The organism is Actinomycetospora lemnae (assembly GCF_028737315.1).
GTDB classification, from domain to species: Bacteria; Actinomycetota; Actinomycetes; order Mycobacteriales; family Pseudonocardiaceae; genus Actinomycetospora; species Actinomycetospora lemnae.
On the sequence record NZ_JAQZAO010000010.1, the window covers coordinates 164990 to 222660 of the forward strand.

Here is a 57671-nt window from a genome sequence, read left to right on the forward strand (position 1 = left end):
CGACGGGCTCTCGCTCCCGCTGGTGGCGATGACCGTCGTCGTGTTCACCGCGGCCGCGGTCTACTCGCTGCGCGAGGACCGGCGTCCGAAGTCGTACGTGGTGCTGTTCCTGGCGCTGCAGACCGTGAGCGTCGGCGTCTTCGTCGCCCTCGACCTGATCCTGTTCTTCCTGTTCTTCGACCTGTCGATCGTGTTCATGTACTTCGTCATCGCGGGCTGGGGTCACGGCTCCAGGGCACGCTCGGCGGCCCTGACGTTCTTCCTCTACACGTTCCTGGGCTCGCTGGCGCTGCTGCTCGGCTTCATCCTGATCTACCTCGCCGCGACGCCCCACACCTTCGACATCCCTGCCCTCGCCGCGCAGAACCCGCTGGCGGCCGGCGGCCCCGCCGCCGGGGCGGCGCTCCTCGCCGTCGGGCTCGGGCTCGCGGTGAAGACCCCGCTCGTCCCGTTCCACACCTGGCTGCCGCCCGCACACACCGAGGCCCCGGCCGCGGGCTCGGCCGTGCTCGCCGGCGTGCTGCTGAAGATGGGGACCTACGGCTTCGTCCGCATCGCCATGCCTCTGCTGCCCGCGTCGTGGCGGCAGTTCGCCGGCGTGGTCGTGGTGCTGGGCGTGGTGTCGGTGGTCTACGGCGCGATGGTCGCGCTGGCGCAGACCGACCTGAAGCGCATGATCGCCTACACGTCGGTGAACCACATGGGCTACGTGCTGCTCGGCGTGGGCGCCGCCGGCCTGGTCGCCGACTCCGACGCGCAGGCACGCCAGCTCGCGACGACCGGTGCGGTGACCCAGATGGTGTCGCACGGGTTGATCACCGGAGCGCTCTTCCTGCTCGCCGGCGCGTTGCACGACCGCGGCCGCACCTACGACATGGGCGCCTACGGCGGTCTGGCGGCCCGCACGCCGCGGTTCGCCGGCCTGTTCGCGGTGGCCGCCTTCGCCTCGCTCGGACTCCCCGGCTTCTCCGGGTTCATCGCCGAGTTCCAGATCTTCACCGGCGCGCTCGGCGCGACACCGGTGGCGACCGCCATCGCCGTCACCGGCATCCTCATCACGGCCGGGCTGTTCCTGGTGGCGCTCTCCCGGATGCTGCTCGGGGAACTGCGCCATCCCGACGCACCCGGCACGCCCCGGCCCTTCCCCGACCTCCGGGCTCGGGAGCTCGCGGCCATCGTGCCGCTGCTCCTGCTGGCCACCCTGATCGGACTCCTGCCGCGGACGTTGCTCGACACGATCGAGCCGGCATCCCGCGTGCTCAACGAGCTGGTCGCGCGATGACCGCCACCGCCACACCCTCACCGGTCGACCGCCGGGAGCAGCCATGGTGATGATGAACGAGGACCCCACCACCCTCGTCCCGGAGCTGGCCCTGCTCGCCGGAGCCGTCCTCGCCGTCCTCGTCGGAGTGTGGACGCCACGCCGCCGGCAGGGGCGCGTGCGCGTCCTCGCCCTGCTCGCCGTCGGCGTCGCCCTGGTCGCGACGGGCATCGCGGCCACGAAGCCGCCGAGCACCACCTTCGACACCTACGTCCTCGACACGACGACCCACGCCGTCCGCGCGATCGTCCTCGTCGCGGTGGCCCTGATCCTGTGGTGGTCACGCGACGCCGTGGCGGCCCACCCGCGCGAGAGCGAGTTCACCGCGCTCGTCCTGCTCGGTGGCCTCGGAGCGGTCCTGATGGCCGGCGCCGGTGACCTCCTGTTGCTCTTCGCCGCGTTCCTGCTCGCGAGCGTCCCGCTCTACGCCCTCGCCGGCTGGGCCAAGACCGGGGCGACGACCGAGGCCGCACTGAAGTACTACCTCTCCGGCGCCTTCGCCGGGGTCACCATGCTCGCCGGCACCACCCTGCTCTACGGGGCCGCCGGGACCACCGGCTACGAGGCCCTCGCGGAAGGGCTCGCGACGGGAGCCGCGGCACCCGCGGCGGTGGCACTCGTCGCCGTGCTCGCGGGTCTGGCGTTCAAGGCCGGGGCCGTGCCGGCGCACTTCTGGGTCCCCGACGTCACCGACGGGACGCCGCCGGCCGTCGCCGCCGTCCTGACCACGATCCCCAAGATCGGTGCCCTGGCCGCCGTGTGGCGGCTGCTCCTGGCGGTACCGGAGGCGATCGTGCCGTGGCCCCTGCTCGTCGCGGTCATCGCGGCCATCAGCATGACGCTCGGCAACCTCGCCGCGTTCGCCCAGACGTCCGTCCTGCGGCTGCTCGCCTACTCGACGGTGTCCCAGGTCGGCTACGTGCTGGTGATCATCGCGGTGGCCGCACGCACCCCCCAGGCCCAGCCGGCGCTCCTCTTCTACCTGGCCGCCTACGCCCTCACCAACGTCGGGGCCTTCGCGGTGGTCGCGGCACACCCTGCTCGCACCATCGACGAGTTCCAGGGGCTCGGCCGCCGGCGTCCCCTGCTCGCGATCGCGCTCGTCGTCTGCCTGCTCGGACTCGTGGGCACACCTCCCACGGCCGTGTTCGTCGGCAAGCTCACCGCCTTCACGGCCGCCTTCGACGGCGGCATGGCCTGGCTCGCCGTCCTCGCGGCGGTCAACACCGTGGCGTCGCTCTTCTACTACCTGCGCTGGATCGCGCCGGTGTTCCGCGCGCAGGCACAGGAGCCACCGGAGGACACGGGCGAGTCCCGGACCGCCCGCTCCGGCGCCGTCACCGCCGCGGCGCTCTCCGTGGTCCTCGGCGTCGCCGCCGGCCTGGTCCTGCCCCTGTTCACCACCTCCTGACGGGCCAGGAGGACGCCGGGCCGCGGGCCGATGCGGCGCGCGGCTCCGTCACCGGGACCAGCGCCTCGGCCGAGTCGGGCCGTCCGGCCCTCAGCCACCAGCGCCCGGTGGTCCAGCCTGCGCGACGACGAGAGGAGTCGTCATGCGGGATCGCCACCTCCACGGCCGGCCGCGATGACCGGGCGCGTCGGCCGGGGGGCGAGCGTGAGCCGGCGGCAGGCCCTGGGGCTGCTCGGGCTGGGCGCCGCCGCCGTCGCCGCGGGCGTCACGGGGTGTGCCGGCCCGGGGACCGGCACCCGCCGGACGGTGGCCGGCCTGCCCGGTGGTCAGCCGCTGGCCGTCCCGACCGAGCTCGTCAGCAGCCAGGGTCGGCTGGCCGTCGACCTCAGCGCCGCACCCGGGGCGTCCCTGGCCGGGAGCCCCGCCTCGGCATGGGGCTACAACGGCACCAGTCCGGGCCCGACCCTGCGGGTGCGGGCCGGCGACGTCCTGTCCGTCCGCCTGCGCAACGGCCTCGATCAACCCACCAACCTGCACACCCACGGCCTCCGCGTCTCACCCGAGGGCGACTCCGACAACCCCTTCATCCACATCCCGCCCGGGGAGGTGTTCGACTACCGCATCGCCATCCCGGCCGACCACCCCGCGGGGACGTTCTGGTACCACCCCCACGCCCACGGCTACGTCGCCGACCAGCTCTTCGCCGGCCTGGCCGGAGCAGTCATCGTCGACGACGTGCCGCAGCCCGCCGTCACGGCGGACCGGGTCATGCTCATCACCGACACGACCCCCGGCACCGGCGGGCCCGCCCCCACCGCCCCCGCCGCCCGCATGGCCGGTCGGCAAGGCGACCTGCTGCTGCTCAACGGCCAGCACCAGCCCGTCATCCCGGCCGCCCGGGGCGACCTGCAGCGCTGGCGACTGATCAACGCCACGACGTCCCGCACGCTGGACCTGCGCCTCGACGCCCACCTGCTGACCCGCATCGCTCTCGACGGGATCACGCTGCCGACCGCCACCACGGGCGAGACCGTCCGGCTCGCCCCCGGCGGTCGCGCCGACGTGCTCGTGCGCCCCGACCCGCCCGGGACGTTCCGGCTGGCCGCCACCACCGAGCCGCGCACCGCCATGGGCATGATGGGCGGCCCCGCCGTCGGCGGGGAGACCGAGACGCTGGCCACGCTGGCCACCGGCGACGGCGCCCGGGCCCCGGCTCCCCTCCCCACCTTCCCCGCCGGCCCCGCGCCGGCCGTCGCCGCCACGACCGGGTTCCGCCGACTCGCGTTCACGATGGGCATGGGCGGCGGGATGGGCCCGGGCGGGATGGGTTCGGGCGGGATGGGTTCGGGCGGGATGGGTCCGGGCGGGCAGGGCCCGGGTGGCCCGGGCGGCCAGGGCATGAGCTTCGGCCTCGACGGTCGTGCCTACGACCCCCTGCGCACCGACCAGGTCGTGGCGCTGGGGGCGGTCGAGGAATGGACCGTCACGAACGCGACCCCGATGGCCCACCCGTTCCACCTGCACGTCTGGCCGTTCGAGGTGCTCGCCGACAGCGTCGGGAGCCCGACCACCGGCACGCTGCAGGACGTGGTGCTCGTCCCCGCCAACGGCTGGGTCCGGCTCCGCATCCCGTTCACCACGGTGGCCGGACGCACCGTCTACCACTGCCACATCTTCGATCACGAGGACGCCGGCATGATGGCCACGATCGAGGTCCGCTGACCGCTCGGGCTAGTCGGTGCCGGTGATGTGGTCGATGAGGCGCTCGGCGACGAAGACCGGGTCCCTGTTCCCGTCGTCGAGGTGGGGCGAGAGGAGGTGCTCGGCGTCGGGGCGGGCCAGATCCAGGCACCGGCTGACGAGGCTCACGGCCAGCTGGTAGCGCGCGGCTCGCGTCTCGTCGGCGCCGTAGAGCAGGTGGGTGGCCCGACGCACGAACATCTCGGCCATCACGGTGGCGGGCAGGCCGAGGGCGTGGGGAGGCGCGGCGTAGAGATCCAGTGCCGTGCGGTGGCCGTCCTGGCTGCGCAGCGTCGTCGAGTGCAACGACCGGAACGGCGGACGGACACCGACCGAGCACGCCCCGGAGTCCACGCTCAGGGTGAGGTCCTCGACGACGAGGACCGAGCCGTGCACCGACTGGGCTCGGGCCTCCTCGAGCAGGGGGCCGGCGCCGGTCTGGTTGTGCCACCGGTCGATCACGTCGATGGCGGGATCGGTGACGTGCGTCGATCGCACCTGCCCGTGACCCGCATAGGAGATCGCGGCCGCGTCGGCACCCGGAACCGTCCTCCGGCAGACGGCCACCAGCGCATCCAACGCGTCGTAGCCGGACTCGACCGGGCGCAGGGTGAACTCGCGCAGGGCGCGCAGCGACTCGGCGAGGCCGAACAGGTCGCCATCACCGGCTCCCATCAGCGGCGTCCACCATCGCTGGACGTCCGGGACGGACGGTGCCGACCCGGCGTGCGGGCCACGGCCCGACCGCAGGCCTCAGTGATCATCGGCGGGACGGTCGTCACGGTTCTGCCCCCGTTCGGCCTCGGCGACGACCCAGGCGGCGACGTCCACGAGCTCGATGGTCGTGCGCTGCGAGGAGGTCACCAGCATCTGGAAGGCCTCGTCGCCGGAGACACCGTGTCGCTCGATGAGGATGCCGCGGGCCTGGGCGATGACCTCGCGGCTGTCGATCCCGGCGGACAGCGCTCGCGCCTGCTCCGCGCCGTAGACCAGCATCGCGGCCTGCGCCCCGAACAGGGCGGCGGTCATCTGGGCGTGCTCGTCGAACACACCCGGCCGGCACCCGTAGAGGTTGAGCGCGGCCTGCTGCTCCGGCCGTCGGGACAGCTGGACACCCACCATCGCGCGATAACCCTGCTCGACGGCCTGGGGCGCGAACCGCGGCCACCGCTGTCCGTCCCCGTCGTCGGAGAGGTCGTCGGCCACGACGAGCCCGTCGGCGGCCGGCTTCTCGATCGCGCTGATGCACGGTCCCTCGTGCAACGTGCTCTGCAGCCGGTCGAGCTCGGTCGTGCCGCCGGTGCTCGGGGCCACGGAGTCGAGGTGTCCCCGGCCGACCATCGAGATGCCGCCGGCGTCGGCACCAGGGATGGTCTCGACCGCCGCCGACACGACGTTGCTCAGCAGCCGGTCGTGGTCGCGGAAGTTCTGCTGGTCCATCAGGTCCAGCGCTGCGGCCCGCAGGGCCGGTCCGATCTCGTCGTTGCGCTCGGGTTTCACGGAGACGCCACCTGTCGGTGTCCAGTGCTCGCAACACGTCACCAGCCCTGACGGACCGGTGAGGCAGAGCCGAGGAAGACATGCGCGGTGCTCTCGAGGCCGAGGAGAGTGTCGTCGGAGAAGCACATGAAGGCGGAGCTGCTGCCAGGGACCCACGAACCACTGCGGGTCCCTCGCGTCCTCACGGGCGGCAGAGAGGGTCGACCGCCATCGCGGAACGTTACCCGGCAGACGCGGCACCGACACACGACGGTCGTCGCACCTCCACCCCGCGCCGGGACGGTCGTCGGCAGCTCGCGGCAGTGCGGTCCCGGTGTGGTCCACCGCGCTGACGGTGGAGCAGGACCTCCACCGGGGCGTCCTCCCCGACGTCGTCGGGTCCGGGTGACGTCTGTCGACGACGGCGCGCGGCCGGCGGCCCGCGCGGGAGGCCTTCGGCAGGGGTCCGGCGGTCCGGACGCCCCTGCCCGCCACGCTCGCTCCGCCGCACGGTGCCGGTATGCGCAGCGCCATGGACATCGCGAACGACTGGCACACACCCTCGGACGAGCCACTGCGCGTCCGGCACGCGGACGAGGACCTCCGCGCCCAGGGACGCGCGCTGCGCCGCGCGATCCCCGAGGTGTACCGCGGGTTCGCCGGGCTGCGTGACGCCGCCCTCGCGCCCGGGGCCCTCGACGCACGGACCAAGGAGCTGATCGCCCTGGCGCTGTCGGTCGCCGAGTCGTGCGACGGCTGCATCGCCGCCCACGCGGACGGCGCGGCCCGTCAGGGCGCGTCCGAGGAGGAGGTGGCCGAGGCCCTCGGGGTCACGGTGATGATGGGCGGGGGGCCGGCGGTCTCCACCGCGCCCCGGGCGTTCGCCGCCTTCCGGGACGCGCAGAGCCGCCGCCGGGCCGCCACCGGGCGCTGACGCACCCGTGCGCCAATGTCTCGACGTTAGGCTGGCGAGGTGCCGAAACGCGCCGTGGACCGCCGGAGTCCCGTTCCCCTGTGGTCCCAGGTCCAGGACGACCTGCGTCGGCGCCTCGCCGAGGGCGAGTTCGACATCGTGTTCCCCGGCGAGAACGCGCTCGTCGCCGACTACGACGTCAGCCGCAACACCGTGCGCGAGGCGCTGCGGGGACTGCGGGCCGAGGGCCTCGTCACGGCCGAGCGCGGGCGTGCCCCGCGGGTGCGCCGCACGGAGATCGAGCAGCCCGTCGGCACGCTCTACAGCCTGTTCGCGTCGGTGGAGGCCGCGGGCCTGACGCAGCGCTCCGACGTGCGGGTGCTCGACGTGCGGGCGGACGGCGTGGTGGCGTCCCACCTCGGGCTCGAGGAGTCGACGCCGCTCGTCCACCTCGAGCGGCTGCGCCGGGCCGGCGACGCGCCGCTCGCCGTGGACCGCGTCTGGCTGCCCGCCGCGGTCGCCGCTCCCCTGCTCGACGCCGACTTCACCCACACCTCGCTCTACACCGAGCTCGCCGCGCGCACCGGCACGCGCCTGGAGTCCGGGCACGAGCGCATCAGCGCGCAGGTGCCGACGAAGGGCGAACGCAGGTTGCTCGAGTGCGCCGAGGACGTCGCCGTCTTCGTCATCGAGCGCACCGGCATCGCGCAGGGGCGACTCGTCGAGTGGCGCCAGACGATCGTGCGCGGCGACCGCTTCGCCTTCGACGCCCGCTTCTCCGCGCGCGGTCTCCACCTCGGCGTCGCCCCACCCGCCCCGGCCGTGTGCGCTTCGCGCATGTGAGCAGGAAGAAGTCTGGAGCACTTCTTTCTGCTCACGAGCGTCGGAGGCGCACCGGGACCTTCGGGCCGGAGGATGAGGACCTCCGGCCGGACGGGGCGGGGGTGCTGCCGTTGTTCCCTCAGATGTCAGTACATTCCTGTCGCTGAGGAGACGCCGTGTTCTTCGCCCAGTACTACCTCGACTGCCTCTCCCAGGCCTCCTACATGATCGGGGACGAGACCACCGGGCAGGCGGTCGTCGTGGACCCCCGCCGTGACGTGGCCGAGTACCTCGCCGACGCCCGCCACCACGACCTCACGATCGTGGGCGTGATCGACACGCACTTCCACGCCGACTTCCTCGCGGGGCACCTCGAGCTCGCCCGCGCCACGGGTGCCTGGATCGGCTTCGGGCGACGCGCCGAGGCCGACTACGAGGTCCGCCACTTCGCCGACGGGGACCGCATCTCGCTCGGGGAGGTCGAGCTCGAGGTGCTCGAGACGCCCGGCCACACCCCGGAGTCGATCAGCGTGCTGGTCCGCGAGCACGCCGGCGACGCCGTCCCCTACGGCGTCCTGACCGGCGACGCCCTGTTCATCGGCGACGTCGGCCGCCCGGATCTGCTCGCCTCGATCGGCTGGTCGAGCGAGGACCTCGGGCGGATGCTGCACGCGTCGATCACCCGCCTGATGGCCCTGCCCGACGAGGTCCGGGTCTTCCCCGCCCACGGCGCCGGCTCGGCGTGCGGGAAGAACCTCTCCACCGAGCGCTGGTCGACCATCGGCGCCCAGCGGGCCACGAACTACGCCTGCCAGCCCATGAGCGACGAGCAGTTCCTGGCCCTCGTCACCGCCGACCAGCCGGCCGCGCCGGCCTACTTCCTGCACGACGCCGTGCTCAACCGGCGCGAGCACCCCGTCCTCGACACCTCCGCGACCCCGATGCCGCTGGAGCTCGAGGAGGTGCTGGAGCGCCGGCGCGCGGGGGCCGTGGTCCTCGACGCCCGCGATCCCGCCGAGTTCGCGGCGGGCCACCTGGCCGGCTCGCTCAACGTGCCCGCCGACGGACGCTTCGCCGAGACCGCCGGCTCGGTCGTCCGGCCCGACGAGGAGATCGTCGTGGTCGCCCCCCAGGACCGCGAGGAGGAGATCGTCATCCGGCTCGCCCGCATCGGGTTCGACCGCGTCACGGGCTACCTGCGCGAGCCCGAGGGCGCGTTCCTCGCCGCCGACGACGAGGTCCGCCCGGCGAGCCGGCTGACCGCCGCGGAGCTCGCGCGGGCCCTGGACGCGGAGACCCCGCCGACCGTGCTCGACGTGCGCAACCCCGGCGAGACCGCGGTCGGGGGCACCGTGCCCGGCGCCCTCACCATCCCGCTGGCCGCCCTGCCCTCCCGCCTCGCCGAGGTCCCCACCGATCGCCCGGTCGTGGCGTACTGCGCGGGCGGCTACCGCTCGAGCGTCGCGGCGAGCCTCCTGCGGCGGGCCGGCCACGCCGACGTGTCCGACCTCCTGGGCGGGTACGCCGCGTGGACGCTCATGACCCCGCAGCCGGCCTGACCTCCCGGGTGCGCCTCCGGCGCTCGTGAGCAGGAAGAAGTGCTGGAGCACTCCTTTCTGCTCACGAGCGCGTCAGCGCACTTCGTCAGGCGAGGCCGCGCAGCATGAGGTTCCAGTACAGGAACGGCAGGCCGTAGCGCTTGAGGTACCACATGTCGCGTCGTGGCCGGGTCGTGTCGATGAACGGGAACGACGGCTTCGGGGTCAGCGAGTAGTCGAACTCGGCGAGCAGCATCTCCGACTGGGACGTGGTGAAGGGGCAGGACGAGTAGCCCTCGTACCGCGCGGTCGGCTCGCGCCCGGCCATCACCGCGCGCAGGTTCTCCACCAGCACCGGCGCCTGCTTGCGGATGGCGGCACCGGTCTTCGAGTTGGGCGACGAGCCGGCGTCGCCGAGGGAGAAGACGTTGCCGTAGCGCACGTGGCGCATCGTGTGCTTGTCGATCTCGACGTAGCCATGGGGGTTCTCCGCGTCGGCCAGCGGCCCCTTCTTGATCCAGTCCGGGGCGCTCTGCGGCGGCGCCAGGTGCATGACGTCGTAGGGCAGCGTCGTGGTCTCACGCGTGGTGACGTCGGTGACCGTGGCCTCGCGGTGGGCGGCGTCCACGGCGGTGACCTCGCTCGTGAAGTGCACCGTGATGCCGTAGTCGTCGACGACGCGCTCGAGCGCGTCGCAGAACACCTTCACCCCGAACATCCCGGGTGTCGGGAGCACGAGGTGCACGTCGATGTCCTCCAGCACCCCTTGCCGCCGCCAGTGGTCGGCCGCCAGGTAGGCGATCTTCTGAGGGGCGCCGGCGCACTTGATGGGTCCGGACGGCATGCCGAAGACCGCGGTGCCCGAGCGGGTCTCGCGGATGAATCGCCACGTGGCCGGGGCGAGCTCGTAGCGGTAGTTGCTCGACACCCCGTCACGGCCGAGCGTCTCGTCGAGGCCGGGGATCTTTCCCCAGTCCAGTTGGATCCCGGGGCAGACGACGAGGTGGTCGTACCGGACGGTCTCGCCTCCGGCGAGCGTCACCTCGCCGGCGTCCGGGTCGACCTCGGCGGCGGCGTCGGTGAGCCAGGTGACGCCATGGGGCATGACCGACGCCATCGGCCGCGCACTCTCCTCGACCGGCGCCGCGCCGCCGCCGACCAGGGTCCACAGCGGCTGGTAGTAGTGCGTCATCGCCGGCTCGACGACGGCGACGTCGGTCTCCCCGGCCCGGCGCAGGCGCGCGGCCACGGTGAGGCCGGCGGAACCCCCGCCGATGATGACGATCTTGTGGTGGCGCGACATGGTGGCCCTCCTCACATATGTAGGTACAGCCCAACATAAGAGCCACCTCTCGCCCGAGCAAGGACGGGCCCGACCGACATCCGCGGGTCGTTGGACCCTTGTCGCGGGCGCCCACCTGTACCAACCTCTGCGTCCGCTCCGGGCATCTCGGGAGCGGAGGGCTCGGGGTGAGGAGGACGCGCGTGACCGCCTGGCGTCGGACCGCCCTGCGGGACGTGGTGGCCGGGCTGAGCGTGGCCATGGTCGGCATCCCCCAGTCCCTGGCGTACGCCGAGCTCGCCGGGATGCCGCCCGTCGTCGGCCTCTACGCGGGCGCGCTGCCGCCCCTGGTCGCCGCGGTGTTCGCCTCGTCGCCGTACCTGCAGACCGGTCCGGTGGCCGTGACGGCACTGCTCACGTTCGGGGCGCTGAGCACGGTCGCCGTCCCGGGCAGTCCCTCCTACGTCGGGCTCGGCCTCGCCCTGGCGCTGCTCGTCGGCGCGGTGCGGGTACTGCTCGGGCTGCTGCGCGCCGGGTGGCTGGCCTACCTGATGTCGCAGCCGATGCTGCTGGGGTTCGTCCCCGCGGCCGCGCTGCTGATCGCCGGCTCGCAGCTGCCCAAGGCGCTGGGGGTGACGGCGCCGGCCCCCTTCGGCAACGAGATCCTCGACGCCGGCTGGGCCCTCGCGGCCCCCGACCGGTGGGCGAACGCCGCGGTCGTGGCGTCCCTGGCCACCGCGGTGATCGTGCTGGGCGGGCGCCGCCTGCACGCCCTGTTCCCGGGTGTCCTCGTCGCGGTCGTCGCCGGGGTCGCGGTCTCGGCGGCCGGCCTCTACCCCGGCGCCACCGTGGCCTCGATCCCGACCGGGCTGCCGCCGTTCACCCTCACCGCGATCCCCTGGGCGGCGCTGCCCTCGCTGGCCCTGTCCGGCGTGCTCATCGCGCTGGTCGGCTTCACCGAGGCCGCGTCGATCTCGCGGCGCTTCGCCGCCGAGGACCGCACCCGCTGGAGCGCGGACCGGGAGTTCATCAGCCAGGGCGCGGCCAACCTGACCGCGGCCGCGTTCGGCGGCATGCCGTGCGGCGGGTCGTTCTCGCGCAGCTCGGTCAACCGCATGTCCGGGGCCGCCACGCGGTTCGCGGGCGGGGTCACCGGCCTGGCGGTCCTCGCGTTCCTGCCGTTCGCCTCGGTGCTGGAGCCGCTCCCCACGGCCGTGCTCGGGACGATCGTCGTGGTCGCGGTGGTCAACCTGATGCGGTTCGGGCCGTTGCTGACGCTCTGGCGCGTCTCCGTGCCGCAGGCGATCGTCGCCTGGGGCACGTTCCTCGCCACGATCCTGCTCGCGCCGCGCGTCGACCTGGGCGTCGTCGTCGGGATCGGGCTCTCGCTGCTGGTGTTCCTGGCACGGATGCTGCAGCTCGACGTCGACACCGAGGTCGAGGACGGCGTGATCACGTTCCGGCCGCGTGGCGTGCTCTGGTTCGGCACCGCGCAGGAGCTGGACAGGGCCCTGCTCGACGCGCTCGCCGAGCACACCGACGCCACGGCGCTGGTGATCGACCTCGAGCGCCTCGGCCGGATCGACACGACGGGGGCGCTCGTCCTGCGCTCGGTGCTGGACCAGGCGCGCGCGGCCGGCCTGACCGCCGAGGCCCGCGGCATCCCGCCACAGTCGGAGGACCTGACCCGGCGCGTCCTGACCTCGCGGAGCTCGCTGGCGTGACCGTCGGGACCTTCGACCCCTTGTCCCAACATTGGTACGCGTGTCACACTCCCGGCTCCGGGGGCCGTCGAGGAGGGGGGCGTCCTGTGCGCTACGGATTCGCGATCGACCAGACCACGTGCATCGGCTGCCACGCCTGCACGGTGGCGTGCAAGACCGAGCACCAGGTGCCGGTCGGCCAGTTCCGCACCTGGGTCAAGTACGTCGACCAGGGCACGTTCCCCCACAACACCCGCGACTTCGGGGTGATGCGCTGCAACCACTGCACCGACGCCCCCTGCGTGACGATCTGTCCGACGCAGGCCCTCTTCCAGCGCGACGACGGCATCGTCGACTTCGACCGCGACCGGTGCATCGGCTGCAAGAGCTGCATGCAGGGCTGCCCGTACGACGCGATCTACATCGACGAGGAGACGCACACCGCGGCCAAGTGCAACTTCTGCGCCCACCGCATCGACGGCGACCTCGAACCGGCGTGCGTCGTGGTGTGCCCGACGCACTCCATCTGGGTGGGCGACCTGGACGACCCCTCGAGCGGCATCTCGCGCCTGGTCAGCTCCCGCCCGACCCAGGTCCGCTCCCCCGAGCAGAACACCGGCCCCAACGTGTTCTACCTCGGCGCGGAGCGTGCGGTGCTCGACCCGCTGGCCGCGCCGGCCGACTCCGGCTACCTCTACTCGCGCCCGGACCGCCACCGCGCCGACGTCGCGCGGGACATGGCGACGGACCCGGTGACGAAGGCCCGCACCACGCTGAACACCGCCCACCCCCGGCCCTGGGGCTGGCGGGTCACCACCTACCTCTGGGCCAAGGGCGTCGGCGGGGGTGCGGTGCTGCTCGCCGCGCTGGCCCTGCTCGTCGGCGTGGACCTCGGCGTGCTCACCACGCTGGTCGCACCGGCACTGGGCGTCCTGGGCACCGCGGCGACCGGCGGGCTGCTGGTCTGGGACCTCAAGCGCCCCGACCGCTTCTGGTACATCCTCACGAAGTCGAACCCCCGCTCCTGGCTGGTGCTCGGCGCGTACGCGCTGGCCGCCTTCGCGGCGGTGTCGGGGGTCTGGCTGCTCTACGGCATCGCCCTCGAGACCGGGCTGCTCGCGGCGAGCCCGGTGGCCTGGACCGTGCTCGCGGTCCTGGGGATCCCGACCGGGCTGATGGTCGCGGGCTACACCGCGTTCCTCTTCGGCCAGGCCGAGGGCCGCGACCTGTGGCAGTCCCCCCTGCTGTTCTGGCACCTCGTGGTCCAGGCCGTCATGGTCGGCGCCGGCGCGCTGGCGGTCGCCGCGCTCGTCGCCGGCACGGACGCGGCCGGCGCCGCGCTGATCGTGCGCGCGCTGGTCGTCGCCACCGTCGTGCACGTGGCGATGCTGCTCGTCGAGTACCTCGGCCGGCACGCCACGAGGGCCGCCGCCACCGCGGCACACATGGTGACCCACGGCCGGTACGCGCGGCTGTTCTGGACCGCCGGCGTCGCCCTCGCGCTGCTCGGCGCCCTCGTCGCCCTCCCGTCCTGGGGCGGCGGGCTGCTCGCCCTCGCCGCCCTCGGTGGCCTGGTCGTGCAGGTGGCCCTGCTGGCCTACGAATCCGTGTTCGTCCGCGCCGGCCAGGACGTGCCCCTGTCCTGACCCGCTCCCGCCCGCCACCTCCGAGGAGAGCGCCATGACCGAGACCGCTCCCCGCGACGCCACGCCCACACGCCCGTCGCCCCCGACCGCACCGGAGCGCGCTCCCGACGACACCCCGCCGGCGCACGAGCGCCATCCGCTGCCCGGTGCGCGCACGCACGAGCACCTGCGCAACTTCCCGCCGGTCGAGGACTGGGACCACCACGTCGAGTACGACGCCAAGGCCCATCCGCGCAAGGTGCCCCGCGCGTACATGCTCGTCCCGACGACGTGCTTCAACTGCGAGTCGGCGTGCGGGCTGCTCGCCTACGTCGACAAGTCCGACCTCTCGGTCCGCAAGGTCGAGGGCAACCCCGCCCACCCCGGCTCCCGCGGCCGCAACTGCGCCAAGGGCCCGGCCACGATCAACCAGATCGACGACCCGGAGCGCATCCTGCACCCGTTGCGGCGCACGGGTGAGCGCGGTGGTGGGCACTGGGAGCAGGTCAGCTGGGACGCCGCGCTCGACGACGTCGCCGGGCGCATCCGGCAGGCCATCCTCGACGGCCGCCACGAAGAGGTCACCTACCACGTCGGTCGCCCCGGGGAGGACGGCTTCGCCGAGCGGATGCTGCAGGCCTGGGGCGTCGACGGGCACAACAGCCACACCAACGTCTGCTCGTCGGGGGCCCGGCTCGGCCAGACGCTGTGGGGCGGCTTCGACCGGCCCTCGCCGGACCACAGCAACGCCAAGGTGATCCTGCTGTTCTCGTCGCACCTGGAGACGGGCCACTACTTCAACCCGCACGCCCAGCGGATCCTGGAGGGCAAGACCGCCGGGGCGAAGCTGGTCGTCGTCGACCCGCGCATGTCGAACACGGCCTCGCACGCCGACCTCTGGATGGCGCCGTGGCCCGGCAGCGAGGCCGCGATCCTGCTCGCGATCGCCTCCCACCTGCTGCGCACGCGGAAGATCGACGAGGCGTACCTCCGGCGCTGGTTCAACTGGGAGACCTACCTGGCCGCGCTGCACCCCGACGAGGACCGGACGTTCGAGGCGTTCCTCGACCGCCTCGAGGCCGACTACGCCGGCTACACCTTCGCGTTCGCGGCGCAGGAGTCGCAGGTGCCGGTCGAGCGCATCGAGGAGCTGGCCCGCCTGGTGGCCGACTGCGACCACCGGCTCTCGGCGCACATCTGGCGCTCGGCCGCGGCCGGCAACCTCGGCGGCTGGCAGGTGGCCCGCTGCCTGTGGTTCGTCCTCGCGCTGACCGGGTCGATCGGCACCCCGGGCGGGACCAGCCCCAACGGCTGGAACAAGTTCATCCCGCACGGCCCGGACGTGCCCGCGCACGACCACTGGAACGAGCTGGCGTGGCCGGGCGAGTACCCCCTCTCGACCAACGAGATGTCGATCCTGCTGCCGCACTTCCTCCAGGAGGGCCGCGGGCGTCTCGAGGTCTACTTCTCGCGGGTGTTCAACCCGATCTGGACCTACCCCGACGGCTTCACCTGGATGAAGACCCTGTCCGACCCGCAGAAGGTCGGCCTGCACGTCGCGCTGACACCGACGTGGTCGGAGACCGCGGAGTTCGCCGACTACGTCCTGCCGGTGGGCCACTCGACCGAGCGCCACGACACGCACTCCTACGAGACGCACGCCGCCAGGTGGCTCGGCTTCCGCCAGCCCGTGGCGCGGGTGGCCAGCGAGCGCCTCGGACGACCCGTCGGCGACACCCGCGACACGAACCCGGGCGAGGTGTGGGAGGAGAACGAGTTCTGGTTCGAGCTCTCCTGGCGCATCGACCCCGACGGCGCACTGGGCATCCGGCGCCACTTCGAGTCGCCCTACCGCCCCGGCGAGAAGGTCACCGTCGACGAGTACTACCGCTGGATCTTCGAGAACCGGGTGCCGGGGCTGGCCGAGAAGGCCGAGGCCGAGGGCATGAGCCCGCTGCAGTACATGCGCCGCTACGGCGTCGTCGAGGTCGCGACCGACGTCTACCGTCAGGACGAGCGGCGGCTCTCCGAGACCGAGCTCTCGGGCGCGGTGGAGGACACGTCGCCCGAGACACGTGGGGTGCTCCGCACGCCGACCGACGACGACTCGGTGCCGCCGCTGATCGGCGAGGCGGGCGCGGTCGGCGTGCGCCACGCCGACGGCACCGCCACCGCGGGCTGGCTCACCCCGTCGCGCAAGCTGGAGGTCTACTCCACGGCCATGCGCGACTGGGGCTGGCCCGAGCACGCGACCCCGGGCTACATCCGCTCGCACGTCGCGCGCTCGGAGGTCGACCTCGAGGCCGGCGAGCTCGTGCTCGTCCCGACGTTCCGGCTGCCCACGCTGATCCACACGCGGTCGGGCAACGCCAAGTACCTCAACGAGATCTCCAATTCGCACCCGCTGTGGCTGCACACCCGCGACGCGGCGCGTCACGGGGTGCGCACCGACGACCTGGTGCGCCTGTCGACCTCGATCGGTCACCTCGTCGCCCGCGTCTGGGTCACCGAGGGCATCCGTCCCGGCGTCTGCGCGCTCTCCCACCACATGGGCCGCTGGCGGCTGCACGACACCGAGGGCAGCCGGTGGGTCCAGGGGCTGGTCGACATCACGCACCCGGACGGGCCGGACACCTGGAAGCTGCGCTACCGCGGGGGCATCGAGCCCTTCTCGTCCGACGACCCGGACTCCGAGAGGATCTGGTGGAACGACCCGGGCGTGCACCAGAACCTCGCGTTCGGCGTGCAGCCCGACCCCTGGTCCGGCATGCACTGCTGGTTGCAGAAGGTGCGGATGGAGCCCGCGCGACCGGACGACCGGTACGGTGACGTCTACGTCGACACCGCCCGCTCCCGCGAGGTCTACCGGGAGTGGCTCGGCCGCACCCGCGCCACCACCGGCCCCGGCGGGCAGCGCCGCCCGGAGTTCCTCATGCGCCCGGTGAAGCCCCGTCGCCGCGCCTTCCGGCTCGACGCCGACCGCGACGGCGGTGAGCGGTGACCGTGTTCCGAGCGAAGGGCACCTTCGCTCGGGTAGACGGTCGGAGGGCGCCCTTCGCCAGCACGCCCGCGGGTGTCGACGCCCAGGCTGTGCGCGCCGCGGTCGAGGCCGTGCGCGACCCCGACCTGGGACGACCGCTCGGTGAGCTCGACGCCGTCGACGAGGTCGAGGTGCGGCGCGGCGGGCGGGTCCGGGTGCGGCTGTCCACGAGCACGAGCGACGCGCCTCCCGAGCTCGTCGCCGCGGTCCGTGCCGCGGCCGAGGCTGCCGGTGCGTCACGCGTGAAGGTCGAGGCCACGCCGATGACCCCACGCCGGCGCGCGGAGCTCGCCGAGCGGTTGGCGGCCGGGGCGCCACCGCGCGGGGTGGGCGGCCCGGCGCCCCGCGTCTACGCCGTGGCCAGTGGCAAGGGCGGGGTGGGCAAGAGCACGGTCACCGCCAACCTCGCGACGGCGCTCGCCGCGTCCGGACAACGGGTCGGCCTGATCGACGCCGACGTCTGGGGCTACTCGGTGCCCCAGCTGTTCGGCGTGCGCCGCCAGCCGGTCGTGCTCGGCGAGAAGATGCAGCCGGTGCGCGCCCACGGGGTGGCGCTGATGTCGACGGGGTTCTTCGTCGACGAGGACGACCCGGTGGTCTGGCGCGGCCCGATGCTCCACAAGGCGCTGCAGCAGTTCGTCACCGACGTGGCGTGGGGCCCGCTCGACGTCCTGCTGGTCGACCTGCCGCCGGGCACCGGCGACGCGACGCTCTCGGTGCTCGAGCTGCTGCCCGACGCGGCGCTGCTCGCGGTCACCACACCCCAGGCCGCGGCCCGGGTCGTCGCCCGGAGGGTCGTGCGGATGGCCACCGAGTCCGGCGCGCCGCTCGCGGGCGTCGTGGAGAACATGGCCGGCACGGTCTGCGCGTCCTGCGGCGGGACCACCGCGGTCTTCGGCTCCGGCGGCGGGGAGCTGCTCGCCGACGAGGCGGGCACGGCGCTGCTCGGCCGCGTCCCGCTCGACGTCCCGCTGCGCGAGGCGGGCGACCGCGGTGTACCCGTCGTCCTCGACGCCCCCGACGCGGCCTCGGCGCGCGAGCTCACCCGCCTCGCCGCGACCCTGCCCGCGCCCCGCCGCTCCCTCGTGGGCCGCGCCCTGCCGCTCACGGTGTGCGCTCCGCGCCCGTGAGCAGCGCCCTCGGACCTCCGGCACCGCCAGCAGCAGCGTGACGCCGCGCCGTGTTTGACGGGTTCGCCGACCGCCCGTAATGTAGGGACATACCAACGAGGGAGGCACTTCCATGCACGTCGAGGTGATCGCCACCGAGGCCCTCGGGGACCGCAGCTACGTGGTGCACGACGGCGAGGTCGCGCTCGTCGTCGACCCGCAGCGCGACCTCGATCGCGTCCACGCGGTCCTGGCCGAGCAGGGTGTGCGGGTCGGCGCGGTCGCCGAGACCCACATCCACAACGACTACGTCACCGGTGGGCACGCCCTCGCCGCGCAGATCGGGGTCGACTACCTCGTCAACGCCGAGGACCCGGTGACGTTCGACCGCCGGGGGGTCGCCGAGGGCGACGAGATCGCGGTCGGGACCCTGCGCGTGCGGCCGGTGGCGACACCGGGTCACACCGTCACGCACCTGTCCTACGTCGTCGAGGACACGGCGGCACCCGACGAGCCGGCCGCGGTCTTCACCGGCGGCTCGTTGCTGTTCGGCAGCGTCGGGCGCACCGACCTCGTCGACGCCGCCCGCACGGTCGAGCTGACCCACCACCAGTACCGCTCGGCCCAGCGGCTCGCCCAGCTGCCCGACGAGACCCGCGTGTACCCCACACACGGCTTCGGCAGCTTCTGCTCCTCGGGCAACGCGACGGGTGCCGACGCGAGCACGATCGGCGCCGAGCGCGCCGCCAACGACGCCCTGCTCGCCACCGACGAGGACAGCTTCGTCGAGACGCTGGTGGCGAACCTGACCGCCTACCCGCGGTACTACGCGCACATGGGCCCCCGCAACCTGGCCGGGCCGGACGCCGCCGACCTCTCGCCGGTGGCTGCGGTCGACCCGGACGAGCTGCGCAAGCGCATCGCCGACGGGGAGTGGGTCGTCGACCTGCGCGACCGCACCGCCTACGCCGCAGAACACCTCGGCGGCACGATCGGGATCGCGCTCGGCGACCAGTTCTCGACCTACCTGGGCTGGCTGATGCCGTGGGGCACACCCGTGACGTTGGTGGGCGACACCGCCGACGACGTCGCCGAGGCCCAACGGCAGATGGCGCGCATCGGCATCGACCGGCCGGCGGGTGCGGCCGTCGGCAGTCCCGCCGAGCTGGCCCCGTCCGGCGACCTGCGCCACTACCCCAGGGTGACGTTCGCCGACGTGGCGGCGCGGTCCGGGGCCGAGGCCGACGAGCCCGTGCTCGACGTCCGCCGCGACGACGAGCGCGCCCAGGGCGGCATCCCCGACGCGGTGCACATCCCCCTGCAGGACCTGCTGGCCCGCCTGCACGAGCTGCCGGCCGGGCGGCTGTGGGTGCACTGCGCCTCCGGCTTCCGGTCCAGCATCGCCGCGAGCCTGCTCGACCGCGCCGGGCGCGACGTCGCCCTCATCGACGACGAGTACTCCCAGGCGGTCGAGCTCGGCCTCGCCACCGGCTGACCCGCCCGAGGAGAACGTGTGACGCTCACGCTCGAGATCGGGATCGGTCTCGCGATCGGGCTCGTGGTCGGCGCGCTGGGCGGCGGGGGCGGCGTGCTCACCGTGCCCGCCCTCGTCTACCTGCTCGGGGCCTCGACCCACGAGGCTGCGGCGGCATCCCTGGTCATCGTCGGGGTCGCCGCCCTGACCGGCCTGCCCGTGCACGCCCGCCGCGGACACGTCCGCTGGGGTGCCGGGGTGGTCTTCGGGTCGGTCGGCACGGTGTCGGCCGTGGCCGGCGCCGTCCTCGCCCGCGACCTGGACCCGTCGGTGCTGCTGCTCGCGTTCGCGGGCGTCATCACCGTGGCCGCCGTGCTGATGATCCGCGACGCCCGCCGCGGCGGCGACCAGGACGACGCGAGGTCTCCCCCCGCGGCCCTGCCGGGTCCCGCGCTGCAGCACTCCGGTGCGCTCCGGTGGGCCCTCGTGGTCCTCGGGGGCCTCGCGGTCGGCCTCACGACCGGCCTGTTCGGCGTGGGCGGGGGCTTCCTCGCCGTCCCCGTGCTGGTGCTGGTCCTGCGCTGGCCGGCCCGCGCGGCCATCGGGACATCGCTGCTCGTCATCGTGATCAACTCGATCGGGGCGCTGGTCCCACGCCTCGGCGCGGAGGCCCTCGACGCCCGCCTCGTGGTCCCGGTGACCGCCGCGGCCGTCACCGGGACGGTGCTGGGCAAGCTCGTCGCCGACCGCGTCTCGACGCCGTCCCTGAGCCGCGTCTTCGCCGCGTTGCTCCTGCTGCTCGCCGCGTACACCGCCGTGCGTTCGAGCATCGCCCTGGCCGGCTGACCGCCTCGTGCGCGAGCCGTGCCGAACGACGGACGGTGCGGCGCACAGCCCACGACAAACATCAGTATGTTGGTACCTATACAACGAGAGAGGATGCCGATGACGACAGTGCGCGAGACCTCGGTCGACGAGTTGGCGGCGTCCGGCTGGGAGCCGGGCCGCCTGGTGGACGTCCGGTCCACCGAGGAGTTCGACGCCGGCCACGTGCCCGGCGCGCACCACGTGCCCCTCGAGGACGTCCTGGCGGACCCGGGGCGCTTCGGTCCGGAGCCGGTGCAGATGATCTGCCAGTCGGGCGGCCGGAGCGCGATGGCGGCCGAAGCCGTCGAGCAGGCCGGGACCCCGGCGGTCTCGGTCGCGGGCGGGACGTCCGCCTGGATCGAGTCCGGCCGCGCCGTCGACACCTCCCCCTGACGACTCCGATCCACCTGGAGGCCCCCGTGAGCACCCCCACCCGCCCCCTGCTCGACACCGCGGCCGTGCGCGCGCTGCTCGCGGCGCACCCCGGCACGCGCCTCATCGACGTCCGCAGCCCCGGCGAGTTCGCCGCCGCGCACATCCCGGGCTCCTACAACGTCCCCCTCGACCTGCTGCGGGAGCACCGCGACGAGCTCCGCGCGGAGCACGACGACCCGGTGGTGCTCGTCTGCGCCTCGGGCGCGCGGGCCGAGCAGGCCCGCGGCGTCCTCGACCGCACCGGCCTGGAACGGCTCGAGGTGCTGCAGGGCGGCGTCACCGGCTGGCAGCGCGACGGCGGCCCGGTCCGCGAAGGTAGGGGCACGTGGGCCATGGAGCGCCAGGTGCGGCTCGCCGCGGGCTCGCTCGTCCTCGCCGGCGTGCTGGGCAGCCTGCGCTACCGGCCCCTCGTCGCTCTCGCCGGCGCGATCGGCGCCGGCCTCACGTTCTCCGCCGTGACGAACACCTGCGGCATGGCGCGCCTGCTCGCCCAGCTGCCCCACAACCGCCGCGGCGCCCTCGACCCGGCCGCCGCCCTGGCCGCCCTCGCCTGATCGCCCCTCCACGATCCGGCGCCGTCCTGCTCGGCCGGCGCCGGCCGGGTCGTTCGAGGTGATGAGGAGGTCCGCGCCGGGACGTGCGACCAAAGCCTCCGTGGGCGGGGCCGGCCGGCCCTCGCAGGCGCCCGCGTCCCACGGGACCGTCCGGCTGCCCGCGGTCGCATCTCGAGAGGCAGGCCACCATGATCCACAGCGAGGACCGGACGAGGAGCGCGCCGCCGCTGCCCCGCGGCGACGCCTGGCTCGCCGTCGCGCGGTGCGTGGGCGTGTCGCTGCGTCTCCTGGCCCGCCGCCGGGTGCGCTGCCCCCGGACACGGGTGGGTGCGCGGGTGCGCTTCGCCGACGGCAGCACCTCCACGATCTACCGCGAGACGGTGGTGACCGGCGCGGTCGCGTCCCACTGCTGTGCGCTGGTGGTGCGCTTCCGGCTGCGGGGTGTGCGGGGTCGCGGTCACGCCCTGTTCCGCGCGGAGAGCCTGCTCAACACCCCCTTGTTCGTCGGCTTCCCCGGGTTCGTCGCCAAGTGGTGGCTCGCGGCCGACGAGAACGGTGTCTACCGCGGGCTCTACGAGTGGGACGGTGCCGACCAGGCCGAGGCCTACGCCCGCGCCCTCTGGCGGGTGCTCGAGCTGGTCAGCGTGCGCGGCTCGATCGCCTACACGGTGCTGCCAGGCCGCCACCGGGACGACCTGCTCACCGATCAGCCGCCGCCCGACGCCGACACCGACCCCGCGGCGTGGTGGCGACCGGTCGCGAGCTGAGCGATGTCCGCCGAGGTGCTGGTCGTCGGCGCCGGGCCCACGGGTCTGGCGCTGGCCCTGCACGCTCGTGCGCACGGCGCCCGCGTGCGCATCGTCGACCCTCGCACCGGCCCCCGGCCGTCACGAGCCCTGGTCGTGCACCCCCGCACCCTCGAGCAGCTCCGTCCGCTCGGGGTGATCGACGCCCTGAGCGAGCGGGCCCTCGACGACCCGCAGGCGCTCGTGCACCTCGGTGCCCGCACGGTCCGCGTCCGGCTCGACGACCTGGGGATCGCGGGCCGGCCGCTCGGCCACCCGTGGATGATCCGCCAGCAGGACGTCGAGGACGTACTGGCCCGCACGCTGGAGCAGCGCGGCGTCCCCGTCGAACGGGGCCCTGCGCTCGAGGATCTCGCGGCGGGTCCGGACGTGGTCCGGGCGCGGCTGCGGGGGCCGGGCGGCGAGGAACGCGTCGACGCCCGGTGGGTGGCGGGGTGCGACGGCGTGGCGAGCACCGTGCGCACGCTGGCCGGCATCCCCGTGGCGGTCCGGCCATACCGCCAGGAGGTCCTCCTCGCCGACGTCGATCTCTCTCCCGAGCCGGGCGCCGACCTCGAGCCCGGCGTCGCCCATGTCGCCGCCGCACGCAGCGGACTGGTGTTCGTCTTCGCGCTCGGGGAACGCGCGCCGTGGCGGGTCCTCGCCACCCGTGGCCCGACCCGCGCCGGCGGGCAGGGGCCGCCGGGCCGCGACGAGCTCCAGCAGCTGCTCGACGCCGGCGGGCTCCGTGTCCGCGTCGGCCGGGTCGCCTGGTCCGACCGGCTCCGGCTGGCCCGCCGGCTCGCCCGGACCTACCGGCAGGGACCGGTGTTCCTCGCCGGGGACGCCGCGCACAGCCACTCCCCCGCCGCCGCACAGGGGATGAACCTCGGCCTCCAGGACGCCGCAGCCCTCGGCTGGCGGCTCGCGCACGCGGACTCGGCGCGGAAGCCCGATCTCCTCCTCGACTCCTACGGGGACGAGCGCCGGCCCGTCGCGTGTGCGTCGATCGCGCTCACCGACCTCGTGTTCTGGGCCGAGTCGTCACCCACCGCCGTCGCGGGTCTCCTCCGCGGCGTCGTCGCGCCGCTCGCCGCCCCGCTCGCGCCGGCCCTCCTGCGCCGCCCGACGCTCACCGCTCCGGCGGTCCGCCTGCTCGCCGGTCTGTGGGTGCACCACCGGCAGAGCCCGTTGTCGTGCGACGACCACTCCGGCCGCGGCGCCCTCCGTCCCGGCGACCGGTTGCCGGATGCCGCGGTCATGGCGGACCACGGCCCGAGCCGGCTGCACGACCTGACCGCCACGCCCGGGGTCCACGTCCTGCTCGCCCGGGACGCCCGTGACGTCCCGCTCCCGACCGTCGGGCCGGGGGTGCACGTGCACCGGTTGCGGGACCGTCCGGGGACGACGGTGCTCGCGGTCCGCCCCGACGGCTACCTCGGCTACCGCGGCACGGATCCCGCCCGCCTGCGCGCCTGGCTGGGCGACATCGGGGCGCTCGACCGGGATCGGGCGGCGACGTCGATCAGCTGATGCGCTCCCGGCGGGTGACGCTCCTACGAGCGGTCACCGGCGCCGTGGAGTCCCCCGGAGCGGCCACGGGGCGGCGGCGGTCGTCGACCTGTCAGGACGCGGGATCGGCGGCGCGGAGACGGAGGTGCTCGACGTGGTAGCGGGCCTCGTCGAGGAGCTGGGCGACGTGGTCGTCGTAGAGCCGGTAGCGCATCGACCGGCCGCTGCGGGTGGCGACGACGAGCCCGAGCTGGCGCAGGATGCGCAGCTGGTGGGACACCGCAGACTGCTCCATCTCGACCGCGGTGGCGATCTCGCCGGCGGCGCAGGGGCCGGCGACCAGGTGCAGCAGGATGCGCAGGCGGCTGGGCGTGCTCAGGGCGCGGAGGGTCTCGGCGACGCGCGCGACCTCGGCCTCGGTGGCGGGACGCGCGTCGGAGGAGACCCCGTGACCCATGGCGGGAGCGTACCGAGGCGCGACCTCACCACCTGTTGAGCTGTGGGAGCATGAACGTCTGAGCGATCGTTCATGCATGCTCCCCCCGGAGACGATCGACGAGACCGCACCGGCGTCCGCCCGCGGCCGCACCGTCCCCCGACCGCCCGGCCCGCTGCGCACCCTGGCCGGCCTGCCCGAGGCGCGGTGGGCGGGGACCTCCGTGCTGCTGTTCGCGCTGGCCGTGCCGGCGCAGCTGCTCGGGGCGCCGAGCTGGGTGTGGGGCCCGCTCTACGCCGGCTGCTACGTCACCGGCGGGTGGGGGCCGGCGTGGTCCGGCCTGCAGGCCCTGCGCGAGCGCACGCTCGACGTCGACCTCCTGATGATCGTGGCCGCGCTCGGGGCGGCGGCGATCGGGCAGGTGCTCGACGGCGGCCTGCTCGTCGTCATCTTCGCGACCTCGGGGGCGCTCGAGGCGTGGGCCACCGCGCGCACCGAGTCGTCGGTGCGGGGCCTGCTCGAGCTCGCCCCCGACCGCGCCACCCGGCTCGACCCCGTCACCGGCGACGAGGAGCGCGTCGCCGCGGACGAGCTCGCCGTCGACGACCTCGTGCTCGTGCGGCCGGGCGAGATGGTCGGCGCCGACGCGGTGGTGCTCGACGGGACCAGCGAGGTCGACCAGGCCACGATCACCGGCGAGCCGCTCCCGGCGGCCAAGGCACCCGGCGACGAGGTGTTCGCCGGCACCCTCAACGGCACCGGCGCGCTGCGGGTGCGCGTGGCCCGCGGGGCCGGGGACTCGGTCGTCGCCCGCATCGCCGAGCTCGTCGAGCAGGCGTCGGCCACCAAGGCCCGCACCCAGCGGTGGATCGAGCAGATCGAGCAGCGGTACTCGCTCGGCGTCGTGGTGGCCACCCTGCTGGTCTTCGGCGTCCCGGTGCTGCTCGGCGAGCCCCTCGCCGACGCCCTCCTGCGCGCCATGACCTTCATGATCGTCGCCTCGCCGTGTGCCGTGGTCCTGTCCACGATGCCGCCGCTGCTCGCCGCGATCGCCACCGCCGGCCGCCACGGCGTGCTGGTCAAGTCCGCCGAGGTCATGGAGCAGCTCGGCACGATCACCGCCGTCGCCCTCGACAAGACCGGCACCCTCACCCGCGGACGGCCCGTCCTCACCGCCGTCCACGCCGTTGCCGGGTCCTGGGACGCCGACACGGCCCTCGCCACGGCCGCGGCCGCCGAGCACCCCAGCGAGCACCCGCTGGCCCGCGCGGTCGTCGCCGCCGCCCGGGACCGCCGGCTCCCCCTCCCCCCGGCGAGCGGCTTCACCGCTCGCCCCGGGCACGGGGTGTCCGCGACCGTCGCGCGCCGGACGATCGAGGTCGGCCGCCCCGGCGAGGACGCGCCCGGGCAGGTCCGGGAGATCGAGGACTCCGGCGGCACGGCCGTCGTCGTGCACGCCGACGGCGCCCCGGTCGCCGTGCTCGCCGTGCACGACGCGCTGCGCCCCGCCGCCGCGGACAGCGTGGCCGCCCTCGCCGCCCGCACCGCCACGCCTCCGACGCTGCTCACCGGCGACAACCCGCGCGCAGCACAGCGCACCGCGGACGCGGTGGGCATCACCGACGTCCACGCCGGGCTGCTGCCCGCCGACAAGGTCGACGCGGTGGAGCGCCGCCGCGCCGACGGCGACCGCCTGCTCGTCGTCGGCGACGGCGTCAACGATGCGCCCGCGCTGGCCGCCGCCGACGTCGGCGCGGCCATGGGCCGGGCCGGAGCCGACCTCACCCTCACCGCCGCCGACGTCGTCGTGGTCCGCGACGACCTGACGACCCTGCCCGCCCTGCTCGACCTCGCCCGCCGCACCCGCCGCGTCGTGATCGCGAACCTCGTCATCGCCGCGTCGATCATCGGCGTGCTCGTCGTCTGGGACCTCGTCGGGCACCTGCCCCTGCCCCTCGGCGTCGCCGGCCACGAGGGCTCGACGATCCTCGTCGCCCTCAACGGCCTGCGCCTGCTCCGGTCCTCGGCCTGGACGCGACCGCCGGCACCGACCCGGCGGTGCGTGGCGACGTGACGGGTGTCAGCCCGCGCGACCGACGACGAGCAGGGCGGGGGCACGGCGTCGCACGGAGCGGAGGAGAGAGCCCGCCCCGGTCCCCGATCGCGGGACCGGGGCGAGTTCCCTTGACCACCGGGTGCGTTCCGAGCACAGTCAGCGATGCCCTTCCTCGAGGGGTGCGTGCGGTCCACCCCAGCGGCCGCCGAACTCAGTGCGGAGCGCGCCGTCTCTGTCCGGACGACACGCTGACAGCTTCGTTTCTCACCTGCGCCCCCGACCGCCCAGCCACGGCGGGGCACGCGAGCAGCGCACGTGGTCTCGCTCCTGCCGCGACGACACGACCTCGCTCGTGCTGTCTCCGTGCCCTGGACCCTCGGCGGGAGCCCACACCGGTCGTGACGACGAACGAGGAGCTGGTGGTGTCGCTGCGCAACGCCGCCCGCGGCCTCACCAGCAAGCACAGCCTCCGCGATCTCCAGCAGACCCTCGCCCACATCGTGGCCGCCGCCGTCCAGACCGTGCCCCAGGTCGACGCCGGCGGTGTCTCGCTCACCGAGGGCGGGGTGGTCACCTCGCGGCACCCCACCAACGACACCGTGACCGAGCTGGATCAGCTGCAGAGCACCCTCCGGCAGGGACCCTGCATCACCGCGCTCGAGGATCCGCCCGAGGACGGCATCGTCGTCGCCATGGACCTGGCCGGCGACGACGGGCAGCGCTGGCCCGACTTCGCCCCGGCAGCCGTCGAGGCCGGCTACCGGTCGCTGATGTCCACCCAGCTCTCCACCGACGGCGGGGTGCGCGCGGCGCTCAACCTCTACGCGAGCGGGCCACACGTGTTCGACGCCGACGCACGCCTGACCGCCGGACTGTTCGGCGTGCAGGCCGCGATGCTGCTCTACGGCAGCGAGCAAGCAGTCCATCTCCAACGCGCGGTCGACACCCGCGACGTCATCGGCCAGGCCAAGGGCATCCTCATGGAACGCTTCGCCCTCACCTCGGACGGCGCCTTCCACACCCTGGTGACGTCGTCCCAGGAGACCAACATCAAGCTCGTCGACGTCGCCCGCTGGCTCCACCAGCAAGCCGAGCAGCGCGGTCGAGCCGGCCACGCTGTTCGATCCGCCCCGAGGGAGCACGTCGCCGACCTGTGAGGGTCCAGCCGAGCCTTCTCCTGTCCCCTGGCACCGCGAACGGAGGAAGCCTGTGCTTCCGCCCCTGCGCAAGCTCATCCTCGTGGGCCGTCTGGACGCGCACGAGATGGCGAGCCTGGGGGCCTACTGCCAGCGGCTCTACGCCGCAGGCGTGACCGAGCTCCGCCTCGACATCAGCGCCGTGACCAACTGCCGACGCGCCGGTCTCGACGGCCTCGTCGACCTCGCGGGCGGGAGCGCCAAGGTCGCGATCTCGATCGACGGAGCGTACTGGGGCCAGTTCATCGACCTGCTCAGGAGCACGCCGACCGATGAGCTCAGGTCGGTCTGCGAGTCCGTCTCGACGCTGGTGCCCGAACCACGCAGTGCATCGGGCAGCGAGCCGTCAGCCCCTGCTCCCGAGGGGACCGACGCGTCGAGCAGTTCGCGGGCCACGCCGCGCACGCCCTGCCCGGAGGTCTGATCGTCACGGGTCCACGAGGAGTCGTCATCGCCCGTGGGCGTCCCGGCGGCCTCCTCGCACGCCCAGGACGAGAGCGCCCACCAGCCCGGCGACGAGGGACCCGGCGAAGATCCCGATCTTCGCGGTCTCGACGAACGCCGGGTCGGCGTACGCGAGCTCGGCGATGAACAGGGACACGGTGAACCCGATGCCGGCCAGCGCCGCCACACCGACGGCGTGCCGGGCCCGCACGCCCTCCGGGAGGTGCCCCCACCCCGTGCGCACCATCAGCGCGACGCCCGCCGACACCCCGACGACCTTGCCGACGACCAGCCCGACCGCGATGCCGAGCGCGACGGGGCTGCTGGCGGCGGCGCGCAGGGTGTCGCCGGCGAGCACGACGCCGGCGTTGGCGATCGCGAACAACGGCACCACGAGGAACGCCGAGACCGGAGCCAGGCGGTGCTCCAGGGTGTCGAGCACGTGTCGCCCACCGACCCGACCCGCGGGCGTCAGCAGGGCCAGGGCGACCCCGGCAATGGTGGCGTGCACCCCGGACTCCAGCGTGCAGAGCCAGACGAGCAGACCCACCGGCACGTAGGGCCAGATCGCCGTGACCCCGAGCCGGCGCATCACCAGCACGACGGCGAGGCCCACGACGGCCGCGGCCAGCCACAGCGCCGAGATCGAGTCGCTGTAGAAGATCGCGATCACGCCGATGGCGATGATGTCGTCGACGATGGCGACCGTCAGCAGCAGCAGCTTCGCCCCGGCCGGTACCCGCGAGCCCAGCAACGCCAGCACACCGACCGCGAAGGCGATGTCGGTCGCCATCGGGATGCCCCAGCCGGCGGCGCCCTCGCTGCCGCCCGTGAAGGCCAGGAAGAGCAGAGCGGGCACCAGCACCCCACCGACCGCGGCGACGGCCGGCAACGCCGCCGCCCGCGGATCCCGCAGCTCGCCGCGCACCAGCTCGCGCTTGATCTCGAGCCCGACGACGAAGAAGAAGATGACCATCAGGCCGTCGTTGACCCAGTGCTGCAGGTCCTCGGTCACCGAGAGCGCCCCGACGCCCAGGGTCAGCTCGTGGCCCCACGAGGACGCGTAGGACGCCTGCCACGGACTGTTGGCCCACACCAGGGCCACCACAGCAGCGAGGACGAGCGCCACCCCGCCGGCGGCGTCGCTGGACAGCAGGCGTCGCACCGGCGAGCGGGGCGCCGTCGCGGTGTCGTGGTGCGGGCGTGACACATCGTCTCCTGACGTGGAGGGCCCGACGTCGGCGCACAGCACGACACGCCGAGCGCCCGTGTGGGCCCGCGAGGGAAGGACGGGAGGAGGTGGAGTGCTCAGAGCGCGCCGCGACGGATCGCCACGGCGACGATCAGCACGGGGACCGCGAGGACGGCGAGGGAGACCAGGCCCCCGGCCCACGGCTGCGGCAGCACCACGATCGCGACGAGGAAGACCACGCCGACCTGGATCGTGGCGTTGTAGGCGCGCGGCGACAGGTGGTCGGAGAGCCGCGGCCGCGTGCGCCCCATGCGCAGGCTCAGGGCCGGGTCCTCGGACGTCGCGTGCGCTTCCAGATCGGACAGCGCCCGGCGCTCCCGCTCGGAGAGGGGGCGGGGCTCACGGGGCTGGGGGTCGGGCGCGAAGGGCGTGGCGGCCATGGATGACCTTCCGTCGAGGACAGGACCACGCCGACCAGGCTTCCCGGCACACCGAGCACGACGGTATCGGAACGAGCTGAAGGGACGCTGAGAGGACGCTGCTCGGGTCGGGGAGCCGCGGGACCGCCCGTCGGCGTTCCGTCGCGGACCGGAGCACGGGGGCCCTCGACCACTGGCGTGGTGCGGCCGGCCCGGGAGACTGAGGCGCCGACAGCACGTCGCGCCCCGACCGTGGGGAGGAGGGCCGGATCGATGGATCGCCTGGGCCCGGTCGACACGGCCTTCTACCACCTCGAGAGTCCCACGACCCCGATGCACGTGGGCTCGGTGTCGGTGATGGAGGGCCCCGCGCCGAGCGGCGACGAGCTCGCGGAGCTCCTGATCGCGAAACTTCCCCGTGTGCCCCGCTACCGCCAGCGGGTCCGCACGGTCCCCCTCGGTCTCGGACGCCCGGTGTGGGTCGACGACCAGGACTTCCGGATCACCGACCACGTCCACCGCGACACCGTGCCCCCACCGGGGGGCGACCAGCAGCTGCGCGAGCTCATCGCCCGGATCGTGGGGCGCCCCCTCGACATGTCCGCACCGCTCTGGGAGGTGTGGCTGGTCGACGGGCTCGAGGACGAACGGTGGGCGATCGTCGCCAAGGTCCATCACTGCATGGTCGACGGGATCGCGGGCACGGATCTGCTGCAGCTGATCTTCGATCGGGAGCCCGACGTCGCCGCCGGAGAGCCACAACCCTGGTCCCCGGAGCCCGAACCGTCCACCGCCTCCGTCATCGCCGGGAGCGTCCGTGACGCCATGACCGACGCGCGGCGCCACACCGTCGCGCAGCTGGGCGCGCTGGGCGACATCGGCTCCCCGGCAGACTGGGTCCGCCGCACCGAGGCCGTGACCGCGGCGGTGGTGGACCTGACCCGGCAGGCCAGCACCCCCACCGCACGGGGGCTGAACGGCACGCTCGGCCGACGCCGGCGCTGGGCGTGGACAGGCACCGACCTCGCGACCGTCCGGCGGACGGCCCGTCAGCTCGGCGGCACCGCCAACGACGTGGTCCTCACCGCGATCGCCGCCGGGCTCCGTGACCTCCTCGCCGGACGCGACCAGCTCACCGAGGGTCTCGTCGTCCGCACCCTGGTGCCGGTCTCGGTACGCCGCAGCTCCGAGCGCGGCGAGGTGGGCAACCGCATCACCACCGTCCTGGTCGACCTCCCGGTCGGCGAGACGGATCCGCTCGCCCGGTTCGCGACCGTGCGTCGTCAGATGGACGACCACAAGCGGCGGGTCCTCGCGGTCGACACCCGCACGGCGCTCTCCGCGGGTGACGTCGTGGCGCCGGCGTTGCTCGCGCTGGGCGCCCGAGCGAGCGGGTCGGCCCAACCCGTCGCCCAGGCGGTGGCCACCAACGTCCCCGGGCCACCTCGACCGCTCTACGCCCTCGGCCGGCGCATGATCTCTCTCTACGCCCACGTCCCGATCGCTCAGGGCTGTCTGCTGGCCGTCGGCATGTTCACCTACGCCGGCCGCATGACCTTCGGCATCAACGCCGACCACGACGGCGTGCCGGACTTCGACGCGCTCGTGATCGGGATCGAACGGGGGCTGGAGGAACTCGTCCTCCGACGCGACGGCCCGCCCGACCGTTGATCGCACCGATCAGGAATCCGCCGCCACGTCGTCGATGCCCGTAGCTCCTCGCATCGCTGGAAGGATGGATGACCGATGACCGACGTCGGGCCGGCGGACGCCGATGAGGCCGTGTTCATGGCGGCGGTCCGCTCAGGCGACACGGCGCGGTTCGCGCTCCTCACCGAGCGCCACCGGCGTGAGCTGCAGGTGCACTGCTACCGGATGCTCGCGAACTACGAGGACGCCCAGGACCTGACGCAGGAGACCTTTCTGCGGGCGTGGAACAAGCGGGAGTCGTTCCGGGGCCACGCCGCGCTGCGGACCTGGCTGTACCGGATCGCGACGAACGCCTGCCTCGACTTCCTGGACAAGCGCAACGGCCGCACACCCACACCGGTCGACCTGTCGGCTCGCTCCGAGGTGCCGCACCTGCAGCCCTACCCCGACCAGATGCTCCCCGAGGACCCGCAGGAGTCGGTGGTCGCGCGGGAGACGATCGAGCTCGCGTTCATCGTGGCCGTCCAGCACCTGCCACCTCGGCAGCGGGCGGTGCTCATCCTGCGTGACGTCCTCGGCTGGCCGGCGTCGAAGGCCGCCGACGCCCTCGAGCTGACCGTCGCGTCGGTGACCAGCGCCCTGCAGCGGGCACGGGTGACCATGCGCGAGCAGCTCCGCGGCCGCCGCCTCGACTGGCGGAGCCCTGGGACCGGCGAGCTCTCCCGGGACGAGCGCGCCGTCCTGAGGTCGTACATGGACGCCCACGAGCGCAACGACCTCGACGGGTTGATCTCCCTGCTGCGCGACGACCTGCGCTTCGCGATGCTGCCCGATCCGGGCACCGTGATCGTGACGGCGAAGGACGCGGTGGACGGCTGGGTCTCCGGTGGGCTCTTCCGGCCCGGCCACGACGACTGGCGCTGTGTCGCCACGACCGTCAACCGCATGCCCGCCGCCGTGCTCTACCTCCGCACCCCCGACGATCCGCGGTACCGGCTGCTGAACATCGCGGTCCTGCACATCGTGGACGGGAAGATCGCCGAGCTCACCGGGTTCGACGTCACCGACAAACCGTGGCTGGGCCTGCCCCCGACACTCTGATCCCGGTGCTCATCGCCTCGTCTCGTACCGGGCCAGCACCACACCGCCGGGAAACGTCCGCGTCTCCGCCAGATCCAGGTTCGTCCGGCGGTCGAGCGCGGCGAAGAACGACGTGCCGCCGCCCACGAGGACCGGATGGGTGACGATCTCGTACTCGTCGATCAGCCCGGCCCGCATCGCCGCCCCGGCGAGCGTGGCGCCGGCGACCCTCATCGGCCCGCCGTCGCCGGTCCTGAGCCGGGTGATCTCGGCGATCGCGTCGCCGGTGACCAGGCGGGCGTTCCCGTCGACCTCATCGAGCGTCGAGGAGAACACCACCTTCGGCGTGTCCCGCCAGTTCTTCGCGAACTCGATCTGCGCCGGGGTGGCGTCCGGCTGCTGGTCGCCGGTCGGCCAGTAGGCGTTCATGGTCTCCCACAGCCGGCGCCCGTAGAGGAACAGGCTGATCGCCCGCTCCTGGTCGAGCCACCACGCGAACAGCTCGTCGCTCGGCGCGCTCCAGCCGAGGTCGTCGCCGGGCGCGGCGACGTAGCCGTCCACGCTCACGTTCATGCCGAAGATCAGTTTCCGCATCGTGCCCGCCTCCTGTGCGTCGGTCTCACGGGTACGGACGGGCGCGGCGCGGGAACCTGATCGGTGCTCGACCCGCTCCGCCCCGGTCCGACCTCGGAGGTCTCACGCCCGGTGTCAGCACTCCGGGTCCGGTACCAGGAAGGTCACCTGGGTGCCGCTCGCGCCGCACTGGATCTCGACGTCGTCGGCGATCTCGCGGATGAGCACCAGGCCGCGGCCGCGGTGGCCGGGGTCGCTCGGTGGCGGTCGCCAGCGGCCCTCGTCGCTGACCGTGACCCGCACCGTGCCCGAGTGCGTACGCGCGACCTCGAGCGAGACCTCGCCGTCCCCGTCCGGGTAGGCGTGCTCGATGGCGTTGGTGACGGCCTCGCCGAGGGTCAGGTGGAGATCGTCGGCATGGCCCTGGGCGACCCCGGCCCGCGCGGCCCACCTCGTCACCTGCTGCCGCGACGTCCGCAGCGACGCGGGCGTGGCCGGGAGCCGCAGACGCAGGGGCTCGGGAATCCACCGGACCATGACCAGCGCGATGTCGTCGCCGGCGCCACCGTCGTCGTTGGCTGCGGCGGCGTCGACCAGGCCGGTCAGGAGGTCCTCGGGGTGTCGGTGGCCCACCTGGGCGGCCGTGCGCCGCAGCCGCTCGAGGCCCTCGTCCAGCGACTCCCCACGCCGCTCGACGAGGCCGTCGGTGTAGAGCAGCACCGACGAGCCGGGCGCCAGGACGAGGCTGGCCGACCGGTAGGCGGCAGCGCGCTCGCGCACGCCGAGCATGGTGCCCTCGCCCCCCGTCGGGAAGCGGACGCCGTCGTCGTCGATGAGCAGCAGCGGGAGGTGTCCCGCGAGCGCCCAGGTCAGCAGGCCGGTCTCCCAGTCCAGGGTGAGGCACGCGCAGGTGCTGCCCAGGGCGCCCTCGACGCCGACGGCGAAGCGGTCGAGCCGCTCGAGCGCCTCGGCCGGCGGATGCCCTTCGAGCAGGTAGGCGGACAGGGCGCTGCGCAGCTGCCCCATGACGGCGGCGGCGCGCGGGCCGTGCCCGACGACGTCCCCGACCGCCAGCGCGACGGTGGCCTCCCCGATCGGCATGAGGTCGTACCAGTCCCCGCCGGCCTGGGCCTCGGCGCTGGCCGGGAGGTAGCGGGTGGCCGTGCTGAGCCGCGCGAGTGCCGGCGCGGCGCGGGGCAACAGGCTGCGCTGCAGGGTCTGGGCCACGTCGTGCTCGACCAGGTAGAGCCGCTCGCGCTCGACCTCGGCCTGCCGCCGCGCGGTGACGTCACGCCCGATCGCCTGCCACAGACCGTCGGGCGTGAACCAGATGCTCAGCTCGACCGCCACCGTCCCGCCGCCCGCGTGGCGCATCTCCCAGGTCTCGTTGACCGCCTCGCCCCGACGCAACCGTTCCACCAGCTGCCCCAGCGTGCCCTGGTCCTCGTTGCGCACCAGGTCCTGGACGCGCAGGCGCACGTGCTCCTCGCGCGACAGCCCGACCATCGCGCACGCCGCCGGGTTCACGTCGAGGAACCGGCCGTCCTGATCGGCCAGCCAGATGCCGTCGGTCGCCCGCTCGAACAGCAGCCGGAACCGGTCCTCGCTCCCCTGGGCGCTCCGGACGGCCCGCGCCCGCGCCAGCGACTCCCAGCAGCGGCTGGCCACCGTCACGGTCAGGTCGATCTCGGTCGGTGTCCAGCGCCGTGGGTGCGCCTGGTGCACCGCCATCGCGGCGACGAACCGGTGCTGCTTGGTCAGCGGGACGCAGACGACGGCGCGGATCCCGGTGGCGGTGTAGACCGCGCGCTGGTCGTCGTCGAGGCGGGGGTCGGTCTCGGCGTCCTCGACGACCCAGGCCTCGCCCCGGCGCATCGACGCCAGCGCCTCCGCACCGAACTGGGACATCGCGAACCGTCCGGGCAGGTGCGGCAAGCCGACGGCCCAGTCACCGCTCATGACGAAGTGGTCCTCGTCCGCCTCGACCTGCGCGTAGGCGCACCGGTCGGCGCCGACGTACTCGCCGAGACGCCGTGCCGCGACGGTCATGATCTCGTCGGCGTCCTCGACCAGCTGCAGCTCCCGGTCGAGCGCTGTGACGAAGCCGTCGCCCAGCCAGGACTCGCTCACCGGGAGCCCCGCTCGAGGACTGCTCCGGAGTGGGGCGAGGCAGCACCCACGTGCGGATCCCCTTCCCCTTCGCCCGACCACCCGACACCCAGCCTGCGCCCACCCCGCACGGCACGAGATGGCTCGACGCGAACCCTGAGGCGGCGAACCCACCCCGCCCGCACCCCCGGCATCAGAGACGGTACAGAGCCTGCTCGTTCCGACGAACCTCGCCGACATCGAGCGAAGACATGATCCAGTCTCCCCGGGTCCCGCCCTCGGGACCCGCGCACACGGCACATCTCGTGTGCACCGCACAGCTTTCCCGGACGAGGAGCCGCAGCGCGAGGAGGCGCGCGGCACCCGAGGAGACCGCGGCGGCGAGAACTCGTTCCGCGCCCGGGAACACCGGCCTTGACCAGTAGCCAGGGGAGACCGGCACCCTCGTTGTCCTGGCCCCCGCGGCGCCTGCGTGCAGGACCACCGGTGACGCCAGCGGCCCCGCTTCCAGCTCGCCCCCCCGGCGGAGGCGGGGTCGTCACCGGGGGGAGATCGCTGAGGCGACAGCGACCCCCTCGACGTCGACCATGAGCTCGGTCCGGAGCGGGACATCCACCCTCGGGCGCGACGGACCGTCACCCGGAGCAGGTCGTCGCGAGCGATGGGACGATGTCGCGCTACGCGGCCGCGAGGACCGCGCGGCCGCTGTCGGTGATCGTCGGGACGCCGGGGCCGGACCCGTCGGCGATGAGCCCGGCGGCGGCGAGGCGGTGACCGACGAGCTGGTCGGCGCAGTAGACGCCGTCGACGAGCAGCGGTGTGCCGATCTCGCCGGAGCGCCGGCAGCGTCCGCCCGCCACCGCGCGCAGGACCGCGCGGTCCCGGTGGCTGAGCAGCTCGTGCGTCGTCGTGGTCATGGTCGGCTCCCTCCGCGGGTCGGTGTGCTCTCACCTCCTCGACGAACGGGCCGCCCCGACTTCGACACCGAGCGGGACGAATCGCTGCAGTTTCCCGGTCGCGCCCGGTCGAGATGCTCGACCGGGCGGACCGAGACCCGGGCTCCGGTCACCCCGCACGGTCACGGAGAGACGAGGTCGGTCGGGTTGCTGGTCGACCGCGGGGTGGATGTCGTCTGGTCGGCTCGAGGACGGCGCGCGCTCGGCCCGACAGGACGAGACGCGGGGGCAGGCTCCACCGGCCAGGGCGATGACCTCCGGCCGGCGGCGCCGCACCGTCGGGCGATGAGCACCGTCGCGCCCGCGCCGATCGTCACCCCACCACATCCTCCGCGCCGCGCACGGCCGGGCGCGGGCCTGATCCGGATGCTGTCGACGACCGACCCGAAGGACATCGCGATCCTGTACCTGATCACGTCGTTCGGGTTCTTCCTGATCGGCGGGCTCATGGCGCTGCTGATGCGCGCCGAGCTGGCGCAGCCGGGGCTGCAGATCCTGTCGGTGGACCAGTACAACCAGCTGTTCACCATGCACGGCACGATCATGCTGCTGCTCTACGCGACGCCGATCCTGTTCGGGTTCGCCAACTACATCGTGCCGCTGCAGATCGGGGCCCCGGACGTCGCGTTCCCGCGGTTGAACGCCTTCTCGTACTGGCTGTTCCTCTTCGGCGGCCTCATCGTCATCTCCGGCTTCGTCACCCCGGACGGCGCCGCGTCCGCGGGGTGGTACGCGTACACCCCGCTCTCGGACATCCCCTACACGCCCCGGCTCGGGCAGGACCTGTGGGCAGTCGGGCTCGTCGTGTCCGGGTTGGGCACGATCCTCGGCGCGGTCAACTTCGTGACGACCATCGCCTGCATGCGCGCCCCGGGCATGACGATGTTCCGGATGCCCATCTTCACCTGGAACATCCTCGTCACGATGTTCCTGGTCCTCACGGCGTTCCCGATCCTCGCGGCGGCGCTGCTGGCGCTGGAGGCCGACCGGCGCCTCGGCGCGCACATCTACGACCCGGAGAACGGCGGCGCCATCCTGTGGCAGCACCTGTTCTGGTTCTTCGGCCACCCCGAGGTCTACATCGTCGCGCTGCCCTTCTTCGGCATCGTCACCGAGATCTTCCCGGTGTTCAGCCGCAAGCCCGTCTTCGGCTACAAGACCCTGGTCTTCGCGACCATCGCCATCGGCGCGCTCTCGGTCGCGGTCTGGGCCCACCACATGTACGCCACCGGGGCCGTGCTGCTGGGCTTCTTCGCCTTCACGACCTACCTCATCGCCGTGCCGACCGGCATCAAGTTCTTCAACTGGATCGGCACCATGTGGCGCGGCCAGCTCACCTTCGAGACACCGATGCTGTTCTCCGTCGGCTTCCTGGTGACGTTCCTCCTGGGCGGTCTCACCGGCGTCCTGCTCGCCAGCCCGCCACTGGACTTCCACCTCAACGACAGCTACTTCGTCGTGGCGCACTTCCACTACGTGCTGTTCGGCACGATCGTGTTCGCCACCTACGCCGGCATCTACTTCTGGTTCCCGAAGATGACCGGCCGGATGATGGACGAGCGCATCGGCAAGGTCCACTTCTGGCTGACCTTCATCGGGTTCCACCTGACGTTCCTGGTGCAGCACTGGCTGGGCAACGAGGGCATGCCGCGCCGCTACGCCGACTACCTGGCCACCGACGACTTCACCACGCTGAACACGATCTCCTCGATCGGCGCGTTCATCCTGGGCGCCTCGACGCTGCCCTTCCTCTGGAACGTGTTCCACAGCTACCGCTTCGGCCGGCCGGTGGAGGTCGACGACCCGTGGGGTCACGGCAACTCGCTGGAGTGGGCCACCTCGTGCCCGCCGCCGCGGCACAACTTCACCGAGCTGCCGCGCATCCGTTCCGAGCGCCCGGCGTTCGAGCTGCACTACCCGCACATGGCCGATCGTCTGCGGATGGAGGCGCACACCGGCAGCGGCGCCCCGAGCATCGGCGAGAGCGCCGCAGGGGCCACCGGACAGGAGCACCTGCCGGGCAGCGACCCGCGCAACCGGTAGCACCGCCCGCCGGCGCGGGTCAGGTGCCGGGCAAGCTGCTGACGCGCGTCGTCCTCGGAGCCCTGGCCATCGGGTCGCCACATCAGCTCCGGGCTCCAGATCGGGCACGACCGACGCCCGGCCACCCCCAGCACAGACCCCCAGCCCCACCCCGTCCATCGCCCAACGGCCGCCGGTTGCCGTCACCGGATCGACCACGACCCGCCCACTGAACGAGTCTCCGTGGCGTCCACCGACCAGGACACCGACCAGGACCGGCCACCCCCGACCCCGGCCTCGACGGTCTGCACCTGCCCTCGGTGGACTCCCCGACCTGGCCGAACGGTCGTCGCCCCCCGGCGACCGGCGGTCACGACGGGATGGGTCCGGCCCGGTCCCCCCTCCCCCGGGTGATCCGGACCGGACCCATCCCGCACCCCTCGAGGTGCCCGACGCCCGTCGCCCGGACGACACCTGACGTCGTCCCACGCACCGGGGACGCCCGGGCGGCGGCGTCAGAACACCTGCCGGAAGATCGTGGTGACCCGCTCCCAGTGGTCCGTCCCGGGGTTGACGACCTCGGGGTCGACCGCGCGGAAGGTCCGCGCGAGGGCGACGGCGAGAGCGCCGAAGAGCTCGACCAACATGTCCTCGGTCTCCTCCGAGAAGGTCACGTCGGCGGGTGGGCGACGCACGGACTGCGCGAGCAGGCCACGGATCTCGCCGGCCTCCTCGAGCTCGTCGAACTCCCGCATCCGCTCCTGGACCCCCTTCGTGATGGGGAGGTCCTGGGGTGCGATCACGTCTCGGCCGTTCCACGTGGCGGCGTTGCGACCGGTGATCGCGATGTCGTCGATCATGTCGTCGACGAAGGCACGGAAACGCTTCACGTCGTTCCGATCGACCTTGACGTGTCCCACCGAGCGGAAGAGACGCTGGAACACCGGGACACCGGACGGGACAGACATGTCAGCTCCTGCTGGTGACCCGGGACAGGTACTCGTGCGCGAGGCGGACCGCCATGGCGCCCTCGCCGACCGCGGACGCGACGCGCTTGATCGACCCGCTGCGCACGTCGCCCGCCGCGAACACGCCGGGGACGTCGGTCTCCAGCGTCGTCGGCGTGGACTCCGTCGCTCCCCCGTCCCCGCCGTCGTCGTCCGGGTGCGCGAGGGCGCGGCCGGTGCGGACGTAGCCGCCGTCGTCGAGCGCGACCGCCCCGGCGAGCCAGCCGGTGCACGGGCTGGCGCCGATGAACACCATGAGCTCGCGGGCGGGCAGCTCCGCGCGCTCGCCACTCGTGGTGTCCTCCACGACCACCGCCTCGAGGCGGCCGTCCTCGCCCTCCAGACCGCGCACCTCGGAGTGCAGACGGACCTCGATGCGGGGGTCGCGCTGAATCCGGTCGGCCAGGTAGCGCGACATGTACTCGTCGAGGGAGTGCTCGCGCGCGACCAGTCGGACCGACCGGGCGTGGTCGGCGAGGAAGAGCGTGGCCTGGCCGGCCGAGTTCCCGCCGCCCACGACCACGACCGGGTCGTCCACGCACAGCTGGGCCTCGACGAGGGTCGCGGCGTAGTAGACGCTGGTCTGCTCGAACTCCTCGAGCCGCGGTACCGGCAACCGGCGATAGCGGGCCCCGGTCGCGACCACGAGGGTGCGCGTGGGGATGGCGTCCCCGTCGGCCAGCCGGACCGTGGTGTGCGGCCCCGTGACGTCGAGTGTCACCGCATCGGCGGGCACGGTCGCCGTCGCGCCGAACTTCCGCGCCTGTACCTCAGCGCGCTCGGCGAGCTCGGCGCCGGAGATCCCGGCCGGGAAGCCGAGATAGTTCTCGATGCGCGACGACCGTGCGGCCTGGCCGCCGGTGGCGACGGCGTCGAGGATCTGGGTCTCCAGTCCCTCCGAGGCCGCGTAGACGGCGGCGGCGAGGCCGGCGGGCCCGGCCCCGACCACGAGGAGATCGCACAGCCGGGTCGTGGGCCGGTCGGGACGCCGCCCGACCAGCGTGGCGAGCTCGGCGGTGTCGGGGTTGCGCAGCACACGGTCGCGCCAGAGCACGACGGGGGTCTCCGCCGCCGTGATCCCGAGCCCGCGCAGCAGGGCCTCGGCCTCGACGTCGGCCTCGACGTCGACGAACCGGTGCGGGAGCCGGTTGCGGGCCGCGAACTCACGCAGCCTGCGGGTGTCCGGGGAGTACCGGGACCCGACGATGCGGAAGCCCAGCCCTTCGCCGATCGCGAGCGTGCGCCGTGTCAGGTACGCGCGCAGGACCTCGTCACCGAAGGCCTGGTCGCGGACCAGGACGTCCCGCAGGCGGTCGGCGGGGACCTCGAGCAGCTCACCGGGCTCCAGCACGACCGTCGAGAAGAAGGCGACCTCACCGGTCAGCAGGCCGAGCTCCCCGAGGAACCGTCCGGCTCCGTGGACGCGGACGAGCCGCTCCGCGGGGGTACCGAGCCCTTCGACGACGGCGACCCGGCCCGACAGCACCACGAGGAAGGACTCCTCGGGGCTTCCCTCGGTGACGAGCACCTCCCCGCGGTGGGTCCGCCGGCGCGACCCGTACTGGTCCAGGACCCGGATCCGGTCCTCGGACAGCCGGGGGTGGGCACCCGTGAGGTCGGGGGTCTCGCCGGGCGGTGCCGTGGCGAGCAGACGCTCCACGCCGTCGGCGACGGTCGTCTCGGAGTTCATGCGAACGCTTCGTCCACATAGCACCAGCGCCAGTGCTCGCCGGGCTGCGCCGAACGCACGATCGGGTGCCCGATGACGCCCGCGTGGGCGCGGGCGTGGCGCATCGGCGAGGAGTCGCAGCACCCGACGTGCCCGCACGTCAGGCACTGCCGCAGGTGGACCCAGGGCGTGCCCATCCGCAGGCACTCCTCGCACGCGTCAGGGCCGGGACCCACGTCGCGGATCCAGGGGATGTGCGGGTCGGTGGCCACGCCGCGTGGGGCGGTCATCAGCGGCCACCCCGCTCCGACGTCGGTCCTGTCGAGGTCGGGTACGTCAGCGGGTCGGGCCCGCGGCGCGACCCGGAGCGCAGATGTGTCACGAGGGGCTCCTGGAGGTCCGAGCTGGGGTCGCGGGCCGCGCCGGCTCACCCCGACCCGCGCCCTCACCGTCACACTCGTCCGCCGCCGGGTGAACCGGTCCGGCAGAGGCAATCGCGGAGGGCCTGGTGGACCCGATGGGTCGGTCCGCCGTCCCCGACCGCGCCGTGGCGCGCCCCTGGCCGGCGACCCGGGCCTCGGGCGCCGCGCGGCTCCCGGGGGCCTCGCTCGGCGGCGGCTGACCTCGCGGGCCCAGCCGACGCCGCGAGTTTGCGCCCACGGGACCGGTTCGACGCGGGACGGGCTGGGCGCACCGTGAGATCGCCCGGCAGCCGCCGAGGCTCACACCGAGCGCCACCGCGCAGGTTGGAGGCCCTCCATGGCACTCATGCGATTCGACCCTTTCCGGGAGTTCGACCGGCTCGCCGAGCAGGCCCTCGCCACCGGAGCACGCGCCGCACGCGGCATGCCGATGGAGGCATTGCGCCGCGGTGACGAGTTCCTCGTGTTCCTCGACCTGCCCGGCGTCCGGCGCGAGGACGTCGACATCAGCGTGGAGCGCAACGTCGTGAGCATCGCCGCCAACCGCGTTCCGCAGCGGGCGGAGGGCGACGAGGTGATCGTCGACGAGCGGCCGTACGGCGTCTTCGCCCGCCACCTGTTCCTCGGCGAGAACCTCGATCCGTCGGGGTTGTCGGCCGAGGTCGACACCGGCGTCCTGACCCTGCGGATCCCCGTCAACCCGGCGACCAAGCCCCGCAAGATCCCCGTGGCCTCGACCGTCGAGGGCAGCACCGGCCAGGACGGCCTCCCCGAGGGGAGCCAGCAGTCCGAGGGGAGCCGGCAGTCCGAGGAGAGCGCCGTCGGCGCCGGCTCCCGCTGATCCGACACCGACACAGGAGGCAGTGAGATGGCACGCGCCGCGGGTATCGACCTCGGAACCACGAACTCGGTGATCGCCGCCTGGGAAGGCGGTGCGTCCGAGGTGGTCCTGAACGCCGAGGGAGCACGAACCACTCCGTCGGTGGTCGCGTTCACCGAGGGCGGGGAACGTCTGGTCGGGCAGCTCGCCCGACGGCAGGCGATCCTCAACCCCCAGGGCACGGTCTACTCGGTGAAGCGGTTCATCGGGCGCCGTTTCGACGAGGTGCAGGAGGAGGCCGCCCAGGTCACCTACGAGGTGGTGGCCGACGAGAACGGCAACGCGCGGGTCAAGGTCCGGGACAAGATGTACGCCCCGGAGGAGATCAGCGCGATGATCCTGCGCAAGCTCGCCGACGACGCGGGCCGGCAGCTGGGAGAGAAGGTCGACAAGGTCGTCATCACGGTCCCGGCCTACTTCAACGACGCCCAGCGCACGGCGACCCGCGACGCCGGGCGGATCGCCGGACTCGACGTCCTCCGGATCATCAACGAGCCGACCGCCGCGGCGTTGGCCTACGGGCTGGACAAGCGCCAGCACGAGACGGTCCTGGTGTTCGACCTGGGCGGCGGGACGTTCGACGTCAGCATCCTCGACGTCGGGGACGGCGTCGTCGAGGTGCGCGCCACGTCCGGTGACACCCATCTGGGCGGCGACGACTTCGACCGCCGCATCGTCGACCACCTCGCGGACGGGTTCATGTCGGAGCACGGCATCGACCTGCGCAACGACCCCCAGGCCCTGCAGCGGCTGTACGAGGCGGCCGAGAAGGCGAAGGTCGAGCTGAGCTCGGTCACCCAGACCCAGATCAACCTGCCGTTCGTGACCGCCGACGCGACCGGGCCCAAGCACCTCACCACGACCGTGATGCGCTCGACGTTCGAGCGGCTCACCGCGGATCTCGTCGACCGCACGCTCGAACCGGTGAAGCGGGCGATGGCCGACGCGAAGGTCACGGCCGACGACATCGACGAGGTCATCCTCGTGGGCGGCTCCACCCGGATCCCCGCCGTGCAGGCCGTGGTGCGCCGGCTCGCCGGCGGCAAGGACGCGAACATGAGCGTGAACCCCGACGAGGTGGTCGCCGACGGCGCGGGCACCCAGGCGGGGGTGCTCACCGGTGACGTGTCCGACGTGCTGCTGCTCGACGTCACGCCGCTCTCCCTGGGGGTGGAGACCCAGGGCGGGGTCATGACGAAGATCATGGAGCGCAACACCACGATCCCTGCGCGCGGCAGCGAGACGTTCTCCACCGCCGCGGACAACCAGCCGGCGGTCGACGTGGTGGTGCTGCAGGGCGAGCGGGAGCGCGCCGCGGACAACCGCGTGCTCGGCCGCTTCCAGCTCGGCGACATCCGGCCGGCGCCACGCGGCGAGCCGCAGGTCGAGGTCACGCTGGACGTCGACGCCAACGGCATCCTCAACGTCACCGCGCGGGACCGCGACACCGGCGCGGAGCAGGGGATCACCATCTCCGAGAGCTCCAACCTCGATCAGGCCGAGGTCGACCGCATGGTCTCCGAGGCGCAGCGGAACCGGGCCTCCGATCAGGAGCTCCGGCAGGAGGTCGACGCCCGCAACGCTCTCGACGCACTCGCTCACCAGGTGCAGCGCCTGCTCGACGAGCTCGGCGAGTCCGCACCGGCGCACGAGCGGGCACGGGCCGAGATGCTGGTGACCGACGCCCGCACCGCGGTCGAGGAGCAGGCGCCGCGGACCCGGGTCGAGGAGCTGGCCCACGAGCTGCAGGGCGTGCTCGGTGGGCTCCAGGCCGCATCGTCCGGTCGGGGCACCGGCTCGCCGGACGGTGCTCCACCCGGCGCCACCGGGGGGTCGGCGGATGGTGGCGGGAGCGACGACGACGTGATCGACGCCCAGTTCGATCGCACCTGAGCCGGATCCGATGACCCCTCAGACCCCCGGGCGCGACCCGGGACCGACGACACCTCCGGCCGACGCTGCCGAGGACGTCCGCGACGGAGCAGACGGGAGGCCCGCACCGGACCCGAACCGGCCCGAGGACGAAGGAGGAGGCCCTTCCGGGGGCGACGCCACCGGTGGTGCCGTCGGGGCGGACGGGCCGGACACCCGGCCCCGTCCCTCCGTCGGCGAGCTGGAGGACCGCTGGCGGCGGGCCGTCGCGGACACCGAGAACCTGCGCAAGCGTCACGCCCGCGCGCTCGTGGAGGGACGTGCGGACGAGCGCGAGCGGGTGGCCGCGGCGTTCCTCCCGGTGCTGGACAACCTCGACCTGGCGCTGCAGCACGCGCAGGCCGACCCGGGCGCCATCGTGGAAGGGGTCCGGGCCGTCCGCGAGCAGGCGGCAGCGATCCTCGCGGCCCTGGGCTACCCCCGCCAGGACGACTCCGGCGTGCCGTTCGACCCGGCCCGCCACGAGGTGGTGGGCGTCGTCGCGCCCGGGGACGACCAGCGCGCCGGACGCGTCGTGGACGTGGTCCGGCCCGGCTACGGCACCCCGGAACAGCAGCTGCGCCCGGCTGCGGTGACCGTCACCGGGACGGCGGAGGGGTGAGAGGAGATGGCCCGCGACTTCTACGACGTGCTGGACGTGTCCCGCGACGCGGGGAGCGAGGAGATCCAGCAGGCCTTCCGCCGGCTGGCCCGCGCCAACCATCCCGACATCAACCGTGACCCGGCGGCCGAGGAGCGGTTCAAGGAGATCAACGAGGCCTACCGGGTCCTGTCCGACCCCGAGGAGCGCCGCAAGTACGACCGCTTCGGGGAGGACTTCCGCAAGGTCCCCGACGACTGGGAGCAGACCGTCGGTGCCGGGGTCGGCGGCCGCGCACGTGGTGGGCCGCGCTACGGCCCGGCGTCGGGTGTCAGCTCCGCGGACTTCGACGACCTCGGCGGGGGGATCGACCTCGAGGATCTCCTCGGCGGCATGTTCGGCCGTGGGCGCGCGCGCTCCGGGCCGATCGCCGGGGCCGACCAGGAGGTGGAGCTGCCCCTGACGGTGGAGGAGGCGTTCCGCGGCGGCCCCCGACAGGTGACGCTGACCGGGACGGACGGCCCGCGCAGCTACACGGTGACGATCCCGCCGGGCGTGACCGACGGGCAGCGCATCCGGCTGGCCGGTGAGGGCGGGCGCGGGGTCGGCGGCGGGGATCCGGGCGACCTCTACATGGTCACCCGGCTCCTCCCGCACCCCCTGTTCCGGGTGTCCGGCCGCGACATCAGTGTCGACCTGCCGCTCGCTGCGTGGGAGGCCGCGCTGGGCGGGAGCGTGCCGGTCCCGACGCCCGCGGGCGGGACGAAGGTCGAGGTCCCGCCGGGCTCGTCGACCGGGCGCCGCCTGCGCCTGCGGGGGCAGGGCATGCCGAACCCGCGGGGGGCACCGGGGGACCTGTTCGCCGAGGTCGAGGTCATGGTCCCGCCCCGGCCGACCGACGCCGAGCGGGACCTCTTCGCCCGCCTGGCCGAGGTCTCCGACTTCGACCCCCGCCGCGACACACGACGAGGCCAGCCGTGACGAGAGGTGGAGAACGCATGACGGTCCACTACCTGCCGGTGCGCCGGCCGCCGACGGCCGGGCCCCAGCGGCGGTTGAGCCGGGAGGAGTTCTGCCGGCGCAGCGGGGTGCATCCCGAGCTGCTGCGACGCTTCGTCGCCCTCGGGCTCGTCCAGGCCGTGCGGGATCCCGGCGGCGAGCTGCGGTTCCCGCCGGGCCAGCTCGCCGACGTCGCTCGCATCGAGCGCCTGCGGCGGGGGCTCGGGCTCAACTACGCCGCGATCGGGCTGGTCTGCGAACTGCTCGACCGCATCCAGGAGCTGGAACGCCAACTGCGGGAACGGAGCAGCTGATGGATCTGAACCGACTCACCCAACGGTCGCAGCAGGCGTTGTCCGCCGCCCAGGACATCGCCACCCGGGCCGGCAACACCGAGGTCGACGGCGAGCACGTGCTGCTGGCGCTGCTGGAGCAGCCCGACGGCCTGGTGCCCCGCCTGCTCACCGGGATGGGCACCGAGGTGGCACGGCTGCGCGGGGACGTCGAGGCGGCGCTGGAGCGCAAGCCGAGGACGACCCGCCCGGCGGCATCCCCGGGCCAGGTCTCGGTCACGCAGGCCCTGGCACGCGTGCTGGAGGCGGCCGAACGCGAGGCTGCTCGGCTCAAGGACGAGTACGTCTCCGTCGAGCACCTGCTGGTCGCGCTCGCCGACGAGGGCGAACGGACGGGGGCGGGGCGTCTCCTCGCCCGGCACGGGGTCACCCGCGACCGCATCCTCGCCGAGCTCACGACCATCCGCGGCAACCAGCGAGTCACCTCGGCGAGCCCGGAGGGCACCTACGAGGCGCTCACCAAGTACGGCCAGGACCTCGTCGCCATCGCGAGGACGGGCCGGATGGACCCGGTCATCGGACGCGACACCGAGGTCCGCCGGGTGATCCAGATCCTCTCCCGCAAGTCGAAGAACAACCCGGTGCTGATCGGCGATCCGGGCGTGGGGAAGACCGCCATCGTCGAGGGGCTCGCGCAGCGGATCGCGCACGGCGACGTCCCCGAGGGCCTCACCGACCGGACGATCTTCGCCCTGGACATGGGTCTGCTCATCGCCGGCGCGAAGTACCGCGGCGAGTTCGAGGAGCGGCTGCAGGCCGTGCTCGCGGAGATCAAGGCCGCCGACGGCCGAGTCCTGCTGTTCGTCGACGAGATGCACACCGTCGTCGGAGCCGGCGCCGCCGAGGGCTCGATGGACGCGAGCAACATGCTCAAGCCCATGCTCGCCCGCGGCGAACTGCACATGATCGGCGCCACCACGCTCGACGAGTACCGCAAGCACGTCGAGACGGACGCCGCGCTGGAGCGCCGCTTCCAGCCGGTCCACGTCGACCAGCCGACCATCGAGGACACCGTGTCGATCCTGCGTGGCCTGCGCGAGCGGCTGCAGGTGTTCCACGGGGTGCGGATCCAGGACGGCGCGCTGGTGGCCGCCGCGAGGCTCTCGGACCGCTACCTGACCGAGCGGTTCCTCCCGGACAAGGCGATCGACCTCGTCGACGAGGCGTGCGCCCGGCTCCGCACCGAGATCGACTCGATGCCGGCGGAGCTGGACGGGATCAGCCGTCGGGTCACCCGGCTGGAGATCGAGGAGGCGGCGCTGGCCCAGGAGGTGGACGCGGCGAGCGCGACCCGGCTGGGAGAGCTGCGTCGCGAGCTGGCCGACCTGCGCGCCGAGGCCGACGCCATGCGCGCCCAGTGGGAGGCCGAGCGGCAGGCCATCAAGCGCGTCCAGGAGCTGCGGGCGGAGCTGGAGCAGGTCCGCCACGAGGCCGAGGAGGCCGAACGCGCCTACGACCTCAACCGCGCCGCCGAGCTGCGCTACGGGCGGCTCGTCGAGCTGGAGCGCAGACTGGCCGCCGAGGAGGAGCACCTCGCGACGAAGCAGGGCGGTCGTCGCCTGTTGCGCGAGGAGGTCACCGCGGAGGAGATCGCCGCCATCGTGTCCTCCTGGACCGGCATCCCCGTCAGCCAGGTCACGGAGGGCGAGCGGGAGAAGCTGCTGCGGCTGGAGACGATCCTGCACAATCGGGTGGTCGGTCAGGAGGAGGCGGTCCGCTCGGTGTCCGACGCGATCCTGCGGGCCCGCTCCGGGATCAAGGACCCACGGCGCCCGACCGGTTCGTTCATCTTCCTCGGGCCCACCGGCGTCGGGAAGACCGAGCTGGCCAAGACGCTCGCGTCGGCCCTGTTCGACTCCGAGGACAACATGATCCGCATCGACATGAGCGAGTACCAGGAGCGGCACACCGTGTCGCGGCTGGTGGGGGCCCCGCCCGGGTACGTCGGCCACGACGAGGGCGGCCAGCTCACCGAGGCGGTCCGGCGGCGGCCCTACGCCGTCGTGCTGTTCGACGAGATCGAGAAGGCCCACCCCGACGTCTTCAACACGCTGCTGCAGGTGCTCGACGACGGTCGCCTCACCGATGCGCAGGGCCGGACGGTGAACTTCCGCAACGCCGTCGTCATCATGACCTCCAACATCGGGTCGCAGTACCTCATCGACGGCGTGACCACGAGCGGCGAGCTCAAGGACGACGCGCGCGAGCTGGTGATGGCCCAGCTGCGCGCGCACTTCCGTCCCGAGTTCCTCAACCGGGTCGACGACACCGTCCTGTTCACCCCACTGGCCCCCGACCAGATCACCGAGATCGTCGACCTGATGCTCGACGAGCTGCGGGCCCGCCTCGCCGAGCGCCGCATCGAGCTGAGCGTGACCGACGCGGCGCGGGAGTTCGTCGCCCGGGAGGGCTACGACCCGGTGTACGGGGCGCGGCCGCTGCGCCGGTTCATCGCCCGGGAGGTCGAGACCCGCGTGGCGAGAGCGCTCGTGGCGGGGGAGGTCGTCGACGGGTCGACGATCGACGTCGACGTCCGCGACGGTCGGCTCGTCGTCACCCACGACGCCCCGACCCGCGCGGAGCAGGTGGTGGTGCCGGTATGACGGCCGGGACGGACCGCAGCACGGTGGTGACCTGCCCGAACTGCGGGAAGCGCAACCGGGTGCCGGCCGTGGACGCCGGGCGGCCGAGGTGCGGCAACTGCCACGCGCACCTGCCGTGGATCGCCGAGGCGGGCGATGCCGACTTCGGCGAGGTCGCCGAGCGGTCGCCGGTGCCGGTGCTGGTCGACCTGTGGGCCACCTGGTGCGGGCCCTGTCGCATGGTGAGCCCTGCCCTGGAGCAGCTCGCCACGGAGCGGGCCGGCCGGATCAAGCTCGTGAAGGTCGACGTCGACGCCAGCCCGGGGCTCGCTCGGCGCTTCGAGACCATGGCGGTCCCCACCCTGCTCGTCCTGCGCGACGGCGACGTCGTCGCGCGCCAGGCCGGCGCGGCGCCGGCCCCGGCCCTGCGGGCATGGCTGGACGAGGCGCTCGCCGACGACGCCTAGCGCCCCATGATGTGCCATGCCCGCGTGGCGATGTGCAGGTTGAGCCGGGTGTCGACGTCGCGGAGATCGTGGCCGCTCAGCTCGCTGATGCGCCGCAGCCGGTAGCGGAGGGTGCTGCGGTGGATCCTGAGGGCCTGTGCGGTGGCGTCGTAGTTCCCACCGCACTCGTAGTAGAGCCAGAGCGTGGTGACGAGATCGGACCGGGTGTCCGCGTCGTAGTCGATCAGTCGTCCGAGCCACTCCCGGATGAACTCATCGATCTCGGTCGAGGCGTTCCGGTCGCTGAGGAGCCGGTAGATGCCCAGCTCCTCGAACATCGTCGTTCCGTGCGGCGTCGTCGACTCCTGGCGGATCCGCACCGCGCGCATCGCCTCCCGGTAGGACCGGGGCAGATCCGAGGGGGCGCCGCAGGCGCGACCCACCCCGACCGCGCCGTCCGGTGAGCGCGTGGTCTTCGCGACCAACTGGTACAGCGCGTTCCACCGGGACCCGGCCTCTGCTTCGTCCGGGCAGGCCGCGATCAGCACGATGTTCTCGCTGCGCTGGGTGACGAGCACGCCGTCCGCCGTCATGTGTCCCACGATCTGCTCGACGGCTCGGGCCAGCGCCTCGTCGGAAGCACCGCACCACCGGACGACCGCGACCCGGTGCGGGCGGGTGAGGTCGTGGCCGAGGGCGGTGGCGCGCAGCAGTGCGCTGTCGTCGTCCGTGCCGGCCAGCAGGTCGTCGACGAGATCGCGCCGCAGCCGCAGCTCGGTCTCGGCCAGTCCGCGCTGGTGGGTGAGCTCCATCGCCAGGACGACCGCGCCGTGCTGGAGGGCGAAGAGCTCGATCTCCGCGGCGCGCTGCTCCGGGTCGATCAGAGCGACGACACCGAGGACCTCGTCCCGTGGCTGGGCCACGGCGATGAGCCGATCCCGATGGCGCATCGGGCGACCACGGCGGCGGATGTCGGCCAGCAGCTCGGTCCGCTGGCGCGCCGCCGGCCTCGCGGGGCGGGTCGGGCGCCCGGGCCCGCCCCAGGCACGGAGGTTGCCGAACGGGTCCTCGACGGCGACGGGCAAGCCCGTCAGTCCGTGCAGTGCCTCGGCGAGCCCCTCCTCACCCGATCCCCGCGCCGCCACCTCCGCCAGGACTTCGTGGATGCGGCTGTGCTGCTCGAGATCCGCCACCGTCGCGGTGAGCCTGCGGTTCACCACGGTCAGCTCGAGACCCCGCTCGTGGAGCTCTCGTGCCTGGTCGCGCTCGGCGTGGTGGAGCGTGGCGCTCTGCAGGGCCGCGCCGGCCTGCTGCGCGAGCGTCGCGAGGATGTATCGCCGGTCGGCCGAGGGCGATTCGTCGGACGAGACCACCAGGTAGCCACCAGGGCTGCCCGACGTACGGAGGGGGTAGGCCCACGACCACGGTTCCCCGGGAACCGTGACCGGGCCACCGCTGCCCGGGAGCTCGGCCACCTGCTCCCGCAGGGCCGGATGGCGGTCGCCGGCGCGGGCCCCACCGTCACGGTCGAGGTAGACGCCGTGGGCACGCAGATCACCGAAAGCGGCCACCGAACGGCCGACCAGCTCGAGGATCTCGTCCTCGTCGGTGCTGTCGAACAGCCGCACGGCGAGCGCGAAGACGGTCGTCATGCTCGACAACTGCTCCCGCAGGGCGCGGATCCGTTCGGCCTGCTCCGCCACGACCACCCCGCCTCCCCACGCCCCGCGCTCCACGTCGCCGCGGGCGGGAGCACCGCGACGGTCCGGCGAGGGGGGCAGGACGTGCGGCGATGGTGCTCTGGTCCTCGACGACCGGTCAATCGTCGGTCTGCGCGCACCCGGTCGGCACCTGCGTACGGCGCCTCGCCCGTGATGAGGCGGACCGACAGCAGCTCATCGACGGCGGCGACCGTAGGGTGGTCCGGTGGCGATGGGGCCTGCAACGTTCTTCTCGTTCCGCGAGCACGACCTCGATGGTGCGAAGGCGGCCGTGGGGCAGGACTTCTTCACGACATCGATGGATCTCGTCGATCGGAAGGCCAGCTACGACTTCCGCTTCGACGGCGTCGTCCTCGGAGCCCTGGCCGTCGGGTTCGCCCACATCAGCTCCGGGCTCCAGATCGGCATGACCGACCTCGAGGACAGCTACTACGTCAACTACCCCGCCTCGGGCTCGATGCACGCCCGCCACCGCCACCACCAGCTGGACGTCGCCCCCGGCCGAGGCGCGGTCTACCACCCCATCGGCCCGGTCGCCATGACCACCAGCGACGACTACGGCTCCTACGCCGTACGCGTCGACCGCCGCGCCGTCAACGAGGCCCTCGAAGAACAGCTCGGTCATCCCGTGCCACCGGACCCGGTGCTGGCACCACACCTCGACCTGCACAGCCCCCCGGGCCGACGCTGGGACCGGCTGATCCGACTCCTGTGCCACGAGGCCCGCACCACCCCGAGCGTGCTGACCCACCCCATGATCGCCGCACCCCTGCACGACGCCGTGATCACCGGCCTCGTCCACACGGCCGGACACCGCTGGCGCGACACGCTCCAACGCCCGACACGGTGCTGGAGCCAGACACCGGTACGCCGCGCCGTCGAGGCCATCCGCAACGACCCCACCGCGCCGTTCACCCCCACCAGCCTCGCCCACCTCGCCGGCGCCTCCACCCGCACCCTGCACGACGGCTTCCGCCGCCACCTCGACACCACCCCCATGGCCTACCTACGACTCGTCCGGCTCCACCACGCCCACACCGAGCTGCGCGCCGCCACCCCCCACGACACCACCGTCGCCGCCACCGCACACCGCTGGGGCTTCAGCCACCTGAGCCGCTTCTCCCAGACCTACCGCCAGGTCTACGGCCACCCCCCGGCCACCACCCTGCAGCACCACTGACCCCAGCCCCGCCCATCGCCCAACGGCCGCCCGTTGCCGTCACCGGATCGACCACGACCCGCCTGTTGAACGAGTCTCGGTGGCGTCACCGACAACGCCCGGCCTCCCCCCGCCCCCGACCTCGACGGCGCGAGAGCGAGCCATGACCACCGACCGCGACACGACCACCGCGCCCACGACGGGCCCTCGATGACGCTCTGAGGATCCCTGCTCCATGAAGCACGATGATGACCTGGTCGACCCTCGTCCCACCGGCGCGGACTCGCCGGGAGGCGCCCGCGTGCTCAGCGCTGGTGCCACCCTCGACGCGACGGCTGCGGCTGAGCTGCGGCGCGAGGCCAGAGCCCTGCTCGCACGCTCCGCGGATCCGCTCGTGGTCGACCTCACGGCCGTCCGCGTCGCCGAACCTGCCGCCGCCTCCAGCGCGCTCCGCGATCTGGCCTACGAGGCCGGCGAGGCGGACATCGACCTCCGCGTCGTCCGGGACCCGGGGGCACCCGAGACGGCCCGGGCCCTCCTCGACGAGACCTTGTTCGAGATCTACCCCAGCCTCGACGCGGCGCTGGACGGCGCCATCGAGGCGTCGCCGCCAGGCGACCTCCCCGGCCGCCCTCCTGCGCCCGGGGAGAGATAGGCGGCCCACGGAGGCGCTCGGTGGACGGCGTCGAAGATGGTGAAGGCCTCGGTCAGGGTGGCCCCCTCGAGCTCGTCGGCCAGGGACGAGGGCGGGGACCGCAGCTCCACGCGGCAGCCCTCACGAGCGCGGCGTCGACAGAGCTGGTCGAGGACGGTGGTCAGTCCCGGGACGGAGTGCTGGACCTGGGAGAGGTCCAGGACCAGCTCGCCACCGGACGGGCCGGCGAGACGGGGATCGTCGCTCAGGGCCCGCAGGCGGTCCAGCATCCCCGAGTCGACGACGCCACCGACCGCGACCGCGAGGCCGTTGCCGGCGTAGGCCCGCATCGCGATGGTCGGCTCGTCGCGGTGTTCGGCGCCGATCACCTCGGCGAGGGTCTCGAGCGCGGCTCCGCACCGCAACCTCTCCCTCGCGACAGGCGACGGAGTCATCCGCCCGCCCTCGGCGTCGGGGGTCCCGGACGGCTCGCCGTTCGTGGTGTCGAGGTCGACGCCCACCGCCCTGGCCGTCAACGGTCCCATCCCAGGATGTGGACGGCGTCGGCGGCCACGTCCTCGTCGACCATCAGCTCGTACGTCCGGGGGCGCATGGCCGTGGCGGAGGAGAAGTCGCGCCGTCCTCCCTGCATGGCGTGGACCAGCAGCCCGAGCAGGGCGCCGACGATCGCTCCGAAGACGAGCCCGTACACCATGAGCAGGAGCCAGCCGATCACCGGGATGATCCAGCTGAGCAGCCCGAAGAGCCACCCGATCAGTGCGCCGGTGACGGCGCCGCCGGCCGCCCCACGCAGGGCGGCCCGGGGATAGTCCAGGCGCCCGGTGACCTGCTCGACGACTTCGAGGTCACGCCCCACGATGGCGACCCGATGGACGGGGAAGCCGCGGTCGGACAGGGCGTCGACGGCCTGCTCGGCATCGGCGTAGTTCCGGAAGCTGGCGATGGACCGGCGTGACGGTGCGCTCGGCACCGCGCGACGCTCCGGCGGCGCCGTGACACGGGAAGGGTTGTCGCTCATCGTCCTCTGCCTCGATTCGTCGTGCTGGGGGTGAGATCGGTCCCCGGGTGGAGTCGCACGAGGTGCGGGGACCAGCGCGGTCCACCGGGCCACCGGGATCGACGTGCGCCCACCACCGTCACATCAGCGCCGCCGCGACACATCGGCATCCGAGCGGCAAGACCGTCGGCGCGGCTCACCCCGGCGGGACCAAGGGCGGTCGGGCCCCGGCCCGGCGGACCACGAGCAAGCGCCCCTCGCCCGTCACCGTCGCGGACGTGTCGCCGAGGGAAAGGGGGCAGGTCGGTGGTCACCCCGGGGTCGGGACAGCGGGACCGTGCCTGCTCCAACCGCGGTCGTGGGTCCACAGGAACACGGCGTGCCCCAGGATCGGGGCCAGCCAGAGGTGCGAGAGCCGGTACCCGTCGGGCGGGGGGACGGGTGGGACACCGTCGGCCCTGACGAGGGACTCGAACGCCTCCGGCGCGAGACCGGTACAGCCGACCGTCAGGTAGAGCTGGCACTCCCCCGCGGCACGGCGCCGCTGGACGGCGCGCAACGCCCGGGCCGCCGGTCCACCCGCCAGCGCATCCCGCAGCGCGGGCACCACACTGCTCATCGCCTGGTCCGCCGCGCTGCCGGGACGCAGGGTCACCGTGGCGGGGTGGTCCCGTGAGTCGGGGTGACCGAGCAGCTGTGCGGGGTCGGTGTGCACCAGCCAGTGCAGGTCGGGCACCGCCGAGATCAGGGGCGCGGGGAGGTGGCGAGGGCTGGGGACCCCGTGTGCCTCACACACGCGGGCCACGACCGGGAAGATCTCCCGTACTCGGCGCAACCGGCGCACGTCGTTGACCCCCACCTGCCACCACCAGCACGCCGGCGCGGTCCAGTGCATGTCGGTGTCACCGGGCGGGTGCCCCAGGACGAGCTCCTCCCCCTCGCCGAGGGCGGCCACCTCGAACGCGGCACGGTGGCCGTCCGGGTAGACCAGGCTCATCTCGTGCGAGTCCGCCGCGCGCTCGACGTCCACGCCGAGGATCCGGCCCGCCACCTCGGCGGCCGCCACCTCCGTCGCGGGCGGAGTCGTCGGCCTGGCTCGCGCTCCCCGCTCGTCAGCCACCGTCGCCGGCCGGGGGCGGACCGCCGGCTGGGTGGGGGCGCCACCCGGCCTGTCGGGGGATGCGGCCCGTCCCGGTGTCGATGACCGCGCGGTGCCGAGCCGCCGTGTGCGGCTCCGCCACCTCGTCGAGCCCACCGGGGCAGCGCAGCGTCGCCCAGGTCAGCTCGGGCTGGTGGGCGCGTTCGAAGGCGGCCCGGTGGAGCGCGAAGACGCGGGCCAGCGGGTCGTCGTCCATCCCGTGCAGGACCCTGGGGGTGAGCCCGGTCAGCTCGAGCACATCTCCCCGGGCCGCCATCCTCGCCTCGACCCTGCGCAACAGTGCGGTGAGACGCTCGTCGAACCGTGCGACACGGGACAGGTCGATGACGAGGTGGCGTGATCCGGCGTCGAGCTGGCCGCGCAGGTGCGCGCCGACCGCTCTCATCGCCGAGGCGTCGAGCGCGCCGGCGAGAGCCAGAGCCGAGTACTGATCGGCACGTTGCGCCGACGCGATCGTGATCGGACCGGCGGCCTCGGCGAGCGTGCTCATGATCGCCCCTCGCAGGGTGTGCTCCAGCTCGACGAGCTCCTCCTGACGCGTCGCCCCGGGGCGCGCCTCGATCGACGAGAAGATACCGGTGTGGGACGCGCTCGGTCGGCCCGTCGTCCTGGTCGCCATGGGCACCACGGTGCACCGTGTCCGTGCCGGGGGGCTTCGTCCCACCGTTCGCAAGAAGCCCGCTCGGCGTCGACATGCCGGGTCGGGCTCGCCCTCGTCGCGGGTGTCCTCGTCGGCAGCGAGCTGAAGTCGCCCGACGATCCGGCAGACACGCCTCAGCCGGACGACGACGTTCGACCGTCGGTGTTCTCCGTTTCCTCGTCGTCCTCGGCGTCCTGGCCGATCTCGTCGCGGCGCTGGCGTTCGCGGTAGCCGTAGGCGGCGCGGCGCACGGCGTCCTCGCTGTCGAGCCCGGAGCCCAGCGCGCCGGCGACGGTGGCCAGGCCGGTGGCCAGCCAGGCGAGCAGCAGGTGGTCGCCGAGGGTCGGTGGGCGGCCCAGGCTCGAGCCGAGCACCGAGGGTTCGAGGAAGAAGAGGGATCCGAGCAGCGTGAGCACGTAGACCGCGGCGGACATGACCAGCACGCCGATGCTCAAGGTGAGCACGGTGGAGGCGTTGTAGAGGGCGGTCTCCTCGCGCTCGCCCTCGTGGCGGGCGTGTTCCCACAGGTGGTGGGCGCCGATGATCCAGGCGACCATCAGCGCGATCGACAGCACGGAGGTCAGGGTGAGCTTGCCGATCCCGAGCCGGGTGGAGAGCAGCCAGATGGTGGAGGTGATGGTCAGGTAGGCGCTGGTCCCCACGACGGCGGCCAGCGCGCTGCGCATGCCGAGCACGAGGCGCCAGGGCTGGTTGGTGCGCACCATGCCGGCGAGCAGGCGGGCCCGCCCGCGCCACGGGGTCGTGACGTAGCGCCGCGTGTGCTCGCCCTCCCCGACCCGCAACGCGTGCACCGGTTGCAGGTGCTTCGCCGCTGCGCGGCCGATCCGGCTCGGGTGGTGCTGGCCGCGGTCGAGGCCGGCGTCGGCGGTGCCGATGAGGTCGGCGACCAGGCGGACGATCGCGTTGCGCACCTCGTGGTGCTGCAGGAACGGGCCGAAGCTGGGCAGGGAGAGCCCGGCGACGCGGCGGTCGTGGTCGAGGTCGACCAGGATCGGCCGCTCGCCGTGCTGCATGGGGAGGTCGGTGAGGTAGATCCCGATGTCCCAGTCCGTGTGGGAGGTCTGGTCGGCCACCGCGCGCAGGACCTCCTCGGGGTCCTGCACCGAGGCGGTGACCGGGTGGGTCATGGTGCGGACATCCCACGTGATCTCGCCGTCGACCTGCGCGGCGAGCTCGTCGGGCAGGTCCTCGGCCAGCTTCGCCGCGAGCTCCGCGGGGGTGTCGGGATCGGCGAGCAGGCCCACCACCAGCGTCCGGCGACCGTCAGCCACCGAGCTCGCCCCCTGATCCTGGTCGAGATCGGTCATCGGTCCTCCCACCACGCACACCGCGGGCTCTCCCGGCGTGACGGCGAGGGTGGACTGCGCAGCCCGGACGGCAAACCTCGCCGACCCCCGCGGGGCACACCCCCGCCCCGACCGCGCGCCGCACGAGCGGCAACGCGGCCACGGACAGGTCTCGCCGGCGACGTCGTGGAACGCCGCTTCAGCCGGCTCAAGCAGTGGCGCGGCATCGCCAGCCGCCCCGACACACCGCCATCAACCACCGCGGCGCGATCACCTTCCACGCCACCCCGCCCTGGAATCTCATGGCCACCGGACACGGTCTAGGGCCGACCAGCCGCCTGTGCGCGGCCCGAGGGGCCGGTGGCCTCCCCGCGCCGCACCGTCGCGGCGAGCGCCCGGGCACGCTCCCTGTCCGCCTGTTCGTCCTCCAACTGCACGTACCCGTCGTTCTCGCCCCCGATGGGTCTCGCCGCGCCCTCGAGGGCCTCCCCGACGAAACGGATCGGGACCGGGAGCGACCGGTGCGTGAGCATCACCAGGAACGGGGCCGCACCGATGAACACCGCCAGGGGCGGATCGACCAGTCCCAGCGCCAGCGCGACGCCGACGCCGCCGAAGTAGCCGATCGAGCGTGGGACATCGATGAGGAACGGCCCCACCCGGATGTCATGGGCCCCGGATTCGTCCGACACGTCCGTCTCCTGATCCGTCGGGGGTCGCTCGTGCACCTGACTACGGAGTGAGGACGACCTTCTCGCAGTCGTCGGCCTTCTCCAGGAAGGTGCGGTAGCCCTTCGGCGCGTCGTCGAGCGGCATCCGGTGGGTGATGACGAAGGACGGGTCGATGTCGCCGTTGCGGACGTGGTCGAGCAGCGTCGGCATGTAGCGGTGCACGTGGCACTGGCCCGCCCGCATCGTCAGGTACCGGTTCATGAACGACCCCATCGGGAACTTGTCGGTGAACCCGCCGTAGACGCCGATGACCGAGACGATGCCACCGTTGGCGCAGCTCATGACGGCCTCGCGCAGGACGTGCGGGCGCTCGGTCTCGAGCATCGCCGCCTGCTTGGCGCGGTCGTAGGCGTGCAGGGCGTGGTTGGCGTGGTGGGCCTCCATCCCCACCGCGTCGATGCACTTGTCCGGCCCGCGCCCCCCGGTCATCTCCGCGAGGGCCTCGGGCACGGAGACCTGCTCGAAGTCCAGCGTCTCCGCGCCGGTCTCCTGCGCCAGCCGCAGCCGGTGGTCGATGCGGTCGATCGCGATGACACGCTCGGCGCCGCGCAGGAAGCAGCTCGCGATGGCGAACTGGCCCACGGGACCGGCGCCCCAGACCGCGACGACGTCGCCGGGACCGACCTCGGCCATGTCGGCGCCCATGTACCCGGTGGGGAAGATGTCCGAGAGGAAGAGGACCTTCTCG

50 protein-coding genes (2 of these 50 running past the window's edge) are annotated in these 57671 nt (G+C 73.5%); 30 read left to right on the forward strand and 20 right to left on the reverse strand.

What is annotated here, in order from left to right; genetic code table 11:
• The 3 genes from PGB27_RS22195 to PGB27_RS22205 form a co-directional block, all read left to right on the forward strand.
• Window positions 1-1282, forward strand: partial view of a complex I subunit 4 family protein gene (locus PGB27_RS22195; RefSeq protein ID WP_274202595.1) — the 3' portion only. 224 nt of this gene lie to the left of the window's left edge; only the last 1282 of its 1506 coding nucleotides appear in the window; its start codon lies off the left edge, out of view; its stop codon occupies window positions 1280-1282.
• 43 nt (window positions 1283-1325) lie between these two features.
• Entirely contained in the window at window positions 1326-2732 is a 1407-nt protein-coding gene (locus tag PGB27_RS22200) for an NADH-quinone oxidoreductase subunit N (protein ID WP_274202596.1), read from the forward strand.
• Window positions 2733-2936: 204 nt separating this feature from the next.
• Window positions 2937-4454, forward strand: a complete 1518-nt coding sequence (locus tag PGB27_RS22205; RefSeq protein WP_274202597.1) for a multicopper oxidase family protein — start codon at window positions 2937-2939, stop codon at window positions 4452-4454.
• A gap of 9 nt (window positions 4455-4463) precedes the next feature.
• On the opposite strand, the gene PGB27_RS22210 is transcribed toward PGB27_RS22205, so the two are convergent.
• Window positions 4464-5147: a hypothetical protein gene (locus PGB27_RS22210; RefSeq protein ID WP_274202598.1), complete on the reverse strand. Its 684-nt coding sequence runs from the start codon at window positions 5145-5147 to the stop codon at window positions 4464-4466.
• A 78-nt stretch (window positions 5148-5225) separates the two neighbouring features.
• Complete coding sequence (locus tag PGB27_RS22215; protein WP_274202599.1) at window positions 5226-5972, reverse strand: GAF and ANTAR domain-containing protein; 747 nt, start codon at window positions 5970-5972, stop codon at window positions 5226-5228.
• A gap of 499 nt (window positions 5973-6471) precedes the next feature.
• Between PGB27_RS22215 and PGB27_RS22220 the strand changes: the two genes are divergently transcribed.
• From PGB27_RS22220 to PGB27_RS22230, 3 genes are all read left to right on the forward strand, one after another.
• Window positions 6472-6885 carry a carboxymuconolactone decarboxylase family protein gene (locus PGB27_RS22220; RefSeq protein WP_274202600.1) on the forward strand — a complete coding sequence of 138 codons (414 nt, stop codon included), beginning with the start codon at window positions 6472-6474 and terminating at the stop codon, window positions 6883-6885.
• A gap of 39 nt (window positions 6886-6924) precedes the next feature.
• Complete coding sequence (locus tag PGB27_RS22225) at window positions 6925-7707, forward strand: GntR family transcriptional regulator (RefSeq protein ID WP_274202601.1); 783 nt, start codon at window positions 6925-6927, stop codon at window positions 7705-7707.
• A gap of 155 nt (window positions 7708-7862) precedes the next feature.
• Window positions 7863-9245: an MBL fold metallo-hydrolase gene (locus PGB27_RS22230; protein ID WP_274202602.1), complete on the forward strand. Its 1383-nt coding sequence runs from the start codon at window positions 7863-7865 to the stop codon at window positions 9243-9245.
• An 85-nt stretch (window positions 9246-9330) separates the two neighbouring features.
• Here the strand turns inward: PGB27_RS22230 and PGB27_RS22235 are convergent, their stop codons facing one another.
• Window positions 9331-10527 (reverse strand): NAD(P)/FAD-dependent oxidoreductase, encoded by a 1197-nt coding sequence (locus PGB27_RS22235; protein WP_274202603.1) that lies wholly within the window; start codon window positions 10525-10527, stop codon window positions 9331-9333.
• A 182-nt stretch (window positions 10528-10709) separates the two neighbouring features.
• On the opposite strand from PGB27_RS22235, the gene PGB27_RS22240 reads away from it, so the two are divergent.
• From PGB27_RS22240 to PGB27_RS22285, 10 genes are all read left to right on the forward strand, one after another.
• Window positions 10710-12230: a SulP family inorganic anion transporter gene (locus PGB27_RS22240; protein ID WP_274202604.1), complete on the forward strand. Its 1521-nt coding sequence runs from the start codon at window positions 10710-10712 to the stop codon at window positions 12228-12230.
• 86 nt (window positions 12231-12316) lie between these two features.
• Window positions 12317-13855, forward strand: coding sequence for a 4Fe-4S dicluster domain-containing protein (locus tag PGB27_RS22245; protein ID WP_274202605.1), 1539 nt, complete (start codon window positions 12317-12319; stop codon window positions 13853-13855).
• 34 nt (window positions 13856-13889) lie between these two features.
• Window positions 13890-16835 (forward strand): molybdopterin-dependent oxidoreductase, encoded by a 2946-nt coding sequence (locus PGB27_RS22250; protein ID WP_274202606.1) that lies wholly within the window; start codon window positions 13890-13892, stop codon window positions 16833-16835.
• Between the two features lie 89 nt (window positions 16836-16924).
• Window positions 16925-18004, forward strand: a complete 1080-nt coding sequence (locus PGB27_RS22255; protein WP_274202607.1) for an Mrp/NBP35 family ATP-binding protein — start codon at window positions 16925-16927, stop codon at window positions 18002-18004.
• A gap of 112 nt (window positions 18005-18116) precedes the next feature.
• Window positions 18117-19478, forward strand: coding sequence for an MBL fold metallo-hydrolase (locus PGB27_RS22260; RefSeq protein ID WP_274202608.1), 1362 nt, complete (start codon window positions 18117-18119; stop codon window positions 19476-19478).
• 18 nt (window positions 19479-19496) lie between these two features.
• Window positions 19497-20303, forward strand: coding sequence for a sulfite exporter TauE/SafE family protein (locus PGB27_RS22265; RefSeq protein ID WP_274202609.1), 807 nt, complete (start codon window positions 19497-19499; stop codon window positions 20301-20303).
• A 99-nt stretch (window positions 20304-20402) separates the two neighbouring features.
• Complete coding sequence (locus tag PGB27_RS22270) at window positions 20403-20717, forward strand: rhodanese-like domain-containing protein (protein WP_274202610.1); 315 nt, start codon at window positions 20403-20405, stop codon at window positions 20715-20717.
• 26 nt (window positions 20718-20743) lie between these two features.
• Window positions 20744-21313 carry a rhodanese-like domain-containing protein gene (locus tag PGB27_RS22275; RefSeq protein WP_274202611.1) on the forward strand — a complete coding sequence of 190 codons (570 nt, stop codon included), beginning with the start codon at window positions 20744-20746 and terminating at the stop codon, window positions 21311-21313.
• Between the two features lie 188 nt (window positions 21314-21501).
• Entirely contained in the window at window positions 21502-22080 is a 579-nt protein-coding gene (locus PGB27_RS22280) for a hypothetical protein (protein WP_274202612.1), read from the forward strand.
• Window positions 22081-22083: 3 nt separating this feature from the next.
• On the forward strand, window positions 22084-23631 hold the full coding sequence (locus PGB27_RS22285; protein WP_274202613.1) for an FAD-dependent monooxygenase: 1548 nt from the start codon (window positions 22084-22086) through the stop codon (window positions 23629-23631).
• 91 nt (window positions 23632-23722) lie between these two features.
• Here PGB27_RS22285 and PGB27_RS22290 read toward each other — a convergent pair whose 3' ends face one another.
• Entirely contained in the window at window positions 23723-24067 is a 345-nt protein-coding gene (locus tag PGB27_RS22290; RefSeq protein WP_274202614.1) for an ArsR/SmtB family transcription factor, read from the reverse strand.
• Window positions 24068-24143: 76 nt separating this feature from the next.
• Here PGB27_RS22290 and PGB27_RS22295 point away from each other — a divergent pair, with 76 nt between their 5' ends.
• The 3 genes from PGB27_RS22295 (at window position 24144) to PGB27_RS22305 (ending at window position 27722) form a co-directional block, all read left to right on the forward strand.
• Window positions 24144-26120: a heavy metal translocating P-type ATPase gene (locus PGB27_RS22295; RefSeq protein ID WP_274202615.1), complete on the forward strand. Its 1977-nt coding sequence runs from the start codon at window positions 24144-24146 to the stop codon at window positions 26118-26120.
• Between the two features lie 380 nt (window positions 26121-26500).
• The gene (locus PGB27_RS22300; protein ID WP_274202616.1) at window positions 26501-27259 is read left to right on the forward strand and encodes a GAF and ANTAR domain-containing protein; all 759 of its coding nucleotides are present in this window, start codon (window positions 26501-26503) and stop codon (window positions 27257-27259) included.
• A gap of 52 nt (window positions 27260-27311) precedes the next feature.
• On the forward strand, window positions 27312-27722 hold the full coding sequence (locus PGB27_RS22305) for a hypothetical protein (protein WP_274202617.1): 411 nt from the start codon (window positions 27312-27314) through the stop codon (window positions 27720-27722).
• A gap of 24 nt (window positions 27723-27746) precedes the next feature.
• On the opposite strand, the gene nhaA is transcribed toward PGB27_RS22305, so the two are convergent.
• The gene (gene nhaA, locus PGB27_RS22310; protein ID WP_274202618.1) at window positions 27747-28952 is read right to left on the reverse strand and encodes a Na+/H+ antiporter NhaA; all 1206 of its coding nucleotides are present in this window, start codon (window positions 28950-28952) and stop codon (window positions 27747-27749) included.
• A 98-nt stretch (window positions 28953-29050) separates the two neighbouring features.
• Window positions 29051-29374, reverse strand: a complete 324-nt coding sequence (locus tag PGB27_RS22315) for a DUF3040 domain-containing protein (protein WP_274202619.1) — start codon at window positions 29372-29374, stop codon at window positions 29051-29053.
• Window positions 29375-29626: 252 nt separating this feature from the next.
• Between PGB27_RS22315 and PGB27_RS22320 the strand changes: the two genes are divergently transcribed.
• Window positions 29627-31024, forward strand: a complete 1398-nt coding sequence (locus PGB27_RS22320) for a WS/DGAT/MGAT family O-acyltransferase (protein ID WP_274202620.1) — start codon at window positions 29627-29629, stop codon at window positions 31022-31024.
• 75 nt (window positions 31025-31099) lie between these two features.
• Window positions 31100-32104, forward strand: a complete 1005-nt coding sequence (locus tag PGB27_RS22325; protein WP_274202621.1) for an RNA polymerase subunit sigma-70 — start codon at window positions 31100-31102, stop codon at window positions 32102-32104.
• A gap of 9 nt (window positions 32105-32113) precedes the next feature.
• Here PGB27_RS22325 and PGB27_RS22330 read toward each other — a convergent pair whose 3' ends face one another.
• The 3 genes from PGB27_RS22330 to PGB27_RS22340 form a co-directional block, all read right to left on the reverse strand.
• Window positions 32114-32677 carry a dihydrofolate reductase family protein gene (locus PGB27_RS22330; RefSeq protein WP_274202622.1) on the reverse strand — a complete coding sequence of 188 codons (564 nt, stop codon included), beginning with the start codon at window positions 32675-32677 and terminating at the stop codon, window positions 32114-32116.
• 114 nt (window positions 32678-32791) lie between these two features.
• Window positions 32792-34786: a SpoIIE family protein phosphatase gene (locus PGB27_RS22335; protein ID WP_274202623.1), complete on the reverse strand. Its 1995-nt coding sequence runs from the start codon at window positions 34784-34786 to the stop codon at window positions 32792-32794.
• Between the two features lie 656 nt (window positions 34787-35442).
• On the reverse strand, window positions 35443-35682 hold the full coding sequence (locus PGB27_RS22340; RefSeq protein WP_274202624.1) for a hypothetical protein: 240 nt from the start codon (window positions 35680-35682) through the stop codon (window positions 35443-35445).
• A 324-nt stretch (window positions 35683-36006) separates the two neighbouring features.
• Between PGB27_RS22340 and ctaD the strand changes: the two genes are divergently transcribed.
• Window positions 36007-37764: an aa3-type cytochrome oxidase subunit I gene (ctaD, locus tag PGB27_RS22345; RefSeq protein ID WP_274202625.1), complete on the forward strand. Its 1758-nt coding sequence runs from the start codon at window positions 36007-36009 to the stop codon at window positions 37762-37764.
• A 494-nt stretch (window positions 37765-38258) separates the two neighbouring features.
• Here the strand turns inward: ctaD and PGB27_RS22350 are convergent, their stop codons facing one another.
• The 3 genes from PGB27_RS22350 to PGB27_RS22360 are packed head-to-tail and all read right to left on the reverse strand — an operon-like array spanning window position 38259 to window position 40709.
• Window positions 38259-38711, reverse strand: coding sequence for a DUF1931 family protein (locus PGB27_RS22350; RefSeq protein ID WP_274202626.1), 453 nt, complete (start codon window positions 38709-38711; stop codon window positions 38259-38261).
• A gap of 1 nt (window position 38712) precedes the next feature.
• Window positions 38713-40440 carry an FAD-dependent oxidoreductase gene (locus PGB27_RS22355; RefSeq protein WP_274202627.1) on the reverse strand — a complete coding sequence of 576 codons (1728 nt, stop codon included), beginning with the start codon at window positions 40438-40440 and terminating at the stop codon, window positions 38713-38715.
• Window positions 40437-40709, reverse strand: coding sequence for a UBP-type zinc finger domain-containing protein (locus PGB27_RS22360; RefSeq protein ID WP_274202628.1), 273 nt, complete (start codon window positions 40707-40709; stop codon window positions 40437-40439). The genes PGB27_RS22355 and PGB27_RS22360 overlap by 4 nt, the downstream gene beginning before the upstream one ends.
• 478 nt (window positions 40710-41187) lie before the next feature.
• Between PGB27_RS22360 and PGB27_RS22365 the strand changes: the two genes are divergently transcribed.
• From PGB27_RS22365 to trxA, 7 genes are read left to right on the forward strand one after another with little or no spacing between them, the layout of a single operon-like run.
• Window positions 41188-41682, forward strand: coding sequence for an Hsp20/alpha crystallin family protein (locus tag PGB27_RS22365; RefSeq protein ID WP_332843861.1), 495 nt, complete (start codon window positions 41188-41190; stop codon window positions 41680-41682).
• 27 nt (window positions 41683-41709) lie between these two features.
• Window positions 41710-43614, forward strand: a complete 1905-nt coding sequence (dnaK, locus tag PGB27_RS22370; RefSeq protein WP_274202630.1) for a molecular chaperone DnaK — start codon at window positions 41710-41712, stop codon at window positions 43612-43614.
• A gap of 10 nt (window positions 43615-43624) precedes the next feature.
• On the forward strand, window positions 43625-44254 hold the full coding sequence (locus PGB27_RS22375) for a nucleotide exchange factor GrpE (protein WP_274202631.1): 630 nt from the start codon (window positions 43625-43627) through the stop codon (window positions 44252-44254).
• Window positions 44255-44260: 6 nt separating this feature from the next.
• Window positions 44261-45214 carry a J domain-containing protein gene (locus tag PGB27_RS22380; RefSeq protein WP_274202632.1) on the forward strand — a complete coding sequence of 318 codons (954 nt, stop codon included), beginning with the start codon at window positions 44261-44263 and terminating at the stop codon, window positions 45212-45214.
• Between the two features lie 17 nt (window positions 45215-45231).
• A complete protein-coding gene (locus PGB27_RS22385; RefSeq protein WP_274202633.1) occupies window positions 45232-45546 on the forward strand; it encodes a chaperone modulator CbpM in 315 nt (104 codons plus the stop codon).
• Window positions 45546-48188, forward strand: coding sequence for an ATP-dependent chaperone ClpB (clpB, locus tag PGB27_RS22390; RefSeq protein ID WP_274202634.1), 2643 nt, complete (start codon window positions 45546-45548; stop codon window positions 48186-48188). The genes PGB27_RS22385 and clpB overlap by 1 nt, the downstream gene beginning before the upstream one ends.
• Window positions 48185-48634, forward strand: a complete 450-nt coding sequence (trxA, locus tag PGB27_RS22395; protein WP_274202635.1) for a thioredoxin — start codon at window positions 48185-48187, stop codon at window positions 48632-48634. Before clpB ends, trxA begins: the two co-directional genes overlap by 4 nt.
• On the opposite strand, the gene PGB27_RS22400 is transcribed toward trxA, so the two are convergent.
• On the reverse strand, window positions 48631-50322 hold the full coding sequence (locus PGB27_RS22400; RefSeq protein ID WP_274202636.1) for a PucR family transcriptional regulator: 1692 nt from the start codon (window positions 50320-50322) through the stop codon (window positions 48631-48633). The genes trxA and PGB27_RS22400 overlap by 4 nt on opposite strands.
• A gap of 223 nt (window positions 50323-50545) precedes the next feature.
• Between PGB27_RS22400 and PGB27_RS22405 the strand changes: the two genes are divergently transcribed.
• Complete coding sequence (locus PGB27_RS22405) at window positions 50546-51514, forward strand: AraC family transcriptional regulator (RefSeq protein WP_274202637.1); 969 nt, start codon at window positions 50546-50548, stop codon at window positions 51512-51514.
• Between the two features lie 540 nt (window positions 51515-52054).
• On the opposite strand, the gene PGB27_RS22410 is transcribed toward PGB27_RS22405, so the two are convergent.
• The 7 genes from PGB27_RS22410 to PGB27_RS22440 form a co-directional block, all read right to left on the reverse strand.
• On the reverse strand, window positions 52055-52516 hold the full coding sequence (locus PGB27_RS22410) for an STAS domain-containing protein (RefSeq protein WP_274202638.1): 462 nt from the start codon (window positions 52514-52516) through the stop codon (window positions 52055-52057).
• 143 nt (window positions 52517-52659) lie between these two features.
• Complete coding sequence (locus PGB27_RS22415; protein ID WP_274202639.1) at window positions 52660-53166, reverse strand: general stress protein; 507 nt, start codon at window positions 53164-53166, stop codon at window positions 52660-52662.
• A gap of 289 nt (window positions 53167-53455) precedes the next feature.
• Entirely contained in the window at window positions 53456-54211 is a 756-nt protein-coding gene (locus PGB27_RS22420) for a hypothetical protein (protein ID WP_274202640.1), read from the reverse strand.
• A 46-nt stretch (window positions 54212-54257) separates the two neighbouring features.
• The gene (locus tag PGB27_RS22425; protein ID WP_274202641.1) at window positions 54258-54923 is read right to left on the reverse strand and encodes an STAS domain-containing protein; all 666 of its coding nucleotides are present in this window, start codon (window positions 54921-54923) and stop codon (window positions 54258-54260) included.
• Between the two features lie 155 nt (window positions 54924-55078).
• Complete coding sequence (locus PGB27_RS22430; RefSeq protein ID WP_274202642.1) at window positions 55079-56272, reverse strand: GtrA domain-containing protein; 1194 nt, start codon at window positions 56270-56272, stop codon at window positions 55079-55081.
• Window positions 56273-56571: 299 nt separating this feature from the next.
• Window positions 56572-56943, reverse strand: a complete 372-nt coding sequence (locus PGB27_RS22435) for a hypothetical protein (RefSeq protein ID WP_274202643.1) — start codon at window positions 56941-56943, stop codon at window positions 56572-56574.
• A 40-nt stretch (window positions 56944-56983) separates the two neighbouring features.
• Window positions 56984-57671 carry the 3' portion of a zinc-dependent alcohol dehydrogenase gene (locus tag PGB27_RS22440; protein WP_274202644.1) on the reverse strand. Its footprint extends 482 nt past the window's final position, so 688 of the gene's 1170 nt are visible here — the last part of the coding sequence; its start codon lies beyond the right edge, outside the window — the gene reads right to left on this strand; its stop codon occupies window positions 56984-56986.

Bases quoted from the DNA above. Each gene is read 5' to 3' on its own strand.
- PGB27_RS22375 (WP_274202631.1), top strand. From the start codon at position 43,625: ATGACCCCTCAGACCCCCGGGCGCGACCCGGGACCGACGACACCTCCG.
- PGB27_RS22355 (WP_274202627.1), bottom strand. From the start codon at position 40,440: ATGAACTCCGAGACGACCGTCGCCGACGGCGTGGAGCGTCTGCTCGCC.
- clpB (WP_274202634.1), top strand. From the start codon at position 45,546: ATGGATCTGAACCGACTCACCCAACGGTCGCAGCAGGCGTTGTCCGCC.
- PGB27_RS22350 (WP_274202626.1), bottom strand. From the start codon at position 38,711: ATGTCTGTCCCGTCCGGTGTCCCGGTGTTCCAGCGTCTCTTCCGCTCG.
- ctaD (WP_274202625.1), top strand. From the start codon at position 36,007: ATGAGCACCGTCGCGCCCGCGCCGATCGTCACCCCACCACATCCTCCG.
- PGB27_RS22220 (WP_274202600.1), top strand. From the start codon at position 6,472: ATGCGCAGCGCCATGGACATCGCGAACGACTGGCACACACCCTCGGAC.
- PGB27_RS22315 (WP_274202619.1), bottom strand. From the start codon at position 29,374: ATGGCCGCCACGCCCTTCGCGCCCGACCCCCAGCCCCGTGAGCCCCGC.
- PGB27_RS22340 (WP_274202624.1), bottom strand. From the start codon at position 35,682: ATGACCACGACGACGCACGAGCTGCTCAGCCACCGGGACCGCGCGGTC.
- trxA (WP_274202635.1), top strand. From the start codon at position 48,185: ATGACGGCCGGGACGGACCGCAGCACGGTGGTGACCTGCCCGAACTGC.
- PGB27_RS22290 (WP_274202614.1), bottom strand. From the start codon at position 24,067: ATGGGTCACGGGGTCTCCTCCGACGCGCGTCCCGCCACCGAGGCCGAG.
- PGB27_RS22295 (WP_274202615.1), top strand. From the start codon at position 24,144: ATGCTCCCCCCGGAGACGATCGACGAGACCGCACCGGCGTCCGCCCGC.
- PGB27_RS22385 (WP_274202633.1), top strand. From the start codon at position 45,232: ATGACGGTCCACTACCTGCCGGTGCGCCGGCCGCCGACGGCCGGGCCC.
- PGB27_RS22365 (WP_332843861.1), top strand. From the start codon at position 41,188: ATGCGATTCGACCCTTTCCGGGAGTTCGACCGGCTCGCCGAGCAGGCC.
- PGB27_RS22270 (WP_274202610.1), top strand. From the start codon at position 20,403: ATGACGACAGTGCGCGAGACCTCGGTCGACGAGTTGGCGGCGTCCGGC.
- PGB27_RS22330 (WP_274202622.1), bottom strand. From the start codon at position 32,677: ATGCGGAAACTGATCTTCGGCATGAACGTGAGCGTGGACGGCTACGTC.
- PGB27_RS22405 (WP_274202637.1), top strand. From the start codon at position 50,546: ATGGGGCCTGCAACGTTCTTCTCGTTCCGCGAGCACGACCTCGATGGT.
- PGB27_RS22200 (WP_274202596.1), top strand. From the start codon at position 1,326: ATGGTGATGATGAACGAGGACCCCACCACCCTCGTCCCGGAGCTGGCC.
- PGB27_RS22360 (WP_274202628.1), bottom strand. From the start codon at position 40,709: ATGACCGCCCCACGCGGCGTGGCCACCGACCCGCACATCCCCTGGATC.
- PGB27_RS22320 (WP_274202620.1), top strand. From the start codon at position 29,627: ATGGATCGCCTGGGCCCGGTCGACACGGCCTTCTACCACCTCGAGAGT.
- PGB27_RS22260 (WP_274202608.1), top strand. From the start codon at position 18,117: ATGCACGTCGAGGTGATCGCCACCGAGGCCCTCGGGGACCGCAGCTAC.
- PGB27_RS22210 (WP_274202598.1), bottom strand. From the start codon at position 5,147: ATGGGAGCCGGTGATGGCGACCTGTTCGGCCTCGCCGAGTCGCTGCGC.
- PGB27_RS22415 (WP_274202639.1), bottom strand. From the start codon at position 53,166: ATGAGCGACAACCCTTCCCGTGTCACGGCGCCGCCGGAGCGTCGCGCG.
- PGB27_RS22235 (WP_274202603.1), bottom strand. From the start codon at position 10,527: ATGTCGCGCCACCACAAGATCGTCATCATCGGCGGGGGTTCCGCCGGC.
- dnaK (WP_274202630.1), top strand. From the start codon at position 41,710: ATGGCACGCGCCGCGGGTATCGACCTCGGAACCACGAACTCGGTGATC.
- PGB27_RS22430 (WP_274202642.1), bottom strand. From the start codon at position 56,272: ATGACCGATCTCGACCAGGATCAGGGGGCGAGCTCGGTGGCTGACGGT.
- PGB27_RS22285 (WP_274202613.1), top strand. From the start codon at position 22,084: ATGTCCGCCGAGGTGCTGGTCGTCGGCGCCGGGCCCACGGGTCTGGCG.
- PGB27_RS22250 (WP_274202606.1), top strand. From the start codon at position 13,890: ATGACCGAGACCGCTCCCCGCGACGCCACGCCCACACGCCCGTCGCCC.
- PGB27_RS22325 (WP_274202621.1), top strand. From the start codon at position 31,100: ATGACCGACGTCGGGCCGGCGGACGCCGATGAGGCCGTGTTCATGGCG.
- PGB27_RS22380 (WP_274202632.1), top strand. From the start codon at position 44,261: ATGGCCCGCGACTTCTACGACGTGCTGGACGTGTCCCGCGACGCGGGG.
- PGB27_RS22425 (WP_274202641.1), bottom strand. From the start codon at position 54,923: ATGGCGACCAGGACGACGGGCCGACCGAGCGCGTCCCACACCGGTATC.
- PGB27_RS22280 (WP_274202612.1), top strand. From the start codon at position 21,502: ATGATCCACAGCGAGGACCGGACGAGGAGCGCGCCGCCGCTGCCCCGC.